Annotated in this window: 47 protein-coding genes and 1 pseudogene (1 of these 48 running past the window's edge); 22 read left to right on the forward strand and 26 right to left on the reverse strand. The window is 42.3% G+C overall.

Annotation, left to right across the window (positions count from 1 at the left end; genetic code table 11):
• Window positions 1–252: 252 nt before the first annotated feature.
• The 6 genes from darG to hsdR all read right to left on the reverse strand — a co-directional run bounded on the left by darG (window position 253) and on the right by hsdR (window position 11530).
• The gene (gene darG / locus L2703_RS12610; protein ID WP_248971445.1) at window positions 253–1287 is read right to left on the reverse strand and encodes a type II toxin-antitoxin system antitoxin DNA ADP-ribosyl glycohydrolase DarG; all 1035 of its coding nucleotides are present in this window, start codon (window positions 1285–1287) and stop codon (window positions 253–255) included.
• A gap of 8 nt (window positions 1288–1295) precedes the next feature.
• Window positions 1296–1973: a type II toxin-antitoxin system toxin DNA ADP-ribosyl transferase DarT gene (darT, locus tag L2703_RS12615; protein WP_248971446.1), complete on the reverse strand. Its 678-nt coding sequence runs from the start codon at window positions 1971–1973 to the stop codon at window positions 1296–1298.
• 45 nt (window positions 1974–2018) lie between these two features.
• Entirely contained in the window at window positions 2019–5555 is a 3537-nt protein-coding gene (locus tag L2703_RS12620) for an AAA domain-containing protein (protein WP_248971447.1), read from the reverse strand.
• A 73-nt stretch (window positions 5556–5628) separates the two neighbouring features.
• On the reverse strand, window positions 5629–7470 hold the full coding sequence (locus tag L2703_RS12625) for a restriction endonuclease subunit S (RefSeq protein WP_248971448.1): 1842 nt from the start codon (window positions 7468–7470) through the stop codon (window positions 5629–5631).
• On the reverse strand, window positions 7470–8954 hold the full coding sequence (locus L2703_RS12630; protein ID WP_248971449.1) for a type I restriction-modification system subunit M: 1485 nt from the start codon (window positions 8952–8954) through the stop codon (window positions 7470–7472). The genes L2703_RS12625 and L2703_RS12630 overlap by 1 nt, the downstream gene beginning before the upstream one ends.
• Window positions 8955–9046: 92 nt before the next feature.
• Entirely contained in the window at window positions 9047–11530 is a 2484-nt protein-coding gene (gene hsdR, locus L2703_RS12635) for an EcoAI/FtnUII family type I restriction enzme subunit R (protein WP_248971450.1), read from the reverse strand.
• A 370-nt stretch (window positions 11531–11900) separates the two neighbouring features.
• Between hsdR and L2703_RS12640 the strand changes: the two genes are divergently transcribed.
• The 4 genes from L2703_RS12640 (at window position 11901) to L2703_RS12655 (ending at window position 15527) form a co-directional block, all read left to right on the forward strand.
• Window positions 11901–12155: an AbrB/MazE/SpoVT family DNA-binding domain-containing protein gene (locus L2703_RS12640; RefSeq protein ID WP_175078322.1), complete on the forward strand. Its 255-nt coding sequence runs from the start codon at window positions 11901–11903 to the stop codon at window positions 12153–12155.
• A complete protein-coding gene (locus tag L2703_RS12645) occupies window positions 12155–12508 on the forward strand; it encodes a type II toxin-antitoxin system PemK/MazF family toxin (RefSeq protein WP_248971451.1) in 354 nt (117 codons plus the stop codon). The genes L2703_RS12640 and L2703_RS12645 overlap by 1 nt, the downstream gene beginning before the upstream one ends.
• A gap of 429 nt (window positions 12509–12937) precedes the next feature.
• Window positions 12938–15052 carry a TonB-dependent receptor plug domain-containing protein gene (locus L2703_RS12650; protein ID WP_248971452.1) on the forward strand — a complete coding sequence of 705 codons (2115 nt, stop codon included), beginning with the start codon at window positions 12938–12940 and terminating at the stop codon, window positions 15050–15052.
• On the forward strand, window positions 15033–15527 hold the full coding sequence (locus L2703_RS12655; protein ID WP_248971453.1) for a TlpA family protein disulfide reductase: 495 nt from the start codon (window positions 15033–15035) through the stop codon (window positions 15525–15527). Before L2703_RS12650 ends, L2703_RS12655 begins: the two co-directional genes overlap by 20 nt.
• Window positions 15528–15558: 31 nt before the next feature.
• On the opposite strand, the gene L2703_RS12660 is transcribed toward L2703_RS12655, so the two are convergent.
• Entirely contained in the window at window positions 15559–16218 is a 660-nt protein-coding gene (locus L2703_RS12660; RefSeq protein WP_248971454.1) for a DUF3299 domain-containing protein, read from the reverse strand.
• 87 nt (window positions 16219–16305) lie between these two features.
• Between L2703_RS12660 and L2703_RS12665 the strand changes: the two genes are divergently transcribed.
• The 7 genes from L2703_RS12665 to L2703_RS12695 all read left to right on the forward strand — a co-directional run bounded on the left by L2703_RS12665 (window position 16306) and on the right by L2703_RS12695 (window position 22924).
• Window positions 16306–16992, forward strand: a complete 687-nt coding sequence (locus L2703_RS12665) for an ABC transporter ATP-binding protein (protein WP_248971455.1) — start codon at window positions 16306–16308, stop codon at window positions 16990–16992.
• Complete coding sequence (locus L2703_RS12670; RefSeq protein ID WP_248971456.1) at window positions 16982–18226, forward strand: ABC transporter permease; 1245 nt, start codon at window positions 16982–16984, stop codon at window positions 18224–18226. Before L2703_RS12665 ends, L2703_RS12670 begins: the two co-directional genes overlap by 11 nt.
• Before the next feature lie 306 nt (window positions 18227–18532).
• Window positions 18533–19735 (forward strand): zinc metallochaperone GTPase ZigA, encoded by a 1203-nt coding sequence (zigA, locus tag L2703_RS12675; RefSeq protein ID WP_248971457.1) that lies wholly within the window; start codon window positions 18533–18535, stop codon window positions 19733–19735.
• Window positions 19732–20397 carry a DUF1826 domain-containing protein gene (locus tag L2703_RS12680; RefSeq protein WP_248971458.1) on the forward strand — a complete coding sequence of 222 codons (666 nt, stop codon included), beginning with the start codon at window positions 19732–19734 and terminating at the stop codon, window positions 20395–20397. Before zigA ends, L2703_RS12680 begins: the two co-directional genes overlap by 4 nt.
• 9 nt (window positions 20398–20406) lie before the next feature.
• Window positions 20407–20991 (forward strand): DUF2796 domain-containing protein, encoded by a 585-nt coding sequence (locus tag L2703_RS12685; protein ID WP_248971459.1) that lies wholly within the window; start codon window positions 20407–20409, stop codon window positions 20989–20991.
• A gap of 483 nt (window positions 20992–21474) precedes the next feature.
• Entirely contained in the window at window positions 21475–22221 is a 747-nt protein-coding gene (locus L2703_RS12690) for a phosphatase (RefSeq protein ID WP_248971460.1), read from the forward strand.
• Between the two features lie 97 nt (window positions 22222–22318).
• Window positions 22319–22924: a flavin reductase family protein gene (locus L2703_RS12695; RefSeq protein WP_248971461.1), complete on the forward strand. Its 606-nt coding sequence runs from the start codon at window positions 22319–22321 to the stop codon at window positions 22922–22924.
• Between the two features lie 263 nt (window positions 22925–23187).
• On the opposite strand, the gene L2703_RS12700 is transcribed toward L2703_RS12695, so the two are convergent.
• The gene (locus L2703_RS12700) at window positions 23188–24927 is read right to left on the reverse strand and encodes a DUF885 domain-containing protein (protein WP_248971462.1); all 1740 of its coding nucleotides are present in this window, start codon (window positions 24925–24927) and stop codon (window positions 23188–23190) included.
• A 201-nt stretch (window positions 24928–25128) separates the two neighbouring features.
• Complete coding sequence (locus L2703_RS12705) at window positions 25129–26925, reverse strand: acyl-CoA dehydrogenase C-terminal domain-containing protein (protein ID WP_248971463.1); 1797 nt, start codon at window positions 26923–26925, stop codon at window positions 25129–25131.
• A gap of 563 nt (window positions 26926–27488) precedes the next feature.
• Here L2703_RS12705 and L2703_RS12710 point away from each other — a divergent pair.
• The 10 genes and pseudogenes from L2703_RS12710 to L2703_RS12755 all read left to right on the forward strand — a co-directional run.
• Window positions 27489–29930: a TonB-dependent receptor gene (locus L2703_RS12710; RefSeq protein WP_248971464.1), complete on the forward strand. Its 2442-nt coding sequence runs from the start codon at window positions 27489–27491 to the stop codon at window positions 29928–29930.
• A gap of 100 nt (window positions 29931–30030) precedes the next feature.
• Window positions 30031–30693: a nitroreductase gene (locus L2703_RS12715; RefSeq protein WP_248971465.1), complete on the forward strand. Its 663-nt coding sequence runs from the start codon at window positions 30031–30033 to the stop codon at window positions 30691–30693.
• A gap of 37 nt (window positions 30694–30730) precedes the next feature.
• Window positions 30731–31678, forward strand: coding sequence for an alpha/beta fold hydrolase (locus L2703_RS12720; RefSeq protein WP_248971466.1), 948 nt, complete (start codon window positions 30731–30733; stop codon window positions 31676–31678).
• An 11-nt stretch (window positions 31679–31689) separates the two neighbouring features.
• Window positions 31690–32820, forward strand: coding sequence for a DUF2855 family protein (locus L2703_RS12725; protein ID WP_248971467.1), 1131 nt, complete (start codon window positions 31690–31692; stop codon window positions 32818–32820).
• A gap of 80 nt (window positions 32821–32900) precedes the next feature.
• Window positions 32901–33806: a bile acid:sodium symporter family protein gene (locus tag L2703_RS12730; RefSeq protein WP_248971468.1), complete on the forward strand. Its 906-nt coding sequence runs from the start codon at window positions 32901–32903 to the stop codon at window positions 33804–33806.
• Window positions 33807–33868: 62 nt separating this feature from the next.
• On the forward strand, window positions 33869–34561 hold the full coding sequence (locus tag L2703_RS12735; protein WP_248971469.1) for a crotonase/enoyl-CoA hydratase family protein: 693 nt from the start codon (window positions 33869–33871) through the stop codon (window positions 34559–34561).
• A 10-nt stretch (window positions 34562–34571) separates the two neighbouring features.
• Window positions 34572–35426 (forward strand): crotonase/enoyl-CoA hydratase family protein, encoded by an 855-nt coding sequence (locus tag L2703_RS12740; RefSeq protein WP_248971470.1) that lies wholly within the window; start codon window positions 34572–34574, stop codon window positions 35424–35426.
• A gap of 88 nt (window positions 35427–35514) precedes the next feature.
• The gene (locus L2703_RS12745) at window positions 35515–36300 is read left to right on the forward strand and encodes an alpha/beta fold hydrolase (protein ID WP_248971471.1); all 786 of its coding nucleotides are present in this window, start codon (window positions 35515–35517) and stop codon (window positions 36298–36300) included.
• 41 nt (window positions 36301–36341) lie between these two features.
• The gene (locus tag L2703_RS12750) at window positions 36342–37442 is read left to right on the forward strand and encodes a PQQ-dependent sugar dehydrogenase (protein WP_248971472.1); all 1101 of its coding nucleotides are present in this window, start codon (window positions 36342–36344) and stop codon (window positions 37440–37442) included.
• Between the two features lie 532 nt (window positions 37443–37974).
• A pseudogene (locus tag L2703_RS12755) lies at window positions 37975–38267 on the forward strand (transposase); the annotation flags it as partial.
• Window positions 38268–38302: 35 nt separating this feature from the next.
• Here L2703_RS12755 and L2703_RS12760 read toward each other — a convergent pair.
• From L2703_RS12760 to L2703_RS12840, 17 genes are all read right to left on the reverse strand, one after another.
• On the reverse strand, window positions 38303–38866 hold the full coding sequence (locus L2703_RS12760) for a hypothetical protein (RefSeq protein ID WP_248971473.1): 564 nt from the start codon (window positions 38864–38866) through the stop codon (window positions 38303–38305).
• 559 nt (window positions 38867–39425) lie between these two features.
• The gene (locus tag L2703_RS12765) at window positions 39426–40220 is read right to left on the reverse strand and encodes an SGNH/GDSL hydrolase family protein (RefSeq protein ID WP_248971474.1); all 795 of its coding nucleotides are present in this window, start codon (window positions 40218–40220) and stop codon (window positions 39426–39428) included.
• 38 nt (window positions 40221–40258) lie between these two features.
• Window positions 40259–41431, reverse strand: a complete 1173-nt coding sequence (locus L2703_RS12770; protein ID WP_248971475.1) for a vWA domain-containing protein — start codon at window positions 41429–41431, stop codon at window positions 40259–40261.
• A 6-nt stretch (window positions 41432–41437) separates the two neighbouring features.
• Entirely contained in the window at window positions 41438–42271 is an 834-nt protein-coding gene (locus tag L2703_RS12775; protein WP_248971476.1) for an AAA family ATPase, read from the reverse strand.
• 144 nt (window positions 42272–42415) lie between these two features.
• The gene (locus tag L2703_RS12780; protein ID WP_248971477.1) at window positions 42416–43414 is read right to left on the reverse strand and encodes an NADP-dependent oxidoreductase; all 999 of its coding nucleotides are present in this window, start codon (window positions 43412–43414) and stop codon (window positions 42416–42418) included.
• A 72-nt stretch (window positions 43415–43486) separates the two neighbouring features.
• Complete coding sequence (locus L2703_RS12785) at window positions 43487–44554, reverse strand: patatin-like phospholipase family protein (RefSeq protein ID WP_248971478.1); 1068 nt, start codon at window positions 44552–44554, stop codon at window positions 43487–43489.
• A 151-nt stretch (window positions 44555–44705) separates the two neighbouring features.
• Window positions 44706–46370, reverse strand: coding sequence for an AMP-binding protein (locus tag L2703_RS12790; protein WP_248971479.1), 1665 nt, complete (start codon window positions 46368–46370; stop codon window positions 44706–44708).
• A gap of 80 nt (window positions 46371–46450) precedes the next feature.
• On the reverse strand, window positions 46451–47632 hold the full coding sequence (locus L2703_RS12795; RefSeq protein WP_248971480.1) for an acetyl-CoA C-acyltransferase: 1182 nt from the start codon (window positions 47630–47632) through the stop codon (window positions 46451–46453).
• Between the two features lie 105 nt (window positions 47633–47737).
• Window positions 47738–48664 (reverse strand): SDR family NAD(P)-dependent oxidoreductase, encoded by a 927-nt coding sequence (locus L2703_RS12800; RefSeq protein WP_248971481.1) that lies wholly within the window; start codon window positions 48662–48664, stop codon window positions 47738–47740.
• A gap of 93 nt (window positions 48665–48757) precedes the next feature.
• Window positions 48758–49219, reverse strand: a complete 462-nt coding sequence (locus L2703_RS12805) for a MaoC family dehydratase (protein ID WP_248971482.1) — start codon at window positions 49217–49219, stop codon at window positions 48758–48760.
• 231 nt (window positions 49220–49450) lie between these two features.
• Window positions 49451–51256: an acyl-CoA dehydrogenase gene (locus L2703_RS12810; RefSeq protein WP_248971483.1), complete on the reverse strand. Its 1806-nt coding sequence runs from the start codon at window positions 51254–51256 to the stop codon at window positions 49451–49453.
• A gap of 56 nt (window positions 51257–51312) precedes the next feature.
• Window positions 51313–52074: an SDR family NAD(P)-dependent oxidoreductase gene (locus L2703_RS12815; protein ID WP_248971484.1), complete on the reverse strand. Its 762-nt coding sequence runs from the start codon at window positions 52072–52074 to the stop codon at window positions 51313–51315.
• 41 nt (window positions 52075–52115) lie between these two features.
• Window positions 52116–53150, reverse strand: a complete 1035-nt coding sequence (locus tag L2703_RS12820) for a phosphotransferase family protein (RefSeq protein ID WP_248971485.1) — start codon at window positions 53148–53150, stop codon at window positions 52116–52118.
• Between the two features lie 90 nt (window positions 53151–53240).
• A complete protein-coding gene (locus L2703_RS12825; protein ID WP_248971486.1) occupies window positions 53241–54452 on the reverse strand; it encodes an acyl-CoA dehydrogenase family protein in 1212 nt (403 codons plus the stop codon).
• A 64-nt stretch (window positions 54453–54516) separates the two neighbouring features.
• Entirely contained in the window at window positions 54517–55641 is a 1125-nt protein-coding gene (locus tag L2703_RS12830) for an NADH:flavin oxidoreductase (protein WP_248971487.1), read from the reverse strand.
• A 48-nt stretch (window positions 55642–55689) separates the two neighbouring features.
• On the reverse strand, window positions 55690–56460 hold the full coding sequence (locus L2703_RS12835) for an SDR family oxidoreductase (RefSeq protein WP_248971488.1): 771 nt from the start codon (window positions 56458–56460) through the stop codon (window positions 55690–55692).
• Between the two features lie 101 nt (window positions 56461–56561).
• Window positions 56562–57296, reverse strand: coding sequence for a histidine phosphatase family protein (locus L2703_RS12840; RefSeq protein ID WP_248971489.1), 735 nt, complete (start codon window positions 57294–57296; stop codon window positions 56562–56564).
• Window positions 57297–57578: 282 nt separating this feature from the next.
• Between L2703_RS12840 and L2703_RS12845 the strand changes: the two genes are divergently transcribed.
• Window positions 57579–57671, forward strand: partial view of a LysR family transcriptional regulator gene (locus tag L2703_RS12845; RefSeq protein ID WP_248971490.1) — the start only. It continues 819 nt past the right edge of the window; 93 of the gene's 912 nt are visible here — the first part of the coding sequence; the start codon lies at window positions 57579–57581; its stop codon lies beyond the right edge, outside the window.

The following is a 57671-nucleotide window of genomic DNA, read 5'->3' on the forward strand; positions in this document are numbered from 1 at the left end:
TGGTCAAAGGGGATCAGAAACTGGGATGAAATCGGTGAAGTGGAGTTAAATCCAGAGAACAAAAAAGAAGCAGCTTAACAGCTTAGGCGACAACTACCTTGAAAAACGCCGTTATTGTTGGTACCGTTACTGAAGCCTCAGCAACATTGTTTTGTATCAACATCATTTGATATCAGAAGCACAAATGACAAACTACAGCTAATGATGGTTCACACATTTGTCGATTAGCTTCCGCGTGTATGTATGCAGTTATTAAATCCAAGATAGTTGCTTTAATCTCGTCCACGCAGATTCGACATGCTGCCTTGTCATTAACTGCTTTTTACGATCATTCCAATGTTGGATTAAATTGAAAGCTTGCTCTGGCGTATTTGCGCCTTCATTTTTAGCAAGCCAATGCACTGTAGACAATAATTCCACTCCATAAGGAGATTGATAACCATCAATTAAATCAGCAACACTTTGAATTTGTGAGTTTATCGTCGAATCTGCTTTGTCTAAAAACAGCTTAGCTTCAATTAATGCTTCTTCTACTGGCGTGATTTCAGCTTCAACCACACCATCACCAACACCTTGAATATAGTGGCCGTCCATACGTTCAAGTGCATGCCTTAATGCATCAGCATAGGGGCCATAATGATGCTTTACAAAAGTCAGTTTTAAATCCTGGCCAGCAACTTGTAAAAAATAGGCCAGTTTTTGCACTTCAATTTTAGACAAACCATAATTAACACTTTTATAGGTTTCCAACAGTGCAAGTATGGCGGCCCTACCCGGTGTCATTTTTGGCTTAGATGTGTTGGTCACTAATGACGTCGCCTTAATTGATCCAGTTGGTTCAAATAAACGCACTTCCAATGAAGGTAACGCTGATAAATATTGTATAACCAAGGGTTTTACGTCAGCCCAAAGCAAACCGCCATTGCCACAGCCTAATGGCGGTATAGCGATTGAACTAATATTGTGTAATGTAATTTGATTAACTAAATCTGCAAGCCCGCTTTCAATATCTTCAATTCGTGAGGCGCTGCGCCAATGGCCTTTGGTAGGAAAGTTAATGATAAATTGAGGGGTCGCCATTGGGCCTAACTCAAAAGTGAACATTTGCCCTAGCTTGACTTCACCCGCCTTACAAGCGGCTGCATAAGCTTTAAAATTATTTGGCCACTTTTTCTTAAACTGCAGTGCAATGCCCTTGCCCATCACACCAACACAGTTAACGGTATTAACAATGGCATCAACATCTTGTTGCTGTAGTAAGTCACCTTCTACCGATTTAATCACCATGTTACTTCCTAAAAATACCAATCTTTCATTATCATTACCGGCAAGTTTACCCCAAATTGCTCCAAAATAGCATGAACTTGTTGAGCTTTAACCTCATTAAAAACGCCTATGCGGGTCATCCAACTTAAGGGGACTTGTTGTTTTATTAAAAACTCAGCTTGACGTTTTTCCATACGGTCGATGTACCTTGGATTGCTGTGTACGTCTTGAAAATACTTACAAAAGCCATCAAGAGTGGGCGCTTCAGTAAGCGTCTGCCAATCGATAACAGAATGTAATATGGTTAGATCTGTATATGCTTGGCTATAAGCTTTTGTGGCATTACGATCATAAAACACAAAATCTTTTAACCCTTGCTTTAACGCTGTCTCAATGGTCAATTCAAAATAGATTATATCTGTTTGGGCATAATTACACCCAACTACACGACCATGGTGAATAGCCGACAACATAGGTGAGCGCGGTGCAAAATAAAATGGTACAAATTCATGAATAGCACCGCCAGGAGGATTAATTACGGATTTCTGAGCTCTAGTATTTTGTGCGCCAGAATGCGCAATATTGTGATATTCAATACCTAAACTCTCACTTTTAGATTTACTGGCTAACTCACCCTGCTGAAATATCATGGTTAAATTATCGAATGCAGTAATATGGAACAAGCGAACGGGTCTAGGCATTGTCATCAACGTGCTCCTTTTAAATTAACGCTACCAGGCATGGTTAAACTATTAACAAAGCGAGATTTTTTCTTTGTTGCTGTTAAATATCTTATCCACTCGCGCATTTAAAAAAGTTGTTTGAGTGTTAATTTCTTTTTTCAAATCACCTGAATAAATCATTGAGGTTTCCATATTGGCATACACACCAGCTCGAGAAGCGCTTAACCAATTAAAAGACCCAACACACATATGATGACTATCTGACATGACTATTTTACTGTGGACTCCACGGATAACAGCGACGTCTACGCCTTCACTAGCGAGTTTTTCGCAGCATTCAATAAACGTTTTTTCTTTTTCTGCATTAAATTGATTATTAATTGTGGTATTAAAATGCCAATCAGTAAAAAGCCTTATCTTTACCCCTCTGGCTACGGTCTCACAAATCGAGGAGTAAATGCCAGTGTCTAACAGTTTTTGATAACTTACCCAAGGCGACACAATAACTATTGACTCTTTAACGTGCTTAAGCAGCTCAATTAAATATTGGTCGTGTTCAAGAGCATCATTTATCAACCTTGTCTCTACACAAAATCTTAATAAATCTGTTCGTTTACTGACTTTAAATACCAGTTCATTTTCAGGCTTTGCGAATAAATATTTTGCAAGAATTGCTCTTGGAGATCTAGATGATGCTGCAGATAGCACATCCAGATCACCAAACACTAAAAAGCTGTCTTTAGCGCGTGATATAGCAACATTTAACATGCTTGTTGAACTGTCAATAAATTCGCCATTACTATGTCTTGTATACACGGGTGAAAAAATAACAATTAATCTTTCTGCACCTTGTAACGCATGTACAGTTCCTACGGTAAGTTGCCCTTGTTGTTTTCCGGTTTCAATACCATGAAGTTTACAAGCTTTTTGCAGTTCATTCACTTGAGCAGAAAACGGGGTAACTATGCCAACAATATCCTCAAGCGGTTTGTTATATGTTGATTCTAGCTTGGTTTTATTTTGTGCCAGCCAATCGGCTATCGTCTTTGCTTCAAGACGATTAAAACGACTGCCACCAAGTTGTTGTTCAGCTCTGCCATCAATGTGTAGATGACCAAAAGCAGGAAACAAAGTATCTAAAGCAAGTCCCCTTTTGGGTTGTAAAATACCCTTATAACAAAGCTCATTACAAAATGAGATAATGTCATCAAAGCAGCGTCTGTGCTCGCGCAAATACATTCCAGCCTCCATTTCTGCTTGATAACAATACTGACTCGCTGCCTGTGCTATGTGCATAACACTGCCATTAACAACACTTCGGCCATTCGCCTGTACAGCTTCATAGTCCTGTCGCTTTTCAAGCAAACTTGCATTGAATAAATTGCCTATATCAATACTGCCTGAAATCGAACGTACGGGCTCTATCTGATGAATATCGCCAATCACTAAAGATTTTTTAGCTAAAGAAAACGATGCACCTGCCACATCAGGAGACACCTGCCCGCCTTCATCTACAACTAATAAATCGATAAAATCAAAAAGATACTCAGAGTCGAATTTACCGTTATTAAACGCAGAACAAGTCATATGAGCAGGCAAAGCATGAAAGGTAGAGACAATACAGGGGGTAATCATCATGCGGCGATACCACCTTGGCACCACGGTTGTTCTTCCTGTTTTAGTCTTTATTTTATTTAAATCATCACCAAGCTCGCGGTTCTCTATTAGCCAACAGGCTTCCCAATAATGTACCGCTAAGCGAAACATCACAAAACGGATAGCGGTATCGGCTTTTTTATCGACAGCATTTAGATCACACAATGAATCTTTATCTAGGCCTATTGAGTAGGCTAACGCTTGCCATTGCGACTTAACTTCGTCTCTTTTTTCAAGCAGTTGCTTTTTATCTTGATATTCTTGAAGCAATTGTTGATAGCTGTGTTCGTGTTGTTGTATCGCTTTTTTAAGGTCACTTTCTGCTTGTTCAAAATCTGGACTAGTCAGCGCGACTAACGAGCTAATGTCATCATTAAATGTCGTGATATACAGTTCACGCAGACGGTTTTTTTTGTCTCTAACAGGTTTAAGCCAGCTAAAAAGAGATAGCCAAATTGATTCATTGGCCAAAAAGTGTTGCCATTGTTTTAAAGCACTTTTTATATTTGTTGATTGTTGTTTATGATAATGACTCAGATCTTTTAATAGCATTAAATCATGTTCTGGTGCGGCACCTATCATCGCAAGTATTAACGCATTGGCCTCACACAACTCAGACCAAAGAGATTCAATACGCTTTAAGCTTGACTGACATTGCAATAACTCAGTATGAAGGCGGGCTTTAATCTCAACAAGTGCCAGTACAGTGTCTGAGTTAAAATACGCCATCGCATGTTGTAAGAAATAGTGCTCTGCACGGTCAAGATAATCTATATCTTCTATTTCAGCGAAAAAGCTTTGAGTTTGATAGCTTTTTTGTGCCTCAGCTAAACGTGTGGCTGAAGGAAAATATGCACCATAGCTAGTAATATCTGGCAACCAGCGACCACTTAAGGCCCCTTCTCCTTCAGAAAAGTCTTTTCCAAAAGCATCAATAATATTAGTGACTGCTTGATTATTGGTAGACGCCGCAACAATAATCGGCGGATTATTTTGCTCCAACGCTGCCTTTACCCAAATGGAGGCCACTACTGAAAGTAAATAGGTGGTTTTGCCAGTGCCAGGTGGGCCATTAACTGCCAGTATGTCGCCATGATTCATCGCTAAAGAATGAGATAAGGCATCACGCTGCGCATCAGCCAAGCAATACTTATCACTTGAATGCCCTAACCTCAGGCTCACAGACTCATAAAAATCAATACAGGGTTTATGATTGACATTGGCAGTTGTTGAATAACGACTAAAAAGGGCTAATTCAGGTTTAATACTGGTAATTGAGTCATAAAGTTTAAGGATATTTGCTGACATGCCAGACACTGAATCTACTGGTTGTATCCACGAGTAATTGGCTATCGAGTAAAAATCTTGAATATCTGTAGAGCCCAATCCTTTACACACTTCCTGATACAGTAAGCTGCAATGGTCAATAAATGCCAGCCAGTCTTTTTTTATATCCGTTAACTTTTTCTCATCAAGTTCATGTGGCACCTGGTCTTTAGCAAAGGTTTTTAGCTGATGTGTCGTAAGGTGAACATCAAGATCTGCCACGGTACCAACGGTAAACTTAATATTATCTTGGGGATGCAATAAATCTCTGGGCACAACGGCTGGGCCTGAGGGGAAAAGGTAGCCTTGCCTATTGACCCACATAGGGCAAGCTAAAGCTGTGAGTATTTCAGGCAAGTTGCCTTGATGACTTTTTCCGTGTTGTAATGTCAGCACTATTACATTGGGCCGATATATTACCTTTACTGCATTGGTGTCTTGTGCGACATCTTTAAACAGCTTTTCTACTAGCTTTGCAGGTAATACACCCGTTTGCCTGACATCTCTGTCGACCTCTAAAAAAGATTTACATTCACTTGCCTTTAATGCCCCTTTGCCTGATTCTGCATCAGCCAGCGAGTTACGCCAATAACTCGCCCATGGTAAATAACTCATTGAACTCATGTAATTATAAAATTCCTTTTAGCATATTGGTTTATTCCTTCACCCAAAAGTTAACCTAGCAAAGTGAAACGGGTTACACCGCCTGTTCGACGATGGCGTCGGTGAGATGGAGTTGAGTTGTTTGGGCGTCACTTAAACGAGTTTTGAGTTGATCGCACAGTGCCATTAGCTCATCGACTTTAGCGACGATGCGGTGTTGCTCCGCTTGCGGAGGAAGACCTAAAGTTAAAGATCTTAACTTGCCAAGAGAAACAAAAGGTTGCGCACCACCTGATGCTTGATTTTGAAGTTCAAGGGCTAATTCTTCAGTAAAAATTTTTATATAGTTGGGTAAAGTAGCTGATTTATCGATAAATTTAAATAAAGCAACATTCTTAATACTGAATGGCCGTGAATCTTTGACTATTACTTGGTTACCTATATTGCCACCAATCATGGAAAATAAAATATCATCAACTTCAACTAGTGAACGTTTACTTATTTCATCATGATCAGCTTTAGATATTCGACGTGCATTTTCAAAATCTATTTCTCCATCTATGAAGTTTTTACTTGTTATTAATGGAATAGTGTTACTTCCAAGTGCGTCTTTCGGTGAATCATGAGTCCCGTCTCTGACATCAAGCGCATCTTGTAGATAGCACCACTCCCATCCCTGTGGCAGTTCAAACGGCTTTTCTTCGTCGGTGATGGCGGGCAGTGGTTTCTGTTTTTTAATTTTACCGTCTTTAACCAGCTGTGCTTTTTCCGCTTTGATCCGCTCTAGTAGCTTGGCGGCGGGTTCGTCGTTTGGATCTTGTGGTACCAACTTGCCCATGACGGCGAGTTGGAGGATGGTTTGTTTTAGGGTGTCGATGCTGGCTTCTGTGGTGAATAGCGTGTCAAAGTGTTCGGCGACACGATGCCAGCTTTCTACAAAACTATCATTAAATGCAGGCTCAAGGCTGTCAGCAAAAGAAGACTCAGGGCTGGCTGAATGGCTATCTGCTGGCTGAGTAGTGTTAGGCTGTAACAGTGCATTTAACAGAGTTTCCACTAAGGTTTGGTGTGCTGCAATGCTGGCTTCTGTTTGCGCTTCAAGGGCATCACACAAGCTCATCAACTCGTCGACTTTAGCGACGATACGATGTTGTTCTTTTACAGGAGGTAATGCAATTGGACAGGACATTACCTGCACTTTTTTTAAGTTGGATTGCTTTTTACCATCGTTATAACTAAGCAAATATTTGTTACGGTCTAACGCTATCATCAAATAACGCATGTTTAACTCTGGTGAGGATGACAGTCCACAAATTCGCTGATTTAAAGTATATTTATTGTCTTCTTCAACGAGATAACATCTCGCTAATGCTCTTCCATTAGGAACATCACTCATAACCATCGCAATATCAAAACTACTTAATGGTGTTAATCGTTCAGTAGAATACTTCTTAAACGTGCCATTGCTTGAAACAAACTTTGAGTTTATCAATACGAAATCTGATGTATTTGTTACGTATTGTTCATGAGCTTTTCCATTCAAAAACAATGTGATGCCCTGCAGTTCACACCACAGCCAATGAGCTGGCAATTCATAATGAAACTCTGATGGCTCAAATACAGATTTATCACGCTTTAAAATAGGCAAACTCTTTTTTCCTATTTTATTACATAGGTAATTTTCTATACGTTCATATAAGTATTTAGCTGGCTCATCTTCAGCGTCCTGTGGAACCAATTTACCGCGCACGGCGAGTTCTAATATCAGCTCGCGCAGTTTTTTAATACCATAGAGTGAAAACTTGTTCGAAGTGCCACGCCCTGCTGAGGATTTTTGCTCGATGGCGGTCGTCCAAATATCAATGTTCTGGGTGATTAAGCTTTCTGCTGTTTGCTCAGATGGACCGTCGTGGGTAGGTGTTGATAAATCAGTCATTACTTGCCCTCACCGTCTGCTGTTGATGGTGACGTTAATGCGGCTGACAAAATGCCTTTTAGTTGATCCCGCAGTGCTTGAATATCGGCTTGCTGCTTGGCGTAATCTTGTAATAACTCTTGCGGGTCATGACTGATGACTTCGCCCACATGAGGGTTTTTAATGTCGAGGTTGTAATTACGGGCAACGATGTCATCGATTGATACTTTCCAGGCTTGCTCGTTTTCAACCCGCGATGCAAAGCCGTCGGCCTCATTGCCCCACCATTCAAGTTCTGTTTCAAACTCTTCAAAGCGCATGGGCTTGGTTTTGTTATAGTTTTTTACCCCTTCTGGGTATGGATGCTCGTAAAACCACACATCTTTGGTTGGCGTGCCTTTGGTGAAGAATAAAATATTAGTTTTAATGCCGGTGTAGGGATTAAACACCCCATTAGGTAAACGCACTATGGTGTGTAGATTACATTCATCCATTAGCATTTTTTTGATTTTGGTTTTAACGCCTTCACCAAACAAGGTGCCGTCTGGTAACACGACTGCGGCTCTACCATTCTTTGCCAATACTTCAATAATCAGCTGTAAAAACAAGTCGGCGGTTTCACGGGTTTGGAATTCACTAGGGAAGTTTTTTTCAATGCCGTCTTCTTCGGTGCCGCCAAATGGCGGGTTGGTGATGATAACGTCAACTTGCTCGTCCCAACTTGAAAGCGGTTTGTTTAGGGTGTTGCCGTGTCTAATTTGCACTGGTACTTCAATGCCGTGCAACATCATGTTGGTGGTACACAATAAATGCGGTAACTGCTTTTTCTCCACACCAAATATTTGCTGTTGCAGGGTTTGATGGTCGTCTGCTGTTTTAACGTAGTTGGCTTTAACGTGGTCAAAAGCGCACGCTAAAAAGCCGCCGGTACCGCACGCAGGGTCCATGATAGATTCACCAAGCTGGGGATCTGTTACTGCCACAATAAATTTTGTGATGGCACGCGGGGTGTAAAACTCACCAGCGTTACCGGCACTTTGTAAGTCTTTTAATATTTGCTCGTACAAATCACCAAATAAGTGGCGCTCGTTTGAGTCGGTAAAGTCAATCTCATTAAGCTTGTTAATCACCTGGCGCAACAGAGTGCCGTTTTTCATGTAGTTAAACGCATCTGAAAACGCCGCTTTTACCACAAAACCCCGTGGGTTTTTATCTATTGGTGCAGTGAGGTTTTTAAGCTGTGGGAATAGCTCATCATTTACAAAATCAAGTAACTCATCACCGGTAATGCCTTCATTATCAGCCGCCCAGTTGCGCCATAAAAACTGTGCGGGAATTGGCTCACGGTAATCGTCTAGTTCTAGCTCTAACTCTTGTTCTTGGGCATCAAATACTTTTAAGAACAGTAACCAAGACATTTGCCCAAGGCGCTGGGCGTCACCGTCGACACCGGCATCTTTACGCATAATATCTTGGATGGATTTAATTGCTGAACTGATAGACATAATATTCTCTTTTAGTTAACTACAAGCTGGATTAAGTGATTAACCCAACCTGTTAAATAGTGTTATTACGGGGTGCTGCTGTGCGGTAATCGTTAAGCTGATTGCTGGTGAAGTTGATAAATCTGCGCTTCTAATTCACTGATAGCTTGGTCGTATTCATCCTTACCGCCAAAGCCTTTTTTAACAATCTCACTCAAATTGCCATAGTCGGTAAACGGGGCGACTTTAAGCACTTGTATGTTTTCAATTTCTTGCACGCCGACATCGGCATATTTTACCAGTAAGTTTTGCAGTACTGCTTGTGCTGTGGCTGAATATTTAGTGAAGTAATTGCGCTTTTGGACATTGTTTGCACGATCTTTTCGAGTCAATGGGGGTTGGTCGTAGACTACGTGGCAAATCATATCGAAAGGATCCATTTCTTTACCGACTTCGTCCTCTAAAGCCGACCAAATAATACCTTCTAGGGCCAGTTCATCAATTACCGCTTGTTTGCGGTCAGACTCATTCCAACGCTTAACAAATTCATCGAGTGAGCTAAATTGCTTGGCCATGGTTTTACGGGTGTAATCTTTAAAGGATTCAGTGACTAATTTGCCGTCGCTGTCGTAATATTGCACTCGTTCAGCTACTTTGCTGACAGTCACACCTGACACGCGGTATTTGTTGATTTTACGGGTTTCGCCTTCGTCCCATTCACCTTCATCAAAGCTGCCATCGCCTTGAGGATTATTTATGGTGTCACTTTGAGTCGTATCAGATCCATCATCTTGGTATTCACCTTGATTGTCTGCCGTACCGTTATTACCAGTTAGATCGTCGTCAACAGGGTCAATATCAACATTTTCATCTTCGATGTCTTCAGGTGTAACCTTAATGATTTTTTCTGGTGTTCCATCAAAGCGTTCGTCGGCAAATAACTCAGTGGCCTTTTTAAAGTCGAGAATGGTAAACCACAGCTTGCCGTATCGGTCGTCAATGCGGGTACCACGGCCAATAATTTGCTTAAATTTAGTCATGGACTGAATGTTTTGATCTAGCACTACTAATTTACAGGTTTTAGCATCAACACCTGTGGTCATAAGCTCAGAGGTGGTGGCAATAACAGGATAGGCTTTTTTGGGATTAATAAAGTTGTCTAACTGTGCTTTGCCAAGCTCATCGTCACCGGTGATTTTCATCACGTACTTTTCATTCTTGGCCATTTGCTCTGGGTTAAGATTGGCAATAGCACGGCGCATGCGATCGGCGTGGTCAATATCGTTACAAAACACGATAGTTTTTGCCATCGGGTCGGTGCGCTTTAAGTAGTTGGTAATGGTTTCGGCAACCAATTGGGTGCGTTCATCAATTACCATGGTGCGGTCGAAGTCCTTTTGGTTATAAATGCGGTCTTCAATCACCTCACCTTGATTATCAACTTGGCCTTTAGTTGGTCGCCAACCTTGTAAATCGACATCAATATCGACGCGCACGACTTTGTATGGCGCTAAAAAGCCATCTTCAATCCCTTCTTTAAGCGAATAGGTATAAACAGGATCACCAAAATAATCCGTGTTAGATACTTCATCGGTTTCTTTAGGGGTTGCGGTAAGGCCAACCTGGGCCGCGCTTTTAAAGTACTCTAAAATTTCACGCCAGGCACTGTCTTCAGCAGCGCTACCACGATGGCACTCGTCGATAATGATTAAATCAAAAAAGTCTGGGTCGACTTGTTTAAAGGCTTTTTGGTGCTCTTCCGGACCGGTTAATGCTTGATAAAGCGCTAAATGAATTTCAAATGCAGGATCAACCGTGCGCCCAGTAATTTTGGTCATTGAGGTGCCGAAGGGCTGAAAATCATTAATGCGAGTTTGATCAACCAGGATATTACGGTCGGCTAAAAACAAGATGCGCTTTTTAGCGCGGGACTTCCATAATCGCCAAATAATTTGAAATGCCGTATAGGTTTTACCCGTACCGGTTGCCATCACCAGTAGCACCCTATCTTTACCGGATGAAATGGCTTCAATGGTTTTATTAATGGCTTGCAGTTGATAATAACGAGGGTGCTTACCCGTGCCATCATCATAGTATTCTTGATTGATAATGGGTAATTGCGCTGGGGTGTAGCCTTTCCAAATACAGTATTTAGTCCAAAGCTGTTGCGGCGTTGGAAAGTCTTCTAAGCGGATTTCTGTTTCAAGTTGATGGGCTTCATGAGTGCCTTGACTGTTTGTGACCGCATGGGTTTTGTCATGAAAAACGAAGCCATCGCCATTGGATGCAAAAACGAATGGCACATCAAGCAAGCGGGCATAATCTAACCCTTGCTGCATCCCTTTTCCAACTTCATGTTTATTGGCTTTAGCCTCTATAACCGCTAATGGCATACTGGGTTTGTGATACAGCACAATATCAGCAGACTTTACTGTTTTACGCACGCCCATTTGTCCGCGCACAATCACTTTACCATCACGTAACTTCACCTCTTGGCGAATTTGCGTCATGTCATTCCACCCAGCGCTTTTGATAGCTGGCATGATGAATTTGCTAATGATATCGGTTTCGGTAAGCTTGGCTTTATTGATGCTCATATGAATTCTAGGTCCTTCTAGCACAGCAACAAACTGCAATTGAAATTAGTTTGCCACAAAGTAGCTCAAACACCAATGATTACATGCTGATACAGTCACTTAAATCTAAATAAAAAGGTTCAGGCACTAACAACACTGAGAGAGTGAAAAGCCACATGTGTGACAAACGGACTCTACCTCATTGCAACTCAGTGTATTAGGTTGTAGTTAATACAGACTGTAATTTAATGAAGATAATCCATGCTGGTGAATTGTTATATCGGGTCTATAGTTAGCAATGGAGTTTGTTTGTTATAACAAAGTTGACACTAAAGATAGGAAGCGTACAATAAATAATGTTATAACAATGTACCTACTGAAGAGGTGATAGATGCGCACTCAAGTACGAAAAATCGGTAATAGTCTCGGCAATATAATCCCTGCCGCTTTCATCAAACAACTCGGCTTAGTTGAAGGGGCTGACATTGAGGTTAAAGCCGATGGAAAGAAAATTATTATTGAACCAATTAAACGTCAAAAGAAGCGCTTTCCGTTCAGTGAACGAGAGCTATTAAATGGTTTAGATGCACATACAGCTCATGCTGATGAGCTGGCGTTAGTATCGGGTAAAGAGTTGGGTGAGTAATGGCTCAGTATATACCTAAACGCAATGAAATTATTTGGCTAGATTTTGAGCCAGTGAAAGGTAAGGAGATCGGGAAGTATCGCCCTGCATTAGTCCTTTCAAGTAAAGAATACAATCAACAAACGGGGTTGTTAATTTGCTGCCCTATTAGTACCAGCATTCGAGGTCAAGCTACCGAAGTGCCAGTAAATAACCTTGATAAACCAAGTGTTGTAGCTTCAAGTTTGATCCAAACTCTTTCGTGGAAAGACCGCAGTGCTAAGAAAATTACCACTGCTGAAAATGGTGTAATGGAAGATGTTTTGCTACGGCTTATCCCGTTGATTGGGGCTGAATCGTTATTCGATGAATGACGAAGGGAAATCATGGCTTATAATTATCGAGCTAGCGGCCTAATTTTGCGAATAATATTATAAGGTCAATGTCATGAGCACCCCAACGAAACAAGTGATTCTTCGCGTTTAAGTATAAAGATTATTATCACTCGGTTTGATCTGATTTGCTGCAGTGTGTTTTACAACAAATCCTACGCTACATAGTGATACATTACCTCCCCCCCTCATAAATACATTTATCAATGTTGTGCTATCCCAGTTTAATGTTCAACTTTATTACATAAATGTGTAACCGTTCACATATTAACTATAATAATAACGATTCTCATTTACAGAGTGATTTGGCTATCGATAATGGGGTTAATTATTAACAATAGTTAACCCTGTAGTCGCAATTAACACACTACAGAACACATAGTTAACACTCGTAAAGGAACGTTAAGAAGTATGAAATATTCAATTCTTGCTGCAGCAGTTATCAGTGCCCTTTCATTTCCTGGTTTGGCTGAGAGTCAAACAGACGAAACAGTAGAACGTATTGAAGTTCGTGGTGTTAGACAAAAACTTCAGCAAGATGGCAGATTAAAAGATGTCATACAAAAAACTGAAGTGCTTGATGAAATCATGATAGAAAACAAAAACGCACTTAGCTTAACAGACGCCATTAATAATGAACCTGGTGTTAATGTGTCAAACGAATGTTCAATGTGTGGGGTTAAGCGTGTCATGTTAAACGGCATGAAAGGTGAACACACAACCATTTTGGTGGATGGCCTCCCTACCCACACACTGATATCAGGTTTTTATGCTGTTGATGCGATATCAACAACGGGTGTTGACCGTATTGAAATTGCTCGAGGTGCTGGTGCCTCGCTTATTGCCCCAGAAGCAATTGGCGGTACCGTGAATATCGTGACCAAAGAAGCTTATGAAAACCAAGCGGTTGTAGATATTGCTAAAGGCTCACATGATTACACCACATTTAAGAGTATGGCGACTGGGGTGTCAGAAGACGGTAAAACGGGCATCACATTAACCGGACAATATGATAAGCAAGATCAAGAAGATCATGATGATAACGGAGTCAGCGAAGCGCCATTTCAAGAAAATCAAACCCTAAGTGCCCTACTTAGTTATGACGTAAACAACAGTAATAACATTCACGTTCGTATTGCCAAAGTTAACAGCGAAGTATTTGGTGGCCCCATGATTGGTGGGCAGGTCGGCTCCATTCAAAGTGCCCTCGCCAGCTATGACGGCATTGAGTCTGAGCAGTTATTTGAAGGCGATGATATTCGTAACCAATACATAGGTAAACCCTGGGAAACCACGGAGTGGATAGATACTGAACGAAATGAAGCGTATGTAAAATGGCTAAGTGAATGGACTGATTATACCACTTCAGAATTAGCGGTAAGTTATGCCAAGCACAATCAAGACTCATTTTATGAAGGTATTGATTACCGTGCCAAAGACACCATGATGTATTTTAGGGCCAAATTCGATACTGAATTAACTGAACAACATTTTTTGAGTTACGGTGCAGATATACGTAACGAAGAGATGCGTTCGTTTACCGATGCATTAAGCAATGTAGCAGACTATGTAAGTGACTCTTTTGATTATCAGGTAAAAGGCCTGTTTGTACAAGACACCTGGACACCCACTGACAGTGTTGAAATTGCCATGGCGGTGCGGATTGACAATGTTCGCGCTGACTTTATTGATGATAAAAAGCCCGGTGTAGAAATTGACGAAACCTTTGTCGCCCCACGAGTTGATATGCGTTATTTCCACAATGATGAGTTTACCTCGCGTTTATCTGCAGGTCGTGGCTATCGCGCTCCGCTATCCTTCTTTGAAACCGATCATGGCATTTTAGATTCTGAAAAAGGCTATTTAATTGATGTCGATTCACTCGAAGATTCACAATCAATAAATTATGCATTGAGTTATGAAGGCGATGAGTTAACCAGTACTTTTTCTGTTGCTCATTCTAACGTTAAAAACCTTGCCGCACTGCAAGAAACCGACGATGGAGTGCCTATCCTAACTCAGTTAGATGAAGATGCCTCTGTGACCACATTCGATTTAGTCGGTGGCTACAGCTTTAATGACAATTTAACCGTTAATGCCAGTGTGGAGTATTTTGATTATAACGATGTGTTTCGCTCATCGTACGCCATCGCCCCCATTGAGACGCGTGCCGGTTTTGATGTGGAATGGAGAACAGACGATTTAACGGTTTTTTGGAGCACAATTTGGTTTGGCAGTCGAGATTTACGCGACTATGGCTATGATGGCTATAACATTAAAGGCGATTCAAGCTCTGTTAAAACGCTTAACGCCCCATCATTTATGGTGTCTGATATCAAAATACAGTACAGCCTAACTGACAGTATTAAATTGTATGGTGGTTTATCTAATATTTTTAACTACACGCAAATTGAAGAAGGCGAATCACCATTATTTTACGATGCAAATGGGGGCTACGACGTGGCTTACATTTGGGGCCCTTTACATGGAAGAGAGTTTTACTTAGGTGTTGAAGCTAAATTATAACCGCATAGCATTACTGGCATGTTTATTTGTCAGTAATGCAGCTCTTGCACAAGGTGAAACGGTCGCGCAAGTTGAGCTTAAAGACTTGCGCTCTAGCCGGACAACGGTAAGTTATCACCCGAACAAGCCAACAATATTGATGTTTTATCAGCCAGGGTGTAAGTGGTGTAAAAAACAAGGTGAAACAATGGCTAGGCTACAAAAACAATGTAGCGACAGTATTCACTTTACTTTAGTTGGCGATAAAGGCACTCGCAGTGAATTAAAACGCGAATTACGCCACTTTAGCGACGTATTACCTGCCCTGCAAAACACCGATGTTTTTGCAAGACAAAGTGGCGGCATTATTGGTTTTCCCACAACCTTGGTGATTGACAATAACGGTGAGATTTTAGTCAATAACCGGGGGATGATGAAAGACACCATACTCAACCGCCTAGCCAATCAACTCACGCAAGGCCTGTGCTCGCCATAAGTGCACAGGCTTACCCTGTTAGGATCAAACTTTATTCGGTATAAGGTGCTATTGCTTGCATTTGCATTATATAAGCTGCCGTGCCTATTTCGCTTTCAAACATGGCGGTTTCAAGTGTTCCTGAAATCCAATACGGGTCATACAAGTTTTGTTCAAAAATGCCTGTTGGTGAGGTGACAAAAATCATTTGATTTGGCGGCGGTGGCGGTAGGTGGATACACGCGCCAAAAAATGGCACCAAAAAAAACTGCATGATGGCTTGTTCGTCATTAAACTCTAAAGGCACGATAAAGCCGGGTATGCGAATATTTTGTCCATTCATTTCATCAATCACAGTGGTTGATATCAACGCCTGCTGATATTTATCGTCACTTGCGGCTTGAATGCTATTTTGAATTTGACTGCTGATTTGATCTTCAAATGTGCCGTCTTCAATGTCATCTAAATAACTGGGGGGATTAAGCAAAGCTTGTAAGTCTGACTCTGGCATTAGTTCAGTCCATTCGACGGTTTTAAACGTCTTGCCTTGCTGCTGTTTTACAGGCGTGGTTTTGGTTAAACCATTGTCTTTGTTTTGCGCCAACACCAACGGCTGTTGCGGATTATCCATCATCATGGGTGAATGTTGATCACAAGCACTTAGCAGTAAAATCAACACCCCGGCAACGCGTAAACTGAGTCTTTTATGCATATTTCTCACTATCGATAATTTAACGGTGTCACACGGCAATGATATAATGTAACATTTATTGGATTATCCTAAAATAGTAATTTATTTATGGCTGTTGAACTCAATAACATTCGCTTTCATTATGCCAGCAATCCTGGCAAAACCGTGTTAAATATCCCCAGCTGGTCAGTGCAAAACAATGACCACATCTTAGTGACTGGGCCTTCTGGTTGCGGTAAATCAACCTTGCTTAGCATACTTTGTGGATTAGAGCACCCTAACGAAGGAAGCGTGACGCTTTTTGGAGAACGCATCGACAAAATGAATGCTCGGCAACGAGATCGTTTTCGCGCAAATCATATTGGTTATATTTTTCAGAAACTTAATCTTATCCCATACCTTAATGCCATTGACAACATCATGCTTGCAACTCGCTTTTGTGAGTCAAATAAGGTGACATCTTACCAAGAGGTAATGGCCATGTTGGACTCACTGAATATGTCAGCGCAAGACTGGAATAAACCCATACGTTTACTCAGTGTTGGCCAACAGCAACGAGTGGCGATTGCCAGGGCATTAATTAACAAACCCAAATTACTCATTGCAGACGAGCCCACCTCGTCACTTGATCTGAGTAATCGTGATGCGTTTATGGCCCTGTTAATGTCGATGATTGAAATGACAAACATGACATTGTTATTTGTAAGCCATGACGTGTCTTTATCAGGATATTTTAATCACACCCAACAACTTAAGCAGATTAACCATATTGAAGGTGGCGACAATGCTTTTTAAACTGGCACTTTTAAGCTTAAAAGATCGCAAAAACTCGGTATTACTTTCAGTATTGGCGATGACAGTCAGCATTGTTGTATTAATTGGAATTGAACATATTCGCCAACAAACTAAGGCTAATTTTGCTAGTACTATCTCTGGCGTTGACCTAATTGTAGGAGCAAGAACAAGCAGTATGAATTTACTGCTCTACTCCGTTTTTAGGATTGGTAACCCAACAAATAACATTCGTTGGGATACTTACCAGGCGATTGCTAATAGTAAACAGGTTAAATGGGCTATCCCTATTTCACTTGGCGATTCACATAAAGGTTTTCGGGTAATGGGGACAACGCCTGAGTATTTTGATTTTTTTAGTTACGGCCAAAAACATGGGTTAACTTTTAAAACAGGGTCACGATTCAATCATGTATTTGACGTGGTTCTAGGGGCAGATGTTGCCAACCAATTGGGTTATCGTCTTGGAGATAAAATCACGTTAGCTCATGGTATTGGTGCAACCAGCTTTAGTCACCATAGTGCCAACCCTTTTACTGTGAGTGGCATTTTGGCAAGAACGGGAACACCGGTTGATCAAACCGTACACGTGAGTTTACAAAGTATTGAAGCGATTCATAACAGTGGGCCACAAACTGTGCAATTAAGTGAGGCGTTATCATTAATAGATGTCCAAGATGACCCAAGCTTGCAACCTAAAACCATTACCGCTTTTATGGTTGGCCTAGAGAATAAAATGGCGATATTTCAATTTCAAAGAACGGTTAATGAGTACGCCTTAGAACCCATAGTCGCAATTTTACCCGGCGTTGCATTAAGTGAACTGTGGCAAATGATGGGCATGTTAGAAAATACGCTTTTACTGATTTCGGTCCTTGTATTTATTGCAGCCAGTTTTGGAGTAAGCGCCATGCTGTTAGCCTCTATTCGCGAGCGACGGCATGAAATTAATTTGCTTCGGATGATTGGTGCGCCAGCTTATTTCTTGTTTTTACTTATCCAGGCAGAAGCTTTATTAATCACCCTATTAAGCTGTGGATTAGGTCTCAGTTTGTTGTCGACTTGTTTGTGGTTGTTTGGCGATGAATTAGTGTCGCAGTTTGGGCTGAATATTGACGCCAATTTGCTCACACTAAACACCTTGTATGTGACAATGGCTACGATGATTGCGTCTGTGTTAATTGCCATTATCCCGTCTTTAACCGGTTATAGACACGCGAAACAGCTCAATAACTGATGTGTGCTTGTATTTATTTAATCACATAATTGTGTAGTTCAGTCATGGTAAGTAAACACACCACAGATGCAGATGAGTGTAGATGTGTGGCTAACACTAAACTCATGGTTCGTTTTATCGTTAACCACTGCTTGCCCTAAGCGCCAGTGAATGAGTGCTTAGGCTTACTGCTACCATAATGCCTGTGTGCAATGCTTAATGTACTTGCACATATTAAATGTGATGTTATAACATAACTAAATTGAGCGTCGATAAATAGGCGTCGTAAAAGATATCACCGAAAGCACTCATTGGAGCTACTGCATTATGCCACACCCTCTTCCCGTTACCGTGTTGTCAGGTTTTCTTGGCGCAGGGAAAACCACAGTATTGAGCCATATCCTTAATAACCGTCAAGGTAAAAAAGTCGCGGTTATCGTTAACGATATGAGTGAAATAAACATTGATGCTACGCTGATTCAACATGAGGTATCCCTGAGCCAGCAGCAAGAAAAATTAATCGAAATGAGTAACGGCTGTATTTGTTGCACCCTTCGTGAAGACTTATTGCTTGAGGTCACTAAGCTGGCTAAAGAAGGTCAGTTCGACTATTTAGTGATTGAATCAACCGGTATTTCAGAACCGCTACCCGTAGCAGAAACATTTACCTTTACCGATGAAGACGGTACATCACTTTCAGATATCGCCACTCTCGATACCATGGTGACTGTGGTTGATGGCGTTCATTTTTTGAAAGATTATGAAGAAGCTAACGACTTACAAGCGTCTGGGGTTTCTTTAGGTGAAGACGACGAGCGCAGTGTTGCAGACTTACTCATTGAACAAGTTGAGTTTGCAGATGTATTACTCATTAGTAAAACAGATTTGGTAGCAAAAGAAGATATTGACAGGCTTACCGCCATTCTAAAGACGCTTAACACCAATGCTCGTATTATTCCTATCACCAAAGGAAGTGTTGATATTAATGAGGTACTCGACACTGGATTATTTGATTTTGAGCGTGCACAACAAGCACCGGGTTGGCTTAAAGAAATGCGCGGAGAACATCTGCCAGAAACTGAAGAATATGGCATAAGCAGTGTTAGCTATACCGCTAGACGACCATTTTACCCGCAATTATTTTATCAATTTGTGCATGACACGCAAAAATTCGGCAAATTAATTCGATCTAAAGGCTATTTCTGGTTGGCGACACGGCCACAGTTTGCAGGGCAATGGAATCAAGCTGGCGGTATCGCCCATTATGGTTTTGCTGGCATGTTTTGGAAATCTATCCCACAAAAAAACTGGCCAACAGATCAGCAATCCTTAAATGAAATACACAAACATTGGCAAGAACCCTTTGGCGATATGCGTCAGGAACTGGTATTTATCGGCCAGGGGTTAGATCAAAGCGCCATGATAAAAGCACTGGATGATTGTTTGTTATCTGACGAGGACTTACTTAAGGGTAAAGCACATTGGCAGACTTTACATGACCCATTTCCGATTTGGGAGGAAGATGAATGAGTACCCTAATGACTTCGCAAAACGGTGTGAGTACACCTGCTTATTTTAAGCAGCCAATTGAGGGGGCTGATCCCACAGTTTTAACGGATATTTATTTAGCTCATACCAATATGGTCATTTGGAAGCGACAGTTGACAAACCCACTTGCACAAGCCGCTAAAACAATTTTGGCAGAACGGCCTAAGCTAAAAACAGCGATGATTGTGTCACCTCAACACACCATCGAAGCGCTCAAGGACGCTCTGGGTAACACACCGTCTGTTACGCTTTTAAGTGAAGACATCGCTCAACTTGTAGAGATGTTTTGCTGTTTGTTTGATTTAGAAGACGTGGGATTAAGGCTGACAGCCCTAGACAGTGCCATGTGCCCAAGGTTTCATGTTGATAAGGTTCCATGCCGCCTTGTTACCACCTACCATGGCGTAGCTTCAGAATGGATTGCTGATATTGATGCCAATAGAAACCTAATGGGTCAAACCGATCCGCAATCAAAATTGATAAAAAGCACTGAAGATATTCGCCAACTCAATCAAGGTGATGTCGCATTATTAAAAGGTGAATTATGGCAAGGCAATGAGGGGTATGGGCTTATCCATCGCTCACCACAGTTAGTCGATAATAGCCTTAGGCTTTTGTTAACCCTTGATTTTGTGAACAATTAAGGAACGATTATGTTTTCATGCTTTGCGCGTATTGGTATCATGGTCCTTGTTATGAGCTCAATAAACACAAGCCATGGCTCAGAATACACTTCATCTGTTAATGCCCATGTCCATGGGCTGTCGACACTCACAATCGTTGCTGAGCAAAATACCCTTAAGATAGAGCTTCATTCACCAAGCGTTGATATCATTGGATTTGAACACAAAGCGACGTCAGCCAGTGACATAGCGCAGCTCGACAAGGCCGTAATCACATTGCGACAACATAATTCGTTATTTAACATACAGGGCACTCATTGTTTGCATGTTAATACGGTTGTTGCTGTCCCCCCTAGCGTTGCCTCACTAGATGAAGGTGACACGCTGCATCACCACGATGAACTGAACATAACAAGTGATCACCATGACGGCCACAGTGAAATGATCGCCAGCTATGTATTTCAGTGTCACGACATGACTAAGTTGTTATCTATTGAGGTTAAGATGTTTGAGGTTTTTTCTGGTATGAAAGACATCAATACCATGTGGGTAACACAGGCACAGCAAGGGGCAACAAGATTAACGCCTGATCAGCCCATGATTGTTTTTAAGTAGCCATTTATTTTAAGTAACAACTGGTTTTTAAGTGGCAATTGATTTTAAGTGACAAGTGGATTTAAGTGATAAGCGATATTAACCAATAAGCCTAATCACGATTTTTGTGCTAATGGGTATAATTTGCCATAAACACCAATACAAACAGTTCTGCTTAGGGACATTAAATGCTAGAGCAACATCTGTTAGGTGAAATGAAATAAAAACAGTAAATAACCTGAGCACGGGATAATACATGCCTTTCAAACAGTCCTTTGCCCTGCTCACTGCGTTGAATCGACTTACAATAGGTAGCTATTGACGCGTCAATTCGCCTTGTTAGCAGGTCAAATGACAAGCTTGAAAGTGAGAATGGGTAACATGTTGATTTTAAATAGTATAAGTTCATCCCTTATCCCGAGCTCAGGTTAAATAAATTATAGAGGCGACATAAGCAACAAGGTAATATCTGTTTTAGCGATTTAAATTAACCAAGGATTAAGCATGCCTTACACTGTTGATATTCACGCCCATACCATCGCATCGACACATGCATACAGTACAGTTCACGATTATTTGTCTGTGGCAAAATCAAAGGGCATCAAATTATTTGCCATCACTGATCATGGACCAGACATGGCAGACGCACCTCATTTTTGGCATTTTGTGAATATGCGGGTACTGCCCAGAGTCGTTGATGGTATAGGTTTGTTAAGAGGTATAGAGGCAAACATTAAAAATGAATACGGCGAAATAGATTATTTTGGCAGTTATTTAAAAGAGCTCGATATTGTACTGGCAGGCTTTCACGAGCCGGTGTTTCCTCCGTCAACCAAAGAGGCGCATACCAATGCGCTAATCAAGTGTATCCAAAGCGGTCATGTCGACATTATCACTCATCCGGGCAATCCATCTTACCCTATCGACATCAATAAAGTCGCCAGGGCGGCAGCAGAGCATAATGTTGCGCTCGAAATTAATAATTCATCGTTTCTGACCTCACGTAAAGGCAGTTTGCCAAACTGCACTGCAATTGCTAACGCGGTTAAACAAGCAGGCGGATTACTGGTGATGGGATCGGACTCTCATGTGGCATTTAGCCTAGGCGAGTTTGAAAAATCAGTAGAGGTGATTGCCGCTGTCGACTTTCCGATTGAACGATTATTAAATCGCAGCCCTGCGGCATTGTTACATTTTTTGGTGTCTCGGGGCCACACCACCTTAGATGAGTATAAGGTACTCATCGATTAGCAAGATCCTTTCAATTGCCTGTAACGTAATAATAACGATATTACAATTTAACGCCATTTAAGCTGCAGATTTTAATCAGCCAACGCAAAGGATCCCTATGCATTTTACTCAAGCCAGCATCAATGCCTTAGATAGCCGAACACGGGCTCACTTTATTAATAGCTTATCGGGGTTTAAAAGTGCCAATCTTATTGGCACCCAAGATCAACAAGGAAACACAAACCTAGCCATTGTAAGTTCTGTGGTTCACCTTGGTGCTAATCCCCCCTTGGTTGCCATGATTATGCGGCCTCACACTGTGCCTAGGCACACCTTTGAAAATATCAAACAAACTGGGGTTTATACCATTAATCAGGTAAACCAGTCGATATTTAAGCAAGCCCATCAAACGTCAGCGCGTTATGATAAACACGAATCAGAATTTGAACACACTGGATTAACAACAGAGTATTTATCAGGGTTTACCGCTCCTTTTGTTAAAGAAAGTCGGCTCAAATATTCAGTAAAACTGGCCGAGCATCAACACTTAGCCATTAACGGCACTGAATTATTAATTGGTGAAATTATTGATGTGTATGTTGACGATAATGCCGTTGCAGAAGATGGCTTTATTGATTTACAGGCGCTAGATACCGTGGCGGTCACCGGACTTGATAGTTATCACAGCACCCATAAATTAGCTCGTTTACCTTATGCTAAATAACCTAAGCGCTGGATAAAAAATACCTTTCAAACGGCGTTTTGGCTTTCTCACAGCGTTAAATTAACTTGCAATAGGCGAGCTATTGGCGCGTAAAATCGCCTTGGGATGTGTGTTAGCTTGATAACCTATTGATGTTACGCATAAGCAAAACATCTTTTATTATGGTGTGATTAAATACAAGTGTCGTGATTAACTAAAAGTGGCGATTAAATAAAAAAATCCCATTGTATTCAATGGGATTTTGATTTTATCTAACGCTATACTTACTGCTGAGTTAAAAACCGTTCTTTAACGGCTTGTGCCATTAAATTGGGTGGGATTAACCCCTGCTCTAACACAAAGTTATTAAACGCTAAGCGGTCAAATTTATCACCTAAGGCAATTTCTACCTCGGCTCTGATTTCGAGTAAACGTGATAAACCATAAAAATAGCTGCCCGCTTGCCCAGGCATTCTCATGGTGTATCGGTCTACCTCTTGTTTTACTGCCGCTTCAGAAAACACCACGTCGTTACGCAACAGTGTATATGCGTTTTCTTTTGTTGTTAAACCAAGATTTAACATTGGGTCTAACATGGCGCGAGCGTTACGTAACAATCGGTGCTGAAGTGCAATCAGCTGTGCTTCAATTGGCAAATACTGCAGCATTTCTGCTTCGGCGTACAGTGCCCAACCTTCAACATTGACACTGTTAAAAGCATAATACACACGCGCTAATGATACGCCCTGCTCTAACATAACCGAAAATTGCAATTCATGGCCTGGGCGACCTTCGTGGGCACTTAAGGTGTAGGCAACCGCATTAAAGTTAAAGTCATCGTATGCCGCATCACCTGTTAATGCTGGGTTACCTGTCGTGAGTACAAATTGGCCTTGTTCACCTGTGTTACCAATAAATGGTGGCGGTAGCATGTGTGGTGCCGGACTTCCAGCTGCTTCGGCGTCGCTTGCAAGGCGCATTATCATGTCGCGTTCTGGTAAATTAACCACCTTTTCTTGACTGATTAACGCTTCAAGCTTTTTATTGATTGCTTGATAATGGCCTTCAATTTTATCATTGCTTAAAGCATCTTTTTTCAGTGCTTTAATGACATCGCGATAATCAGTTGATGGCATGTTAAATTTTTTGGCAACTAGCGGCGCTAATGCCTGCATGTTTGCCTTGGTGATCATGTAACTTGCTTTTGCACGCTCAATTAATAACTCTGGCTCAATATCAATACCAACAGTTTTGAGATTTAGTGCATAAATTTCAGCAGGTAAACGAAAATCGTCGCGACTTGTCGGAATAACCGTTTTTTCAGCCCACTGACGGTAATCGGCAATTTGCTGTTTTAGCAGTGACAGATTTTCATCGGCTTTGATGAAATCATTTTTGTCAAATAGCTGCTCCAGACCCTGTAGTAAGGTATCTGTTCTTTCCAGCGCCTGATTAACTTCTTCTTTTGTGGGTCCCATCAGGGTTTTATTAGCAAGTGCTGCTTCATATAAGGCTTTGGCTTGCTCTGTTAATGGTGCTTGCCCCATTTTACCGACATAACAGGCAAGACGGGTGTTGGCTGCTTGTTTACGCGTATCTGACATTTGCTCATCAAGTAACGCCGACACACCTCTAAAAATGATTAAGGGCACATCTACCCAAGGTAGCATGTACTTGTCTTCGAGTTGGCTTGACGCAATAGTCTGATCTATGTTGTTGATAATAATGTTGAGATCTTGGCGAACGGGCAATGACTCTTGTGTTAGCAGCGCCGCTTGCAAGGTTTTCTTACTGGCTTGTAACGTCGCGAGGTACTTTTCTTGTTGTGCCTTTGTAATATTGCTGCATTGGCCGTCAACCTCTGTTATGCCAATTGAGCTTGCCATTTCGGGTTGAAATTGACTGGTTATTTTAATTTGTTTATTGGTGTATTCATTACTGACATCAACCCAATTTGACGCTGTCGTCGTCAACGGAAACAAAGTCAATAACGAAATAGCAGAAATGAGCATTTTGCCTGACATCGGCTTAGTCCCTTATTTTTTATGGAAGAAATACTATAGCTGAATAAAGACGAAAAGTGGTGTGCAGCAATTTAACTAATCTGTAACGAATCGTAATCTGCAGTTAAACGAAGTTGCATAATGATGATAGCCGCGACGATAACAAATAAAAAAACGCAGTGGTTGCACTGCGTTTTTACATGCTAAATAAAGCCTTATTAATTAAAAAACAAAATCTTCACTGGCTAACGCCATCATCGAATCAACCCCATTTGCGATACACGCCGCATGGCCTTTTGCTCTAGGTAACATTCGCTGCATATAGAACTGCGCGGTTTTGATTTTAGCTTCATAAAAAGCTGCCTCTGTGGTACCTGCCGCCAGTTTATCTTGCGCCACTTTTGCCATTTTCGCCCAGAAATACGCCAAGGTGACATAACCGGCGTACATTAGGTAGTCGACCGATGCGCCGCCAATTTCATCAGGGTTTTTCATGGCTTTACCGCCAATCAGTACGGTTAATTCATGCCACTCTTTGGCATAGGCCATAATAGGTTTAATAAATTCAGCCATGGCAGGATTGTCCATGTTTTGCTGGCAAAATACCGTTACGTCTTTAGAGAATGGCTTTAATATTTCGCCTTGAGTACCAATGATTTTACGAGCCAATAAATCAAGGGCCTGAATACCGGTTGTGCCTTCGTATAAGCAACTGATTTTTGTGTCGCGCATGAGTTGTTCCATGCCCCACTCTTTAATAAAACCGTGGCCGCCAAAAATTTGCACGCCGTGGCTAGTACATTCAAAGCCAAGCTCAGACAAAAACGCTTTGGCAATTGGCGTAAGTAAAGCCAGTTTGGCTTCGGCATCGGCTTTAACAGCCTCATCTTTTTCTGCATGGCCAATATCAACCAGTTGCGCTAAATATGCCACTAATGCACGGCCACCCTCAGCAATTGATTTTTGCGTCAGTAACATTCTGCGCACATCTGGGTGCACAATAATGGGGTCGGCTGGGCCAGTTGGATTTTTAACCCCACTGATGGAGCGCATTTGTAAACGATCTTTGGCATAGGCCAGTGCGCCCTGAAACGACGCTTCAGCAGCAGCAACGCCTTCGTTGGCAACACCAATACGAGCAGCGTTCATAAAGGTGAACATGCATTTTAAGCCGCGATTGGGTTCACCAATCAGGTGACCGGTTGCGCCGTCAAAGTTAATCACACAGGTTGCGTTACCATTAATCCCCATTTTGTGTTCAATAGAGCCACAATTAACACCATTTCGATCTGCAATTGTGCCGTCTTCAGTGACGTTAAATTTAGGCACAATGAACAGTGAAATCCCTTTATTGCCTTCTGGAGAGCCAGGAATACGGGCAATAACAATGTGGACAATGTTTTCAGACAGGTCATGCTCACCTGCCGAAATAAATATTTTTGTGCCGCTGAGAGAATAAGTGCCATCGGCTTGAAGTTCTGCTTTAGTGCGTAGCATGCCTAAGTCGGTACCGCAATGAGGTTCGGTTAAACACATAGTACCGGTCCATTTACCGTCAACAAGGTTTGGCATAAATTGCTGTTTTTGGGCTTCTGTGCCGTGGGCTTCAATGGTTGCTAATGCGCCGTGGCTTAGGCCCGGGTACATGGCAAAACTGTGGTTCGCACTTGAAAATAACTCTGCAATACTGATGTTTAACGAATGAGGTAAACCCTGGCCACCAAACTCTTCAGATTGCGATAAGGTTGGCCATCCACCTTCTACATATTGTGCATAAGCTTGTTTAAATCCGTCTGGGGTGGTGACCACGCCATCCTTCCATGTGCACCCTTGTTGATCGCCTATTTGGTTTAATGGCGCCACCACTTCTTCAGTTAATTTTGCCGCTTCAGCAATAATGGCATCAACCATATCTAGGCTGGCGTCGTGATAACCAAGGTGCTGATAATGGCTGTCGCAGTCGAGCAATTCTTGCATAACAAACTTAACATCTCGGATGGGGGCTTTGTATTCAGGCATTGTTGCTCTCCAAATTGGTTACTATAAATAATGGATTAGGCTCAATATGTTGTGGTTAGTACACCACAAAAATAGGCGTTATCTCTGATGCTAAATTAACTTTAGTTATTATCCAAATGCATATTAATTATAGGTATACATTCAAATTATTTATAGTTGTACCCATATTGGTGACACACATTGGCACACATATCACGACCAATACGCTTCTTATTTTGCACATTTACACACAAAATTGAGTAAAAACACTAATTTATATTGCTATTATTCACTAAACGAATACAGGCTTATTAAAATAATTGATTTGTTTAATGTGCAAACTCCCCCTAGCATGATTTGGCGGTTAATTGTTCACTATAAGTGGTGATTTTGTATTTTCGGCGTGTTTTTCAATCAGAAATACGATGCTGTTAATTCCCTTGTTGTTATTGAATAAAGCTGTATTACAGAAATCGATATTTACATTCTACAAACAAGAACGCTTAAGCGTCGTATATATCATTGGTAATTCAACGTATTAGTTTGCTTGTTTAATAACGATTAGTCTTTATCTGGGGAAATACATGAATAACAAATCACAGATCTTCAAGTACTCTATTCTTTCATTTGCAGTTTTGGGTGTGCTCAGTTCAACAGCCTCTGCCGATGATGCGCAAGCCGCTAACGAAGAGGCGGATATGGAACGCATTATGGTCACGGCATCTAAACGACCAAAAGGATTACAAGAATCGCCAGTGGCGGTTTCTGTGGTCAGCAGTAAAGCCATTGAGCAGGCTAAAGTCATGGACATTGATGACTTACAAACCTTGGTACCCACCTTACGCGTTACACCGTTACAACGTTCGACAAATACCAACTTTGCCATTCGGGGGTTTGGTAATGGCACCAATAACACAGGTATTGAACCCTCTGTTGGGGTCTTTATTGATGGTGTTTACCGCTCACGTGCAGCCGCACAAATTGGCGATTTACCCAGACTGCAACAAATTGAAGTATTGAGCGGCCCACAAAGTACCTTATTTGGTAAAAATGCTTCCGCTGGGGTGATAAGCGTAACCACACGAGAACCGGCTTATTACCAAGAAGGAAAAATCGAAGCCGGTATCGGCAACTTTAATCAAAAAGTGATGAAAGGCTATTACACCAATGGGATCACCGACAATTTGGCCTTTAGTGTGTCGGGTGGTTTTAATACTCGCGATGGCTATACCGAATCAGTTTCTGGCCTAGATGATGTCAATAATAAAGACCGTTGGAATGTGCGCGGCCAAGCACTTTTTGAACCAACAGAAGATGTGAAACTACGTCTCATTGCAGACTACAGTAAAATTGAAGAAGCCTGTTGTACTGTCGAAAACTCGATAAATGGCCCAACAACTGCGGCTGTGCGCGCATTAGGCGGTATGGATTTAGACGAAACCAGCTCATTTGCCTATCAATCCACCTTAAACTCAGACCCCATTAATAATGTTAAAGACGGCGGCGTGTCGCTGCAAATAGATGTCGATTTTGACGGCTACTCGTTCACCTCTATCAGTGCAGTGCGCAATAACGAATCTGATTTTATGAATGATGTTGATTACACCACCCTAGATATTCTTACCGAAGGCGGATACACCGACATTGACACCATGACACAAGAATTTCGCTTAACCTCTACCGGCGAGCGGACCTTAGAATGGATGTTTGGTGCTTATTTGTTTCATGAAGAAGTGATCACGGGCGATACTTTATATTATGGCAATGACATCCGAAATTATTTTGATGTGTTAATGGCTGCAGGTGGTGCTCCTGGCTTACTAGGTGGTGTTGAAGGTGTATATGGTCTAGATCCTGGCACCTTTTTCTCAAGTGCTTCTGCCGTGAGTTCAGACTTTGAGCAAGACAATGATGCCTATTCATTATTTGCCAGTTTTGATTACCACATTAATGATCAATTTACCGCGATATTTGGGGTTAGTTACACCAATGATCAAAAAGAAGTCACCATTGCCCAAAATAATACCGATGTATTTTCGTCGCTAGACCTAGCCACCGAGCCAACATTGTTTGGTGTGCCCATTGGCAGTATACCAACATTAGCACCAGCAGTGCCTACCTTACAAAGCTTACAGTTTTTACCGCCCATGCTAGGCCTGCCTAATGGGGTTGAAAACAATAAAACCGATGACAGTAAAACCACTTGGTCATTGCGTTTATCTTACGAACTTAACGACAACATTAACGTGTTTGCTACTGCCGCAACAGGATTTAAGGCCTCATCGTGGAACTTATCGCGTTACTCTAGCCCATTTGCATCAGATCAAGCGGCATTAGCCACTGCAGGAATAGAACAACCCAACCAGGTGTATGGCGGCCGTTATGCGTCACCAGAAGAAGCCAAAGTGTACGAGATTGGCATAAAAACCCAGTTTGAAAATGGCTCCTTTAACGCCACCTTATTTGACCAAACCATTGAAGGCTTTCAATCTTCAATTTTTATTGGCACCGGTTATGTGTTAGCCAACGCGGGTAAGCAAAGTACCCAAGGTTTAGAGTTCGACTCAAATTATAACTTAACCGATGACTGGTCATTTACATTAGCAGGCACCTTCCTTGATCCTGTTTATGATTCGTTTGAAGGCGCATCGGGTCTAGATGGTCCAACTGACTTATCTGGTGAAAAGCCAGCAGGAATACATGAGGTGAGTATTACCGCAGGAGTGGTGTACAACTTCGAAGTCTTTAATGGCGCAGATGGCTATGTACGCGCAGACTATTTATATGAAAGTGACGTTAAAGTGGCCGAAAATACCCCAGAGTCATTATCACGCGAGGTCAATACCGTTAATGCCAGTACCGGTTTAGCCTTTGATAACGGTCTAAGTGTGCAACTGTGGGTACGTAATTTAACCAATGACGAGTACTTGTTGTCGGCATTTCCACCGCCAATTCAAGCTGGCAGCTTTAATGGTTACCCTAATCAACCGCGTACGTTTGGTGCCAACGTTTCGTACCAATTTTAATCACCACCACAGTAACGCCAGGCAGTTAATTGCTGGCGTTACTGCTTAATCATTCTCAACATCAGGTGTGGCCTGATAAATAACAATAAGAGTTGTCACTATGTCTATAGAATCTATTTTAAAAAACCGTTATTCCGTTCGTGCATTTCAGCCTAAGCCTGTACCAGAAAGTGTGCTCAAACAAATCTTTTCTAGTGCGCAACTTTCCCCGTCTAACTGCAATGTGCAACCTTGGCAATCGTGTGTGGTTTCAGGTTTAACTAAAGATAAGTTAAAGGCAAAGTTCATCGAAACATTAATGAGCGGTGCAACGCCAAATCCTGACTTTAATTGGTTACCGCAATATCAAGGTATACACCGTGAACGTCAATTTGGTTCTGCAAATGCACTATACAGCTCAGTGGGTATTGCCCGAGAAGACAAAAAAGCCCGTCAAATGGCCATGGTACGTAACTGGCAGTTTTTTGATGCGCCACATGCAGTCTTTTTTACTATGGATAAGTACCTGGACATTATGGGCGCGGTCGATTTAGGCATATATGCGCAAACCTTGTCTTTAGTGATGGCAGAACACGGCGTGGCCAATTGTATGCAAGGCGCATTGGGGCAATTTCCCGATCCAGTTCGTGAAATCTTAGGTTTACCCGATGAGCGTGGCATTTTATTTGGTATGTCTTTTGGCTATGCCGACAACAGCGCGCCGGTTAATACCACACGAACAGAGCGTGAATCACTAGACACTGCTGTGACCTTTTTCGATTAACGCTCTAGCTTGACTCAATTGAAAACGGAGATGGCCTATGTCACTAACGCATCATGATATCCAAATCGATGGTGTTAACATTCATTATGTTGAGTCAGGCCCTCAAGCACCTCAACGCCCTGTTGAAACGCTGATATTTTTACACGGTTTTCCTGAATATTGGGCAACATGGCATAGGCAACTTGATTTTTTTGCCAATAAATATCGCGTCATTGCACCCGATCTGCCCGGATATCACCTTAGCGACAAACCCACGGACACCCACTTTTATACTGTGCCAAATCTGATCAGCTTTATGGCTAAATGGATAACCGCAGTAAGCCCTGGGCAGCCCGTTACCCTAATAGCCCATGACTGGGGCGGCGCTATCGCCTGGCCGTTAGCGGCATTTCACTCGCACTTGTTTACAGGGTTAGTAATTTTAAATGCCGCACACCCAAGCACCTTTACCCGCGAAATGATTAACAACCCACAACAACGAAGCAAAAGTGGGTACATCCATGAGTTGATTAAACCTAACGCGCAGCAGCTATTAACCCAAGATAATTACCACTATCTGGTCGATAAAATAATGCAAAGCCAGCAACCTGACGTGTTTAGCCCTGAGGTGTTAGAAACATATCGGCAGGTATGGCGGCAACCTGGGGCCGTCAATGGTATGTTACAGTATTATCGCGCCATGCCACAACTGGCGCAGGCAGAGTCAAATACAACAAACAATGAATCCATTGCTAAATTAACGCAGCGTCAAGTAAAACCGCCATCCGAGCTGAGCATTCCCAATATTCGCATTACTTTGCCAACACTGGTGCTGTGGGGCGAACAAGATTTGGCTTTTGTAAACGAAAATCTCGATGGCTTACTTCATTACGTGCCGAGCTGCACGATAAAACGTTTTGCTGATACCAGCCATTGGATCCAGCATGAAAGGCCAAGCGAAGTGAACAATGCAATCAGCGATTTTTTAACGTCAATCATAAAATAAAAAGGTACGTTATGTCGGCAACAGAAACAACACCACACTCAGCAAGCGTGTTTGAAGTTAATAAGCAACACTTGCAAACCACACGTGTTATCGATCTTGATATGTCAGCACCCATGGGTCTTAACGATGTGTTATTACGAGTCGACAAATTTGCCTTAACAGCAAATAACATCAGCTATGGCATCACTGGAGACACATTAGGCTATTGGCGATTTTTTCCATCTGACGAGCCGCAGCAATGGGGGCGCTTGCCTGTAATGGGTTATGCCGAGGTGGTTAAATCAAAAAACGATCAAATCCTTGTTGGCGAACGGGTGTGGGGATTTATGCCCATGGCGACGTATTTTGGCATTGTGGCCGGTAATGTGACTCAAAACACCTTTAGTGATGTCAGCCCATCGAGAGAAGGCCTAGCACCTTTATACAGTACATTTGACCGTGTAAGTGTGAATCCGTTTTACCAAAAACAAAACGAAGACTACGACATTTTATTGCGCGGGTTGTTTACTACATCTTGGTTAGTGAACGACTTTATGCAAGACAATGACTATTTCAATGCCGAGCAATACCTGATTACGAGTGCCTCGAGTAAAACCAGCATTGCCCTTGCCTTTTGCATTAAGCAAACAGCCAAACGGCCAGCAATTGCTGTCACTGCCAAAGCAAACATGGCGTTTGTGATGTCACTCGGTTGCTACGATAAGGTCATTAGCTATGAACAAATCAGCGAATTAAATCCATTAACGCCCACTATCTTAGTGGACATGGCAGGCAACAAAACCACCATTGCCATGATACATCAGCATTTTGGTGAGCAACTTGGCTATTCTTGTCGCATTGGTGCAACTCATCACCACAATTTAGATTTAAACGACAAAAGCAGTCTACTTCCGGGTCCAACCCCCAGCTTCTTTTTTGCTCCATCACAATTGTCTAAGCGATTTCAGGACTGGGGCAGCGCCATAACTATGAAACACATTAATATGGCTTTGCTAAGTTATATCGCATTTTGCAAAGGTAATATTGCAATTAACTACATCAATGGTATTGAAAAAATAAATGATGTTTACCAAAAGGTGTTAACTGGACATACCGACGCATCAATGGGGATTGTCGTAATTCCATTTGGCGATAATAAATGATGCTATCAATTTAAATGGTCAAACTCTCTCATGTAAAACGGACATTAATCGTTAATAACACACGATTTTAAGAGGTTACTATGGACAATATGCAATTGATCACGTTGGTTAATACCCAAATCATACCTGTGTGTATTTTTCTCATTATGATGGGAATGGGGTTATCGTTAGTGATAAATGACTTTAAAAGAGTTGTACAATACCCCAAAGCCGCAGCAATAGGCTTAACCAATCAACTGATACTGTTACCCATCATTGGCTTTACACTCGCCTGTATAATGCCGCTAGAACCAGAATACGCAGTGGGCGTGATGTTATTAGCCCTGTGTCCTGGTGGCACCACATCCAATATGTTTTCGCACTTAGCAAAAGCCGATGTGGCCTTGTCTGTAACCATGACTGCGGTGGCCAGTTTAATCACGGTATTTACCATTCCTGTTGTACTAAATTATTCATTGATCCATTTTATGGGTGAAGGCAGCGAATTTGAGCTTCCAATCATAGCAACCATGATAAGCCTGATGAAACTCACGATAGTGCCGATTGCGTGCGGCATGTTAATTAGGCGATATGCACCAAAACTGGCTCAAAGCACTCAAGTGCATGTCTCAAGATTTGGCATATTGTTTTTAACCTTATTAATTATTTTCCTCACGTATATTCAACAAGACATTGTGATTCCGGCATTAATTGCTGCAGGACCGGTGTCGATCCTCTTAAATCTATCAACCATGCTTTTAGGATATTATTCAAGTAAATGGTTTGGGCTTAATTTTGCACAGCGCACCTCAATTACCATTGAATGCGGCCTACAAAACAGCACCTTGTCGATGTTTATGGCGTTAACCTTACTGTCTAATTATAAAATGTCATTTACGCCAGCCATTTACACACTAACCATGCTATTTACGGCAGGCATTTTAGTCGGTATGTTAAATACAAAATACCTCAAAGCCAAAAGGCTACAGGCCGCTATCGCAAAATAGCGAAATAAAAACGGCTTTGAGCATCAAACAATCATAATAACTGCTAAACAATTAGGTGAAATATGCAATTAATAAATGTAACCATTGAAAATAATGTCCATGTTATTAGCTTAAATAACGGCAAGGTTAACGCCATATCACCTGAAGTTATCGCACAACTCAATGCAGCGCTAGATGCCGCTGAACAAGACTCTGCCGTAGTGATTCTTACTGGTCAGCCAGGCATTTTATCCGGTGGTTACGATCTTAAGACCATGAAGCAAAGCTCAGAAGCCGCCATTGCCTTGGTCACAGCGGGTTCAACATTAGCGCGCCGAATGTTGTCATTTCCCACCCCTATTATTGGTGCTTGTCCTGGTCATGCTATTGCAAAAGGGGCATTTTTATTACTCAGCTGCGATTACCGCATTGGTTGCAATGGCCCATTTAAACTTGGCTTAAACGAGGTGGCCATAGGCATGACAATGCATCAGGCCGGTATTGAAATTGCGCGTAATCGTATTCCGCAAAATTACCTGTCACGGGCAGTCATTAATGCTGAGTTATTTGCTCCAGAACAAGCAGTACTGGCTGGGTTTCTCGACCAGGTGGTTGAGCCAGACCAATTAATGGACACCGCACATCTTGTGGCAAAACACATGCAAACACTGAATATGCCCGCGCATTTGGCCACAAAATTAAAAGAGCGCCAGTCGATCCTTGCTCAATTAGATAGTGCCATAGAACAAGATAAGCACATTTCATTAAATTTATAAGGACATAAATATGCTATCGCAACACACTTACCAGACGCTCACGGTCGACATTAACAATAAAGTCGCCCACATCGTGCTTAATCGACCAGATGAACTTAACTCAATGAATGTCGACTTTTGGCATGAATTTCCAAGCGTCATCCAAGAGATTAACCATCAATCTGCGGCTCGTGCGATTGTGATCTCATCAACGGGTAAGCATTTTTGTGCCGGGATGGATTTAGCCGTGTTTAGCGCAAACAACAGTAACGACAATATCGAATTAGGCCGTAAACACGAGCAATTACGCCGCCTAGTCCTTAAACTACAAGATTGCTTTAATGTCCTTGAAACCGTCCGCATGCCGGTACTTGTGGCCATACAAGGTGGCTGTATTGGCGGCGCCGTTGATATGGTCACTGCAGCCGATTGCCGTTATTGCACCAGCGACGCGTTTTTTAGCATAGAAGAAACCAAACTGGGTATGACTGCCGATGTGGGCACATTACAACGTTTACCAAAGCTTATCTCTATTGGCTTAGTAAAAGAACTCGCCTATACAGGGCGCAGAATGCCTGCGGCAGAAGCCAAACAAGCCGGTTTAGTTAATCAAGTGTATGACGACCATGCGTCAATGCTTAGTGCTGTGTTAGGCATCGCAGCAGAAATGGCCGCCCGCTCGCCCTTAGCTGTCGCGGGTTGTAAAGAAATGATTAACTATGCCCGCGATCACAGTGTCGCCGACAGTTTAAATTATATGTCGGTGTGGCAAAGTGGCATGTTTCAACCACAAAACGACATGATGGAAATCTTTACAGCTAAAGCACAAAAGCGCGAACCGCAATTTGCTGAGCTGGCTAAAATTGATCCATCAAAAATATTTTAAGCATAAAGCAATGTTGCGCCAATGCCAGTTAATACGAATTTAAGTGAATTAATTTAATCGATATGGCGCACACTTTATAGAGCAAACCATGACAAAGCCATTAATTAACCTTGTGCATGCCAATGGCTTTCCCGCGGGAAGCTATAAAACATTGCTAACTGAATTTGAAAACGACTATCGTACTGTTGCCCACAATCAATTTGGCCATAATACGCTGTACCCCATTCACAGCAACTGGCAACACCTTGTTACTGAATTAGTTGAATTTATTAAAAATAAAAATGAACCCGTGATTTGTATAGGTCACTCCTTTGGTGGCGTTATTTCATTTATAGCTGCCTGCCAACATCCTGAATTGTTTCGCGGATTAGTCATGTTAGACCCACCTGTTGTCACCGGCGCGTTTTCGCATTTATTGCGTGTCATTAAACGTACACCGTTTATTGATACACTATCTCCCGCCGGTAAAGCTAAAACGCGGCAGAACCAATGGCCAGAAAACACCAATTTGGTTGAATATTTTTCACAGAAGAGTTTATTTAAAAACTTTGATCGCCGCTGCCTACAAGACTATGTACATTCGGGAGCGATACGACGAAATCAACGCTTAGAACTGACCTTCTCTCCAGCCGTAGAAGCGGATATTTTTAGGCATTTACCAACAAATCTTAATAAGTACAAAAACAAGTTAACCGTACCTGCAAAACTGATTTATGGTGAAGACACCACTATTTTTCCAATTAAACATTTTAATCGCTTTGCCAAGCTCAATAATATTGAATTAATCGCATTGCCAAAGGGCGGCCATATGTTTCCATTAGAACAGCCTGAAAACACCGCAGCCATAGTCAAAGAGATAATCAAAGATTGGTAAAGTACGTCGTACAGTGAGTCAATAAATAGGAGCACGCCGTTATGAAAATAGCCACATTATTTACTGCCCTAACCTGTAATCTAGTGTTTATTGGCACAACGATGGCTTTGCCTCTTGATAAAATACAACTCCCACAAGGGTTTAGTATTGATCTATATGCCGAGAATGTAGAAAATGCGCGACAGATGGCCCTTGGTGAAAATGGAACTGTTTTTGTAGGCAGTCGCAAAGCAGGCAAGGTTTATGCACTTATAGACAGCGATAATGACTTTAAAGCCGATAAAAAAATCATTATTGCGAAAGATTTGTTTATGCCATCCGGACTTGCGTACCATAACGGTAGTCTATACGTCGCTGAGGTGGATAAGATCTGGCGTTATCCAGCGATTGAGGCATCACTACCCATTATTGCGAAACCCGAATTAGTTTTCGATAAACTGCCCAACAAAGCCCATCACGGCTGGAAATTTATTGCCTTTGGCCCAGATGGACACTTATATATTCCCGTAGGCGCACCCTGCAATGTATGTGAAAGTGATTTACCTTTTGCGTCCATCTTAAAACTCAATGTCGATACTAAACAAACCACGATTGTGGCTAAAGGTGTGCGTAATAGTGTTGGGTTTGATTTTCATCCCGTTACGGGCGAGTTATGGTTTACCGACAACGGCCGCGACATGATGGGCGACGATTTACCCGACGATGAGCTTAATCATGCCACTCAAATTGGGCAACATTTTGGTTTTCCCTACGTGCACAACACAAACATTAATGATCCTGATTTCACAAACGCCGAAATAGCTAAACTCAACACACCTCCGGCATTAACGTTAGGTGCTCATGTTGCGGCATTAGGCATGGAGTTTTATCAAGGTAGTCAATTCCCTTCAGTTTTTCAGCAATCAATCTTAATTGCCCAGCATGGCTCATGGAACCGCACTAACAAAGTGGGCTATCGTGTTATGCAGGTTGAGCTTAAAGACAGTAAAGTCATTGCCTACAAACCCTTCGCTACCGGCTGGCTTGACGGCGAGCAAAGCTGGGGCCGCCCTGTTGATGTAATGACCCTTACGGATGGCTCAATCTTAATATCAGATGACTTTGCCAATGCAATTTATCGGGTGAGTTATACCAAGCAGTAACAGCACGTTAAGCCTTAACTCGTAGATGATAGAAAATTACTAACCTCTTTCTCGTCGTCCCGGCAGTGCTGTTGAGCCGGGATCCAGGTGTTTGTTTTGCTTTTAGTTTTGGCTAAGATATGTGTGGCGAAGATGTGCGTGAACTGCAGACTTTACAAAATCAAACCAATAATTCGCGTCCTAAACTTAATTGACATACCGAATACCACATTTGGAGAAAAGCGGTTTGAAAGTTTTATTTTATAAAAGTTTACCCTGACCGACCGCGAAGTGTGTTTTGGTAATCACAATTAAAGGTCCTTGGCATAGCTTGACTCTTGTTTCCGGTGATGACCAGGGACACAGAAAATATTGAGTAATGCCAAGCTCGAATAAATAGTTAAGAAAGCAGGATTATATTCACTAAGAGATGGATGGATCGCAGTTCATTATTGTAATAAATAGCTAACCAAAAAGTGAGTTAGGCTGTTCTGGTCTAATTCCATCTGACACTTAATTTTGAGACAGTATGTTAATAAATTAAGAGGTCTATATGAGTTTAAAGCAATCACACAAGAGTTATCCGCAGGCATTTAAAGATGAAGCAGTATTGATGGTGCTGGACCAAGGCTACAGTGTTGCTGATGCGGCAAAATCTCTAGGGGTTGGCATTAGCCTGCTTTACAAGTGGAAAGAAAAGTACGAGGCCCAACGGCAAGGCATCGCCTTAGAAGAGTCTGAGCGCGATGAACTTAAGCGATTGCGTAAAGAAAACAAAGAATTACGCATGGAGAAAGAAATACTAAAAAAGGCAAGCGCCTTCTTTGCGAAAGAAATGAAATGAAATGAAATGAACAACATGCACTTGTTAGGCATTGGGGTTACTCCGGTCTCAGTTTTAATTTGATAACACCTATAGTTTCCCGAAACTCGGTATTATCACCTTCTTTATTAATGGCGCTTATCTCTTTTAGCAATGATTCAGCAAGGGGTATTTCCTTGCCAGAGTAATTATATATTTTGAAAGAACCATCATGTGTTTGGATTGCGTAATATTCAGACTCACTGTCTGGGAAGCGTGCGAAAAGAAATGGTGCAGGCGGCCTTGAAGGAAAACCACCTAATGGAGGCAGCAACCAAAAACTAATGTGATAAATTCGCTCACCAAGATTTATCTCAAAATTTCCATTTTCATCAGTTTTCGCGACAAATCGATGGTCTGTGTAGCCGAAATCCTCCGGGCTATTCATGAGTAAATCTAAGCCCCCCAAACCGTATGCTGCTGGAAGCATAAACTCAATCTGCTTATTTGCTACTGGCTTATCCGCTGACGAAACCACAGAGCCACTTATTTTTAAATTTCCAATTGCACTTCCAGGTGCAACGCAGCCTTGCAATGCAAGAAGTGAAATCAACAGAAATGTATAGATAGTATTTCGATGCATAAGATGCCTAACGCTTATTGAAGGGCTCACCCGATAATGTAGGCCCTTTAACTTATTGATTAATATCATCCTACATTTACTATCTTATTGATGTAAAGCCGTTTTATTTAACTTCACTGACAAATAAAAGCGGGCTTGCACGTTAAAAGTGGATTCAATATTCGACAAAAAATAAAAACAATTTAATTTCAATACATTACAAAATTCACGATTTATTATTCATACTACTTTAGTTTACATATTAGCCGATTCAACTTAAAAACACGTCAAAACCATTACAACTGTTTTTATTCACAGTACACACTACATAAAGGTGGAAGGCATGGCTAACACTGGATATGTATCCGACATTTATAAGCCAGATACAGATAAAGTTTAATGCTGGGCAATCACCATCTAAATGATACGTTTTTTAATATCTTTCGTATGAGGCGCTGAGGGGTTGCAAAGGCTGATTTATGAACAAGAAAGCGCTTTACCCATGCTCTGGTGTGCGCGAAGCACCACGACGTTAGTGGCCGCAGGCCATATATCAAGCAATGCATGACATACAGCTATTTTATTCAATAGCTGCAGATTTAATTCCATCCACTATTTGCTCTACCACTAAACCCGCCCATGCATTATAAATCGGTGCGCCTGGGTGAAATCCATCGCTGGCCATAACCTGGCGCATAAAGTCGAGCATGCTTATCTCGGGCTGTGGGTTGTCTAATGGCAACGTAATCATGGTAAATTGACTCGTCTGATTGCCCTGCTGCTGATTAAGCTTGAGTATTAATTGCTGTAAACGATGGTTAAATTGGTTGGCACGTTTGCCTAAACTCCACCGTAATGGATTGGGCAAAACGGGAAACAGCCCTAAGGGTGGCAATGCTGTGACTAAAATTTGTTTTGGTGTATAGCGCTTTTTAAGCAATGTAAACAATGCTTGTTGTTGTAAAAGCCACTTTTCACAACTCACCGATGAAGTAATATCATTGACTCCTAATGAGGTGACGATGACATCATAATGCCCTTGCCCGAGCACGGGATGATCAGTGTCAATTTGTTGTATCGCTTTTAAGGTACTTGATGTGGTTGCCCCTGTTTTAGCAAATAAAGCGTAATTGACATCTACTTTGGGGCTTAATTGCTCAAGGATTTGGCCCAATAACGCCTCACTTTGATTTGTCACCCCAACGCCTGCTGCTGCAGAGTCTCCTAAAATCAATAATTTTAACGTGGGGTTTGGCCCGGTTTGACCGACACGTTCGCCTTCTGGCTCTGCAAGTCTTGGGGTTGTGCGGCGCACTTTGAGCCCTTGTAATATCAACACAGGGGCCAACATAATCGATAATCCGTGATACAACATAGCTGTCCTTAATATGAATTAACTAACCTGATATGAGATTAACTCAAGTCTTTAATGGCCCGGCCTATGCCATCGACGGTCAAAGGGTACATTTTGTTGCCAACCAGCTTTTGTATTATCGAAATTGAATGATGAACGTGCCAATACTGCTCTGGTTGCGGATTCAGCCATGCCACTTTATTAAAATGTCCTAGTAATCGATTCATGTATTCGATACCCGGTTTCTCGTTCCAATGCTCGACACTGCCACCTTTTGCGATAATTTCGTAAGGCCCCATGGTCGCATCGCCAACAAATATCACTTTGTAATCGGCCCCAAATGTTCTAATGACTTCTTCTAAATCAATCACTTTGTCAAAGCGGCGGTGATTGTCTTGCCACACTTTTTCATACAAACAATTATGAAAGTAAAAAAAACGTAAATGTTTAAATTCGCTGTGTGCGGCAGAAAATAACTCTTCACAGGTATGTATGTAATCGTCCATTGAGCCACCGATATCAAAAAACATCAGCACTTTTACCGCATTATGGCGCTCTGGCTCCATGTGTACGTCGAGCAGGCCGCCATTTTGAGCGGTTGAGCGAATAGTGGTATTAATATCGAGTTTTTCACTGGCACCTGTTCGAGCAAATTTACGTAACTTTTTAAGGGCCAATTTAATATTACGGGTGCCAAGCTCTCGGTCCTGGTCAAAGTTTTTAAACTCGCGCTTATCCCAGACTTTCACCGCACTGTAATTGCGGTTTTTATCCTGACCCACTCGTATGCCTTCAGGGTTATAGCCGTAAGCACCAAATGGCGATGTTCCCCCTGTACCGACCCACTTGTTGCCGCCTGCGTGACGTTTTTTTTGTTCTTCTAAACGTTCTTTTAAGGCTTTCATCAGCTCATCAAGCCCGCCTAGGGCGTTAAGTTTGTCCTTTTCTTCTTGAGAAAGGTGCTTTTCAAACTCTTTTCTCAACCACTCTTCTGGCAAAATTTTATCAAAAATATCAATACTCTCTATGCCTTTGAAGTATTCAGCAAAGGCATTGTCGTACTTGTCGTAGTGTATTTCGTCTTTAACCATGACAATTTTAGCCAGGTGATAAAACGCTTCGACATCGGCAAACACAACCCCAGTTTTTAATGCCGTAATTAAATCGAGTAGCTCACGTAAGCTACAAGGTACTTTGTGCTTTTTTAGGGTCAGAAAAAAATCAATAAACACGCTGTTCTACCTGTTTCTGCGGCTCATGAAAGCAAGCTTTTCAATTAACGAAACGTCTTGTTCATTTTTAAGCAAGGCGCCAAACAAAGGAATAATATCCGATTGTTTGTCGAGCAAGGTTGCTTGGGAAATATCATCAGACATGAGTAGCTTTATCCAGTCTATCAATTCTGATGTAGACGGTTTCTTCTTAATACCATTAAGATCACGTAATTCAAAAAACACCTCTAATGCTTGCTGTAAAAGTTGCTGTTTAACATTGGGGTGATGCACGTCGATAATCTTGGCCATTTCCTCTTTGGTGGGAAACTTAATGTAATGAAAAAAACAGCGCCTTAAGAAGGCATCGGGAAGCTCTTTTTCATTATTTGACGTAATGATAATAATGGGTCGTTGTTTAGCTTTGATAAGTTGTTGGGTTTCATACACATAAAACTCCATTTTATCGAGCTCTTGCAGCAAGTCGTTAGGAAACTCAATGTCGGCCTTATCGATTTCATCAATCAATAAAATGGGGCGTTGTTGTTCTTCAAATGCCTGCCACAACTTACCTTTAACGATGTAGTTGCTAATGTCATGTACACGGGCATCGCCTAATTGGCTGTCACGCAGGCGAGATACGGCATCGTACTCATACAAACCTTGTTGGGCTTTCGTGGTCGATTTAATGTGCCATTGATACAGTTTACAATTAAGTGAGCGCGCTAATTCTTCTGCTAACTGAGTTTTACCGGTACCCGGTTCGCCCTTAATGAGTAACGGCTTTTCTAAGGCAATGGCTGCATTAACGGCTAATGTCAGTTCGTTGGAGGCAATATAGTTATCTGTACTTTTAAACATGGTCGACCTTTTTTTGTCACTTTGTCGTCGCAAAGCCGTGGTATTTATCAAAATGATTAATGGTTATAGCAGCATTTACCCTCAATCAGCTTGAAGAGAAGTATTTCAACCCTTCAGCTAGGTGCGTAAGTGCTGCGATACCACTTACAGTTTGACGATTAACTTGCCCTTGTTTTTACCGGTAAAAAACAAATTTAACCCGGTCATTGCTGACTCAAGTCCCTCTAAAACATGCGCGCGATGCTTGATTTGCCCTTTCATAACATATGGCGTTAATTTTTCCAGTAGTGCGGGTACATCCCCAAAGTGGTCTGGCATAGTAAAGCCTTGAATCGTTAAGCGCTTTTTAATCACCTGGATCCAATTTGGGCCTAAGTCGGGTACCGCTTTAGCATAATCGGCAATCATGCCACACACCACAATACGGCCGTGGGCGTTCATTTTAGCAAACACATGATGCTGAATCGGCCCGCCGGTATTTTCAAAATAAATATCAACGCCCCTTGGCGCTAATTCTGCTAATTTGGCTGCTATATCATCTGTTTTGTAATTAATGGCACCGTCAAAACCTAATTCGTTTACAATCCACTGCGCTTTTTCATCGCTGCCAACAACACCAATGACCGTTAATCCATCTGCTTTAGCCAGTTGACCCACAATAGAGCCTACCGATCCCGCCGCCCCAGACACCACAATGGTTTCGCCCTTTTTAGGTTTACCCACATTAAAAAGCCCTTGAGTAGCCGTTAAGCCTGGTAACGCAAAAACTGACAATATGGCTTCATCGGGTAATGGCGCGGTCACTTTGTTTAATCCTTGGCCTGTACTTAAAAAATATTCTTGCCAGCCCATCATGCCCATGACTCTATCGCCCACTTTAAAGTTTGGGTGATTGCTCTCAACTACTTCACCAATCCCTGAGCTGCGCATCACCTCGCCTAACTCAACGGGTGGAATATAGCTTTCTGTGTCTGGGCTCATCCAACCAAACATGGCCGGATCTAACGACATGTGGCTTTGTTTCACTAAAAACTGCCCCTGCTCGACACTTGGCATCGGCTTTTGTACTACGTCAAATAATTCTGGGCCAATTGGGCCACCTTGAGGGCGGGCGATAAGATTGATTGCTGTATAGGTATTCATGTCATTCTCTCTGTCGATGTTTGTGTTGCCGTCAATGGCTTGATAGTTAATTTGTTTTACTGTTTATAAGGATTATTGTTTAACTAACTGATTGATACTTTTGATGCTATCAATATGTTGGTGTTGATAAAAATGCTTAAAATGCAGTGCAAGTTTTTCACTTTCTACAAAGACTTGTCGCCAATACTTAAGCCGTTGTGCGGGTGTCATGTCAACAAAGTCACTGCGATCGGGTATTTTTTGGTATGGCAATGACGCAATAAACTGCGCCGATGGGCACAATAGCACTGTTTTATCATAATGTTGCAGCCTCACCTTTCTGGGCAAGTTTTTATCAAACCAACCCGCTTTTAAAGTGGAGCTAAAATGTGGATATAAAGTTAATCCTTCATTTTGAATAGTAAAGTCAAAATGATAATCGATAATGCCGCCATCACGATACATACCGGGTGGGCAATCAGGAATATTTTTAATGCCTTGCATCACCATGGGAATAGAACCAGAGGCTAATAAAGCACGCTTGATGTTTTGCGCTGAAAAGCTCACCTTAGTCGTGGGGATATTATCTGGGTCATTTATCTCTAAATCACTTTGATGATGTTGGAAAATAAACCGCTGATACTGGCTTTTGAGTAAAGGCCGCCCCATAGAATTACGCACAAAGCTATTGGCTAAGCCCACACTCTGTTTAAGTTTGTTTTCTGATGCCACTAACCCGTTGCATTTAGCCACAATAAAATGGGCTTTAAACACAGGGTTATTGATGATTTCATCGGCGCCTGTTTGGCCAAATAATGTCTCGAGTAATTCAAATGCTTTTGATGTGATTTCTAATGGTTGCGGCTTTTTATTATTTGAGTATACAGTTTCGCTATAGTTTTTCGCTAAGCGTTCTATGGCGGCCACGGGGTCTTTTTGGGCAAAACATGCAGCACGAAAAGCCCCTGCACTTGAACCTATTAGGTTTAATGGCTGTTGTCTGTCTTTAAAAAACTCGCCAAAAAGATATTTGTCTAGGCCAAACAAGGTGAACCACTTGGGGCCACCGCTGGCACCTAAAAATGCGCTAAATAGCTCAGGAGAAAAGCCATCTTGTTGTATTGTTTTTAAGGCCGTATCCCCGGCATAAATTTCTAACATATAATAATGGTTACTGACTCTTACAGCGACGCAATGCCAAAGTGAATCTGGTTAACGTGAAGATTCTCCGCGGCATGACGATTAACTGTCGTTGATTTAGGAAAAAAGACACACTGAGTCGCTATACAACCGACTCAGTGCTGTGGATTAGCTATGCCTTATTACGCAAGTCTTTACGCAATACTTTACCCACATTACTTTTGGGTAGTTCGTCCATAAACTCGATGATTTTAGGGCGCTTATAATTGGTGAGCATTTTGGCGCAATGATCAAAAATATCTTGCTCAGTCAGATTAGGATCTTTACGCACAATATACACTTTTACCCGCTCACCAGTGGCATCGCATGACACCCCGACCGCAGCGGCTTCAAGCACACCTTCATGGGACACAATCACTTCTTCAATTTCATTAGGGAATACATTAAAACCCGACACAATAATCATGTCTTTTTTACGGTCAACAATTCTAAAGAAACCGTTTTCGTCCATGGTGGCAATATCGCCCGTGGCTAACCAACCGTCTTTTAACACTTCATCGGTGGCTTTTTGGCGATTGTAATAGCCTTTCATGACCTGCGGGCCTTTTACCCACATTTCGCCAGGCTCGCCTAAAGCAACATCTTCACCATCAGCGCCAACAAGGCGCACATCTGTAGATGAGGCCGGAATACCAATCGAGCCATTGTATTTTTCTTGATTGTACGGACTCATGGTCACTAATGGTGCGCACTCAGTTAAGCCATAACCTTCTAATAAACGAGTTTTAGTCACACGTTCCCAATGCTCTGCTACCGGCCGCTGTACAGACATGCCACCACCAAAGCCCATTTTCAAGGCGCTAAAATCAAGTTTATCGAATCCTGGGGTGTGTAATAAACCATTAAACAAGGTGTTTACCCCTGTAATGACAGTAAATTTGTATTTGGCTAACTCTTTTACAAACCCCGGCATGTCTCTAGGGTTGGTAATTAATAGGTTGGTACCACCAAAAGGGATAAAAGCGAGACAGTTAGAGGTGAGCGCATAAATATGATAAAGCGGCAATGCGGTGATCATAAACTCTTTGCCAATTTCGTAGACATTTTTGGTGACCGCATTTGATTGCTCAAGGTTTGCTACCATATTACGGTGAGTTAACATTGCCCCTTTTGATGGGCCAGTTGTACCACCGGTGTACTGTAAAAAGGCTAAATCTTCACCGGTTATCGTAACTGGAGTAAATTTAAGTTTGCTGCCTTTAGACATGGCATCGTTAAATTTTACTGCGTTAGGTAAGTCAAAGGCAGGAACCTGTTTTTTTACGTGCTTAATCGCACCGTTAATTAGCGCCCCTTTTATGAGGCCAAGTCGATCACCCACACTGGTTGTTACCACATGCTTTACATCTGTATTGTTAATAACGGCTTGCAATACATGAGCAAAGTTTTCTAGGATTAAAATGCCCTTTGCGCCCGAGTCTTTTAATTGATGCTCTAACTCACGTGCAGTGTAAAGTGGGTTAACATTCACCACAGTCAGCCCAGCAATTAATGCCCCAAAAAGCGCTATAGGATATTGCAATAAATTTGGGATCATAATGGCAAATTTATCGCCTTTTACTAGGCCTAAATCTTGCTGTAAGTATGCTGCAAAGTCTGTTGCTTGCTGTTCAAGTTGCTGATAGCTAATGCTAACATCCATATTAATAAACGCCGTATTACTTGCGTATATCTTGGTATATTTAAAAAATAATTCTGCTAAAGAGCTGTACTTATCAGGGTCTATTTCAAACTCAACCCCAGGTGGATAACTCTTCTCAAGCCAAACTTTTTCCATAATACGGTCCCCTATTATTATGATGATTTTTACAGCGATGATTTATTATTATGATGACCTTCAAACAAGCTACTAAACGCTTACAACACTTCAAACAATCCAGCAGCACCTTGGCCTCCGCCAATACACATGCTAATGACCACGTACTTAACCCCGCGACGCCTTCCTTCTATTAATGCGTGCATCACCATACGCGTGCCACTCATGCCATAAGGGTGGCCAATTGAAATGGCCCCGCCATTGACGTTGAGCTTGTCTGCCGGGATCCCCAATTTGTCTGCACAATAAATGACTTGTACCGCAAAGGCTTCATTGATTTCCCACAAACCAATGTCGTCCATGGTTAAGCCATTGCGTTCAAGCAGCTTAGGAATGGCATAAATCGGCCCAATGCCCATTTCGTCAGGTTCACACCCAGCAACCACCATACCGCGATAAACACCTAATGGTTTAAGGCCGCGTTGCTGTGCTAACGCACGCTCCATAACAACAACGGCCGCTGCGCCATCTGACAATTGCGAGGCATTACCGCCAGTAATTGAACCATTGTCTTTTACCTCTTTTAAACCGGCTAAGCCTTCAATGGTGGTTGACGGACGATTACCTTCGTCTTGAGTTAACGTAACAGGTTCTTGGCTAATGTCACCTGTGTTTTTGTCTATAACCAATTTAGTGCAGCTTACCGGTACAATTTCATCATCAAATTTTCCGGCTGCTTGAGCCGCACCAGTGCGCTGTTGTGACGTGAGTGCATAGGCATCCTGACGTTCGCGCGAAATGTTATAACGATTGGCCACTATTTCGGCAGTATCAAGCATGGGCATGTAAATGGCTGGTCGGTAAGCTTTAACACTTGGGTCTACGGCGCGGTGCATGTTCATTTTATCGTTTTGCACCAAACTGATTGAGTCACATCCGCCTGCAACAACAACGTTAGCACCGTCTGCGACAATATGGTTTGCGGCAATGGCAATCGACATCAAGCCAGACGAGCATTGGCGATCAACCGTCATGCCAGCCACAGACACAGGTAACTGAGCAGCCATGGCCACCTGGCGACCAAAGTTCATCCCCTGATTACCTTGAGTCAGCGCGGCACCAAAAATACAATCATCAATCTCGTTAGGATCAATACCCGCCCGTTCTACGGCGGCTTTTACTGCTACAGCTGATAATGTAGGCGCTGATAAATCATTAAATGCCCCACGGTAAGCTTTGCCAATAGGCGTGCGGGCGGCTGATACGATGACGGCTTCTCTCATGACAAATCCCTTTCTTGTTATTATTTAATCATTGAATCACTATAAAATGGTTTGGTGACGTTCTAATTTGCAATGTCTAATGACATATCTATTTATATATTCGTGCTAAGACGACACAGTTTGCGATTTCATGAACGCCATGGCTTTCATGATAAATTTTTCACCTTGTTGCGCACCCGACACTAATGCTTTTTGATTGTCTTTCGCGGTTATCTGGTTCCAATTGTCGCGTACAGCTTCTGGGCTTTGTTTTGCGGTGGGAATAAAGCAGCCGTCGGTTTCAAAAATACTGGCACTTGAATAGCCGCCAGCGCCAGCGCATAGAATAAATCGGTTAGGTGCGGCTTCATCACACAAGGTCAGCATGCCGGCTGTGACGGCCTCTGGCGCAAAGGCTTTGACGATTTCTTCGGGCATTAAATCTTCGGTCATGCGGGTGCCCGCGGTGGGAGCTAATGCATTAATATGAATATTATTTTTTGCACCTTCAAGCACTAAGGTATTCATTAAGCCAAGCACTGCCATTTTGGCTGCGCCATAGTTAGATTGGCCAAAGTTGCCGTACATGCCGCTAGATGAGGTGGTCATGACAATTCGGCCATAATTTTGCTGCTTCATGATTTCCCACACTGCTTTGGTGCAGTTAACTGAGCCCATCACGTGTACATCCATCACTAGCTTAAAATCATCTAAAGTCATTTTCGAAAAAGACTTATCACGTAAAATGCCAGCGTTGTTAATTAAAATGTCGACACGGCCCCATTTGGCCATGGTTTGCTGCACCATGTCTTGCACTTCATCAAAATTGGCCACATTAGCGCCATGACTGATGGCCTCGCCGCCCATGGCTTGAATTAATTCAACCACCTCTTGTGAGGCTGCAGAAGAGGCGCCGCTACCATCGCGCGCACCACCAAGATCATTCACCACCACTTTAGCGCCACGTTTAGCTAAAGCTAATGCATGTGAGCGCCCTAGCCCGTTACCTGCGCCAGTTACAATAGCCACTTGTCCTGCAAAACTAATAGTCATCTTGGTTCCCTTAATTTGCTGTATCATTTTTATTGTTATAGGTAAGCGTTGAGTTTCATTTTGTGGTTAACGTTTTACTTAACCCTTGTTTGTTTACTTAACCATTTGCACCGAAATCCACTCAGCCACTAATGCTGGGGTATCTACGCCTTCTATCTCAATGGTCACTTCAGTTGATAGACGAAATTGCCCAGGCTTTTTTTCTTCTATCGACAAGGTTTTAGCATGCGCTCGAATGCGGCTATTAACGGTAACCGGCTGCAAAAATCGCACTTTGTCGAATCCGGCATTTAATCCCATATAAAAGCCGTCGATGATGACGCTAAACTCCTCAGCAAAATGCGACAGCATGGATAATGATAAAAAACCGTGGGCAATGGTTGACCCAAAAGGCGTGGCTTTAGCCTTTTCTTCATCAACATGAATAAATTGGTGATCTAAGGTGCAATCAGCAAATTGGTTAATCTGCTGTTGATTAATCTGATACCACTGAGTTGGCGTAGCTTGGTGGCCAATATATTGAGCTATGTCGTTACGATGGATCACTGTTGGCATTTCCGTTCCCCTTGGTACTGTAACAGTACGTTCCATGAATGAAATTTAAGCGATATCTCATGCTAATTGGGGTAAACGAATTAAACAAATGAATAGTTTTGATACTTAGTTATTATCAATATGAATAGTAAATGCTTTTTTACTGCACGCTTAAAAACAAAAAACATTACCCATTTGATGGATAATGTTTAATGACTAATCAACTTAAATTAATATAAATCAATTATATAGTTAAAACCATTCTGGCTGCATATCAAAGCTGGTACTGTCGGTGTGTATTAACAACTGCGACCACAAATTGATCTCTGGTAACTCAAAACGGTAAAAATATTGTGCAGCTTGTAATTTACCCTGATAAAAATACACATCGTCCTGGTGGGGCTGCTCCGCTAAGGCTTTAGTGGCTACAATACTTTGCTTTAACCATAACCAGGCAATAATGACATGGCCAAATAGCTCAAGGTATTTAACCGAGTTGGATAACGCCAAATCAATATTTTTGGTGGCCATGGCGCTTAATACCGCCTCAGTGGTGGTTGAAAGCGTGGTCAGAGCCTCACTAAGCTGCTCAGTCATCTGCTGCAAACCATTGTATTGCTTAGCTTCATCAAGGGTTTTGCGCATTTCATTTAGTGTCGCATGATAACCCTGCATTTTATTCATTGGCACTTTACGGGTGAGTAAATCTAACGATTGGATCCCGGTAGTTCCTTCATGTATGGGGTTTAAACGATTGTCACGGTAGAACATCTCTACAGGATGCTCGTTAATATAACCGTGTCCCCCCATCACTTGTATTGCCAGTGAGTTGGCTTTTGGCCCATATTCAGATGGCCAGGTTTTAATGATGGGCGTTAAAAAATCTAATAAGGTGTGTGCATATTGTCGCTGCTCTTCTGTGGCGGCGGTGTGTTCATCATCGCTTAATTGGGTGCCGTATAACACCAATGCCATTGCACCTTCAGCATAGGCTTTTTGTGCCAGCAGCATTCGCTTTACATCAGCATGCTCGATAATATTGACCATAGGTGATTGCGGATCTTTACACGAAGGTAAGCGTCCTTGAGGTCGATTTTTTGCATAATCAACTGAATATTGATAACCGGCCACAGCCAATACTGCACCACTGGTACCCACCATAATGCGGGCTTCATTCATCATGTGGAACATGTACTTAAGGCCACAATGTTCTTCACCAACCAAGTAACCCACTGAGCCATTTTTTTCACCAAAACTCAGTGCTGTAGAGGTTTGTGCCCGGCCGCCCATTTTATGAAACAACCCAGCTAGCGCCACTTCGTTATCTGCACCAATGGATCCGTCATCATTGAGTAAAAACTTTGGCACAACAAACAATGAAATCCCTTTTACTCCTTTGGGCGCACCTTGAATTCGCGCCAGCACTAAATGCACTATGTTGTCACTTAAATCATGATCGCCACCCGAAATATAAATTTTATTGCCGCTAATTCGATAAGTGCCGTCATCAGTTTTTACCGCTTTGGTGATTAAGTCACCTAAAGACGATCCACTGCCGGGTTCGGTCATGGCCATGGTGCCCATAAAGCGGCCCTCTCGCATTGGCTTAACCCAAGTGTTAATTAGCTCATCACTGCCATGGGCTTGTAATAAATTAGCGTTGGCAGTCGTCAGCATGTTGTAGCCCATGCCCACACCGCCCGCTACGGTTAAAAACGATGATGCAGCACTGGCAATAATGGGCGGCAACTGCATGCCGCCAAGCTCGTAATCGGCAGTGGCAGAGCCGATACCCGAATGATTCACAGCATCGATGGCGGTTTTTAACTCAGGAATAATATGCACTTTTTTGCCATCAAACGTGGGCTGATGGGTATCAAGTTTTTGGCGAATAGGAAGAAAATGTTTTTCAGCAATGACTTTTGCCGTGTTAATGACTTCATTAAAGGTTTGGCGATCATGATCTTGGTAACGTTCGCGGCTTGTTAACCCTTCACTGTCAAACAGCTCGTAAAGCATAAACTCGAGATCGCGTTCATTCATTAATGTTGCAGGCATAATATTCTCTTCTTATTTATACGTATTCCAAAGGTGACGGCTAATATCACCGCGGTTTAAAATGCAGACACGCCGCCATCAACGGCAATACATTGCCCTGTCATGTAGGTATTGCTTGGCGATAACATCATGAGCATGACCGCAACAATTTCTTTCGGCTCACCTAATCGATTCATTGGCGCACCACGGGCCATTTTCTTTTGCTTTTCTTCGTCAGCAAAGTTGGTCACCATAGGTGTTAAGGTAAAGAACGGACAAATGGCATTGATACGAATGTTGTCGCGGCCATATTCAACCGCACCGGTTTTGGTTAAGCCAATCACGGCGTGTTTAGCCATAGAGTACGCACTGCCTCTGGCTGCCCCGCCTAAACCAGCCATTGAACTGACATTTAAAATGGCGCCCTCACCCTGTTTAAGCATTTGGGCTATTTGATGGCGCATACCAAACTGAACCCCTTTAACGTTAATCGCAAATTGGTGATCCATTATCGACTCATCAATAATGTGCAGTGGCATAAACTCGTGAGCTATCCCGGCATTGTTAACCCCAATATCAACGCGGCCAAAATACTCAAGCGCGGTATCGACCATGGCTTTACAGGACTCATCTTTTGATACATCGCATTTCATTGCGACCACTTCAGCGCCCGTGGCAGCAATGTCATCTGCCACTTGATGCACACCAGCTTCATTAATGTCGCTTATCACTAATTTTGCGCCTCGCTTAGCCAGTTCCTGCGACAATAACTTACCAAAACCTTGTGCAGCACCTGTGATCACGGCAACCTTGCCAGTAAAATCTAATAATGGATCCATGCGAGTAACTCCTGTCATTGATGGTCTTGTTGTTTTTATGGTTATTCAGCGGTGTTGATGACTTGTAGTGCCATTTTTGCCAGTGGCGCAACAAACGAACCTACTTGATTGGCGTTTTCGTTAGAGGCATTTCCTTCGGTGGCGCGTTTAGCCACACCTTGAGCAATTGCGGCCAAACGGAAAAAACTAAACGCTAAATAAAACGCCCAGTTATCGATACGTTCAATGCCCATACGCTGACAATATTGGCCAACATATTCTTCTTCGCTCGGAATGCCCAAACTGGCTCTATCGACATCCTTTAAGCCATCAATCGTCCCCATGCCTGCAGGCATACGCAGTTGCATACATTGATAAGCTAAATCGGCAAACGGGTGGCCTAGGGTTGAAAGCTCCCAATCCAGCACCGCAATGATCTCAACGTTGGTTTTGGCAAACATCATGTTGTCTAACCGAAAATCACCATGCACAAGACACACACGGCCATCATCTGGCGGTAAGTTGTCTTCAAGCCATTGGATCAACACATCCATCGCAGGGATGGTTTGCAATTCAGTTAAGCGATATTGCGAGGTCCAGCGCCCCAATTGACGCTCATAATAGTTACCTGCCTTACCAAAATCGCTTAGGCCAATGGCTTCAACATCGACACTGTGCAGTGACGCGAGGGTTTTATTCATCGCATCGTACATAGCGGCTCGATGTTCATTGGTGTCAACCTCTGCTAACGATGCACTCCAGTACACCTTGCCATCGCAATATTCCATTAAATAAAACATCGAACCAATCACACTCGTGTCTTCGCACAGGTGATAAACCTTAGCAACCGGCACAGCAGTGTTTTTGAGTGCATCGAGTACCCGGTATTCGCGATCAACCGCATGGGCCGATTTTAATAACTTACCAGGTGGTTGGCGGCGTAATACATACACGCCAGACTGAGCAGTCACTTTATAAGTAGGATTAGATTGTCCACCCGAGAACTTTTCAAGGCTAATAGGCCCTTGAAAGCCATCAACATGTTGCTGCAAATAAGCACTGAGCTTTTCATTATCCATTGGAAACGTATGTGGCATTTGTCAATACTCTTATTATTTGATCAATGACAGTCATCAATAATAATGGCAGGCCAACTCACCCCAGCACCTGTTGGCCTGCCGGCAAAGTTATTGCGTCACTTTTTTCACTAAATCACGACCAAGTTGCATCATGTGCACCTGATCAGGGCCATCGGCTAACCGTAGGGTTCGCTGACCAGCCCAGGCATGTGCTAAAAAGGTATCTTGGCTAACACCCACGGCGCCATGACATTGAATGGCGCGATCGATAACATCAAGTGACATGCTAGGGGCGACAATTTTAATCATGGCGATTAAATCTTTTGCCGCTTTGTTGCCTTCTGTGTCCATTTTTTGCGCCGCTTTTAATGTCATTAACCGTGCCTGTTCAATCTGACAGGCAGATTTGGCAATGTCTTCTCGAACCGATTGCTGCTTAATCATCGGCTGACCAAAAACAATGCGTTCACTGACGCGTTTGCACATTAAATCTAAAGCACGCTGTGCAATGCCAATTGAGCGCATGCAGTGATGAATTCGTCCTGGGCCTAATCGGCCTTGGGCGATTTCAAACCCTTTACCTTCTCCCACAATAATGTTGTCAACTGGCACCCGCACGTCGGTAAAGGTCACTTCAGCGTGGCCTTCAGGCGAATCATCGTAGCCAAACACTTGCATTGGCCTCACCACCTTAACGCCCGGGGTATTCATTGGTACAAGCACTTGAGATTGTTGAATGTAGCGATTGGTATTGTCTGGATCGGTTTTGCCCATCACAATCATGATTTCGCATTGTTTACGACAGGCGCCGCTGATGTAAAACTTACGGCCATTGATAACATATTCGTCACCATCGCGAACAATACTCAACTCGATATTGGTTGCATCACTTGAGGCAACCTCAGGTTCGGTCATGGCAAATGCAGAGCGGATTTTGCCCTCAAGCAGTGGTTCTAACCATTGTTTTTTCTGGGCTTCACTGCCGTATTTAGCCAATACTTCCATATTGCCTGTGTCTGGCGCAGCGCAGTTAAACACTTCGGGCGCCCACATGACCTTACCCATAATTTCAGCTAATGGTGCATATTCTAAATTGGTTAATCCGCCACTGTATTGACCGTATGCCACAGGTAAAAACAAGTTCCACAAACCTTGTGCTTTTGCTTTGGCCTTAAGCTCTTCCATTAACGGCGGCGTTGACCAGGGTTCAAGGGCAACTTGCCTGTGCATTTCATCCTCAACCGGATAAACATGCAAATCCATAAACTCGTTGACCTGGTTAATTAACCCTTGAACTTTTTCGCTGTATTCAAAATTCATATGCTGTCCTTTAACTGGAACTTAGTGCGTAATTAAGTGGCGCTAATCAATCGCTGCAAATGGGTTAGCTCAGCGACATCAATGATTTTTTGTTAAACGGCTTAATCTCATTGATGGCATTGGTTTTAATTTTATTAACCCATTGCGGATCAACCAGTAACGCACGTCCAATGCCGACTAAATCAAACTCGTCGTTATTTAAGCGCACCAATAATTCATCAATGCCCGTAGGGTTTGAAGTGCCAGACAAATCAGCATTGCCTTCGCCAATAAAGTCAGCGTCAAGCCCAACGTTACCCACGGTGATAACAGGTTTGTTGGTCAGTTTTTTAGTCCAACCGGCAAGGTTTAGATCAGAGCCTTCAAATTCTGGCACCCAAAAACGGCGAGTACTGGCATGAAAGATGTCTACACCCGCATCGCTTAATAAGCCTAAAAAGGTGGCTAGCTCTTCAGGGGTTTGACACAATTTTGCAGTGTAATCTTGTTGTTTCCACTGAGAAAAACGGAAGATAACCGTAAAGTCTTCGCCCACTGCTGCGCGGATGGCTTGAACAATTTCAACGCCAAAGCGAGTGCGATTTTCTAGCGAACCACCGTATTTATCATCGCGTTGATTGGTGCCTTCCCAAAAGAATTGGTCAACGAGGTAACCGTGTGCGCCATGAACTTCAATCGCATCAAAACCAATGTTTTTTGCATCAAGCGCAGCTTGGGCAAATGACGCGACGACTTCGTCAATGTCAGCTTGTGTCATGGCTACACCATTTGGTGCACCAGGTTTGTATAATCCAGATGGGCTGTATGCAGGTGCTTCTTTGTCTGGGCCTACACCGGGCTTTCTCACCGCGCCAACATGCCAAAGCTGAGGCGCAATTTTGCCGCCTGCTGCGTGTACTTCGTCAACCACATGCTTCCATCCGGCTAACGCAGCCTCACCATAAATGGCGGGTACGTTTTCATAGCCGTTAGCCGCTTTATGGGAAATAAAGGTGCCTTCAGTAATAATTAATCCCACATCCCCTTCTGCACGGCGACGGTAATAACCTGCAACCTCATCATTTGGGACATAGTTAGGCGAAAACGCGCGGGTCATTGGTGCCATTACCGTTTTATTTTTAAGCGATAATGATTTATTTGAAAACGATTCAAATAGCTTATTAATGCCAGTGTGTTGAGTGCTATTCATCATTCATTCCTAAAGTGTGCTTATTAATATGGATATTGTTGGGCTGCATTAACCAATCAAATAGCCACCATCAACATTGATGGCAGTACCGGTTGTATAACTTGAAGCATTTGAGGCCAAATACAACACAGTGCCAGCCATTTCGTCAGGCTGCGCAACGCGCTTCATCGGCACGTGATGCATCAGTTGTTTTAAAATGGCAGGATTGTCTACCAATGCCGAGGCAAATTTTGTGTCAGTGCCGCCAGGCAGTAAGGCATTAACACGGATGTTAAATTGGGCACATTCTTTGGCAAATGCCTGAGTCATTGAGATCACAGCCGCTTTAGTGACTGAATAGATGCCCTGATAATCACCAGGAATAACCCCATTTACAGACGCCACGTTAATGATCGAGCCGCCGCCACTGGCTTTCATTAATTTTGCGCCTTGAGTCGACATAAAGAAGTAACCGCGAATGTTCACATCAACGGTTTTTTGAAAAGCAGCTAAATCAGTATCAATAATGTGACCAAAATAGGGATTGGCCGCCGCATTATTCACAAGAATATCTAACTTGCCATGTTGCTCCGTAATGGCTGCAAAAATAGCATCAATTTGATTGAGTTCACCAATATGACACGCTATGGCCTGGGCACTGCCGCCATCGGCAATAATTTGCTCTACAACCGCTTGGCATGCTTCAATTTTACGACTCGAAACAATAACGTGGGCACCATATTGCGCCAATACTTTAGCCACACTCTCACCAATGCCTCGGCTCGCACCTGTAACCAACGCCACCTTCCCTGTTAAATCAAATAAATTACCAGTATTCATTTTTTATCCTTGTTGTGTAGGTTACTGAGTTATGTAGGTTACTGACCTAAACGTTAATTAACTCAACCATAAAATGCAGATGCTTTTGTATAACACATGGGTTATCTAAAGGTTATCCATTCATCACCAGCCATTTCTAAATGACTGTAATTATTGAAATAGTCGACACTTAACCTGTTTTCAGAAAACAGCAACTTAGTGACACTGGTATTTCGTGTTTGTTGATTTACCGCCAACGTCTGCTGATCACTTAACTGCAATATATACTGAATAATGGTTGATATTGTGCCGCCAGAGGTAAATACCAAAATGTCTTTAGGCTGACTGGCGTGCGATTTAGCTGTGTCCATGCCACGCTTTTTAGCCAATTCCTGCTCAATAATATTGTGTAAAGCACGAATACAACGGCTTTTAAATTGTGGCCAACTCTCTTTGTATTCTAAATCGTGGTTACCGCTCATCCAGCGATTAAGCGCTTGGTAAAACTCTTTGTGAAGGACTTTATTTGGCTGTTCAAATTGCTGTAGTTTGGCGTTCATCTGTGCAAAGTGATGCCACTCACTGTTGTACTTTTGCAAAATGTCTACATGGTCAAATTCATTAAATCCAGAATGCAGAACCGTTGGAATGGTGTTAATCGCTAATCCTTTAGAAAAGTGCAACAGTGTCTGACCATGCCTTAATAAATCACCGCAATAAAACTTAACAGGCGTTGATCTTGCACGCCAATACTGACCTAACATTGCAGATTGCTGACACCCTTTTTCCGACAGTTGATCATAATCACTACTTCCAAAAGAAGCCTGCCCATGTCTAATCAAATAAATTGCAGCCATTAAATGTCTCTCGGTAATAAAAATGAAGTCAGAAACAACACAATGTTATGAAAACCCAATAACCTAACAGCCAGCACAAAAATGTACCCGATTGATTTTCTGTTTTGTTTAAACCTCTTACTTAAGCAGAAAATGCATAGGTAATTTAATCTACTTGACTATGCTAATCCCAAGCTCTAAATTGAACAAATGAATAGTTCTTATACCCTACTATTTGTATTTTAAATAGTTAAGCTAGGCTATCTGTAATAAACAACGCATAAGCGCATCATTGGGGTGAGTATGAAAATTGATTTAAATTTATTTGTGGTTTTTGATGCGATTTATTGTGAGGGTAATATTACCAAGGCAGCCTCGGTATTGAATTTATCTCAA

Origin of the sequence: Shewanella basaltis (genome assembly GCF_023283885.1) — a bacterium.
Lineage (GTDB): Bacteria > Pseudomonadota > Gammaproteobacteria > Enterobacterales > Shewanellaceae > Shewanella > Shewanella basaltis.

Bases quoted from the DNA above. Each gene is read 5' to 3' on its own strand.
- darG (WP_248971445.1), bottom strand. From the start codon at position 1,287: ATGGTGATTAAATCGGTAGAAGGTGACTTACTACAGCAACAAGATGTT.
- darT (WP_248971446.1), bottom strand. From the start codon at position 1,973: ATGACAATGCCTAGACCCGTTCGCTTGTTCCATATTACTGCATTCGAT.
- L2703_RS12620 (WP_248971447.1), bottom strand. From the start codon at position 5,555: ATGAGTTCAATGAGTTATTTACCATGGGCGAGTTATTGGCGTAACTCG.
- L2703_RS12625 (WP_248971448.1), bottom strand. From the start codon at position 7,470: ATGACTGATTTATCAACACCTACCCACGACGGTCCATCTGAGCAAACA.
- L2703_RS12630 (WP_248971449.1), bottom strand. From the start codon at position 8,954: ATGTCTATCAGTTCAGCAATTAAATCCATCCAAGATATTATGCGTAAA.
- hsdR (WP_248971450.1), bottom strand. From the start codon at position 11,530: ATGAGCATCAATAAAGCCAAGCTTACCGAAACCGATATCATTAGCAAA.
- L2703_RS12640 (WP_175078322.1), top strand. From the start codon at position 11,901: ATGCGCACTCAAGTACGAAAAATCGGTAATAGTCTCGGCAATATAATC.
- L2703_RS12645 (WP_248971451.1), top strand. From the start codon at position 12,155: ATGGCTCAGTATATACCTAAACGCAATGAAATTATTTGGCTAGATTTT.
- L2703_RS12650 (WP_248971452.1), top strand. From the start codon at position 12,938: ATGAAATATTCAATTCTTGCTGCAGCAGTTATCAGTGCCCTTTCATTT.
- L2703_RS12660 (WP_248971454.1), bottom strand. From the start codon at position 16,218: ATGCATAAAAGACTCAGTTTACGCGTTGCCGGGGTGTTGATTTTACTG.
- L2703_RS12665 (WP_248971455.1), top strand. From the start codon at position 16,306: ATGGCTGTTGAACTCAATAACATTCGCTTTCATTATGCCAGCAATCCT.
- L2703_RS12670 (WP_248971456.1), top strand. From the start codon at position 16,982: ATGCTTTTTAAACTGGCACTTTTAAGCTTAAAAGATCGCAAAAACTCG.
- zigA (WP_248971457.1), top strand. From the start codon at position 18,533: ATGCCACACCCTCTTCCCGTTACCGTGTTGTCAGGTTTTCTTGGCGCA.
- L2703_RS12680 (WP_248971458.1), top strand. From the start codon at position 19,732: ATGAGTACCCTAATGACTTCGCAAAACGGTGTGAGTACACCTGCTTAT.
- L2703_RS12685 (WP_248971459.1), top strand. From the start codon at position 20,407: ATGTTTTCATGCTTTGCGCGTATTGGTATCATGGTCCTTGTTATGAGC.
- L2703_RS12690 (WP_248971460.1), top strand. From the start codon at position 21,475: ATGCCTTACACTGTTGATATTCACGCCCATACCATCGCATCGACACAT.
- L2703_RS12695 (WP_248971461.1), top strand. From the start codon at position 22,319: ATGCATTTTACTCAAGCCAGCATCAATGCCTTAGATAGCCGAACACGG.
- L2703_RS12700 (WP_248971462.1), bottom strand. From the start codon at position 24,927: ATGTCAGGCAAAATGCTCATTTCTGCTATTTCGTTATTGACTTTGTTT.
- L2703_RS12705 (WP_248971463.1), bottom strand. From the start codon at position 26,925: ATGCCTGAATACAAAGCCCCCATCCGAGATGTTAAGTTTGTTATGCAA.
- L2703_RS12710 (WP_248971464.1), top strand. From the start codon at position 27,489: ATGAATAACAAATCACAGATCTTCAAGTACTCTATTCTTTCATTTGCA.
- L2703_RS12715 (WP_248971465.1), top strand. From the start codon at position 30,031: ATGTCTATAGAATCTATTTTAAAAAACCGTTATTCCGTTCGTGCATTT.
- L2703_RS12720 (WP_248971466.1), top strand. From the start codon at position 30,731: ATGTCACTAACGCATCATGATATCCAAATCGATGGTGTTAACATTCAT.
- L2703_RS12725 (WP_248971467.1), top strand. From the start codon at position 31,690: ATGTCGGCAACAGAAACAACACCACACTCAGCAAGCGTGTTTGAAGTT.
- L2703_RS12730 (WP_248971468.1), top strand. From the start codon at position 32,901: ATGGACAATATGCAATTGATCACGTTGGTTAATACCCAAATCATACCT.
- L2703_RS12735 (WP_248971469.1), top strand. From the start codon at position 33,869: ATGCAATTAATAAATGTAACCATTGAAAATAATGTCCATGTTATTAGC.
- L2703_RS12740 (WP_248971470.1), top strand. From the start codon at position 34,572: ATGCTATCGCAACACACTTACCAGACGCTCACGGTCGACATTAACAAT.
- L2703_RS12745 (WP_248971471.1), top strand. From the start codon at position 35,515: ATGACAAAGCCATTAATTAACCTTGTGCATGCCAATGGCTTTCCCGCG.
- L2703_RS12750 (WP_248971472.1), top strand. From the start codon at position 36,342: ATGAAAATAGCCACATTATTTACTGCCCTAACCTGTAATCTAGTGTTT.
- L2703_RS12760 (WP_248971473.1), bottom strand. From the start codon at position 38,866: ATGCATCGAAATACTATCTATACATTTCTGTTGATTTCACTTCTTGCA.
- L2703_RS12765 (WP_248971474.1), bottom strand. From the start codon at position 40,220: ATGTTGTATCACGGATTATCGATTATGTTGGCCCCTGTGTTGATATTA.
- L2703_RS12775 (WP_248971476.1), bottom strand. From the start codon at position 42,271: ATGTTTAAAAGTACAGATAACTATATTGCCTCCAACGAACTGACATTA.
- L2703_RS12780 (WP_248971477.1), bottom strand. From the start codon at position 43,414: ATGAATACCTATACAGCAATCAATCTTATCGCCCGCCCTCAAGGTGGC.
- L2703_RS12785 (WP_248971478.1), bottom strand. From the start codon at position 44,554: ATGTTAGAAATTTATGCCGGGGATACGGCCTTAAAAACAATACAACAA.
- L2703_RS12790 (WP_248971479.1), bottom strand. From the start codon at position 46,370: ATGGAAAAAGTTTGGCTTGAGAAGAGTTATCCACCTGGGGTTGAGTTT.
- L2703_RS12795 (WP_248971480.1), bottom strand. From the start codon at position 47,632: ATGAGAGAAGCCGTCATCGTATCAGCCGCCCGCACGCCTATTGGCAAA.
- L2703_RS12800 (WP_248971481.1), bottom strand. From the start codon at position 48,664: ATGACTATTAGTTTTGCAGGACAAGTGGCTATTGTAACTGGCGCAGGT.
- L2703_RS12805 (WP_248971482.1), bottom strand. From the start codon at position 49,219: ATGCCAACAGTGATCCATCGTAACGACATAGCTCAATATATTGGCCAC.
- L2703_RS12810 (WP_248971483.1), bottom strand. From the start codon at position 51,256: ATGCCTGCAACATTAATGAATGAACGCGATCTCGAGTTTATGCTTTAC.
- L2703_RS12815 (WP_248971484.1), bottom strand. From the start codon at position 52,074: ATGGATCCATTATTAGATTTTACTGGCAAGGTTGCCGTGATCACAGGT.
- L2703_RS12820 (WP_248971485.1), bottom strand. From the start codon at position 53,150: ATGCCACATACGTTTCCAATGGATAATGAAAAGCTCAGTGCTTATTTG.
- L2703_RS12825 (WP_248971486.1), bottom strand. From the start codon at position 54,452: ATGAATTTTGAATACAGCGAAAAAGTTCAAGGGTTAATTAACCAGGTC.
- L2703_RS12830 (WP_248971487.1), bottom strand. From the start codon at position 55,641: ATGAATAGCACTCAACACACTGGCATTAATAAGCTATTTGAATCGTTT.
- L2703_RS12835 (WP_248971488.1), bottom strand. From the start codon at position 56,460: ATGAATACTGGTAATTTATTTGATTTAACAGGGAAGGTGGCGTTGGTT.
- L2703_RS12840 (WP_248971489.1), bottom strand. From the start codon at position 57,296: ATGGCTGCAATTTATTTGATTAGACATGGGCAGGCTTCTTTTGGAAGT.